The organism is Pseudoalteromonas sp. CST2, from assembly GCF_028599385.1.
Taxonomy (GTDB): domain Bacteria; phylum Pseudomonadota; class Gammaproteobacteria; order Enterobacterales; family Alteromonadaceae; genus Pseudoalteromonas; species Pseudoalteromonas atlantica.
In genome coordinates, this window is the sequence record NZ_JAQREO010000010.1 from 1 (window position 1) to 57,671 (window position 57,671).

General features: G+C 42.0%; 49 protein-coding genes (1 of these 49 running past the window's edge). 14 read left to right on the plus strand and 35 right to left on the minus strand.

Annotation, left to right across the window (positions count from 1 at the left end; genetic code table 11):
• Positions 1-133 precede the first annotated feature (133 nt).
• The 7 genes from PSH41_RS13240 to PSH41_RS13270 form a co-directional block, all read right to left on the minus strand.
• Positions 134-847 (minus strand): DUF1499 domain-containing protein, encoded by a 714-nt coding sequence (locus PSH41_RS13240; RefSeq protein ID WP_096042084.1) that lies wholly within the window; start codon positions 845-847, stop codon positions 134-136.
• A 256-nt stretch (positions 848-1,103) separates the two neighbouring features.
• Positions 1,104-2,444, minus strand: coding sequence for a DUF1501 domain-containing protein (locus PSH41_RS13245; protein WP_273589319.1), 1,341 nt, complete (start codon positions 2,442-2,444; stop codon positions 1,104-1,106).
• A gap of 9 nt (positions 2,445-2,453) precedes the next feature.
• On the minus strand, positions 2,454-4,361 hold the full coding sequence (locus PSH41_RS13250; protein ID WP_273589318.1) for a DUF1800 domain-containing protein: 1,908 nt from the start codon (positions 4,359-4,361) through the stop codon (positions 2,454-2,456).
• A 110-nt stretch (positions 4,362-4,471) separates the two neighbouring features.
• Positions 4,472-5,512 (minus strand): sterol desaturase family protein, encoded by a 1,041-nt coding sequence (locus PSH41_RS13255; protein WP_095206724.1) that lies wholly within the window; start codon positions 5,510-5,512, stop codon positions 4,472-4,474.
• Positions 5,513-5,522: 10 nt separating this feature from the next.
• Entirely contained in the window at positions 5,523-7,757 is a 2,235-nt protein-coding gene (locus tag PSH41_RS13260) for a TonB-dependent receptor family protein (protein ID WP_273589317.1), read from the minus strand.
• A gap of 8 nt (positions 7,758-7,765) precedes the next feature.
• Positions 7,766-9,040: an imelysin family protein gene (locus tag PSH41_RS13265; protein ID WP_055252969.1), complete on the minus strand. Its 1,275-nt coding sequence runs from the start codon at positions 9,038-9,040 to the stop codon at positions 7,766-7,768.
• A gap of 85 nt (positions 9,041-9,125) precedes the next feature.
• Complete coding sequence (locus PSH41_RS13270) at positions 9,126-10,853, minus strand: DUF4856 domain-containing protein (protein ID WP_273589316.1); 1,728 nt, start codon at positions 10,851-10,853, stop codon at positions 9,126-9,128.
• 876 nt (positions 10,854-11,729) lie between these two features.
• On the opposite strand from PSH41_RS13270, the gene PSH41_RS13275 reads away from it, so the two are divergent.
• Positions 11,730-11,945, plus strand: a complete 216-nt coding sequence (locus PSH41_RS13275) for a hypothetical protein (protein ID WP_004587424.1) — start codon at positions 11,730-11,732, stop codon at positions 11,943-11,945.
• An 82-nt stretch (positions 11,946-12,027) separates the two neighbouring features.
• Here PSH41_RS13275 and PSH41_RS13280 read toward each other — a convergent pair whose 3' ends face one another.
• Entirely contained in the window at positions 12,028-12,492 is a 465-nt protein-coding gene (locus PSH41_RS13280; protein ID WP_273589315.1) for a nuclear transport factor 2 family protein, read from the minus strand.
• A gap of 94 nt (positions 12,493-12,586) precedes the next feature.
• Positions 12,587-15,013: an ATP-dependent helicase HrpB gene (gene hrpB, locus PSH41_RS13285; protein ID WP_273589314.1), complete on the minus strand. Its 2,427-nt coding sequence runs from the start codon at positions 15,011-15,013 to the stop codon at positions 12,587-12,589.
• A gap of 273 nt (positions 15,014-15,286) precedes the next feature.
• Here hrpB and PSH41_RS13290 point away from each other — a divergent pair, with 273 nt between their 5' ends.
• A complete protein-coding gene (locus PSH41_RS13290; RefSeq protein WP_138611140.1) occupies positions 15,287-15,484 on the plus strand; it encodes a CsbD family protein in 198 nt (65 codons plus the stop codon).
• A gap of 66 nt (positions 15,485-15,550) precedes the next feature.
• On the opposite strand, the gene PSH41_RS13295 is transcribed toward PSH41_RS13290, so the two are convergent.
• The 3 genes from PSH41_RS13295 to PSH41_RS13305 form a co-directional block, all read right to left on the minus strand.
• Positions 15,551-17,812, minus strand: a complete 2,262-nt coding sequence (locus PSH41_RS13295; RefSeq protein ID WP_273589313.1) for a xanthine dehydrogenase family protein molybdopterin-binding subunit — start codon at positions 17,810-17,812, stop codon at positions 15,551-15,553.
• Complete coding sequence (locus PSH41_RS13300) at positions 17,809-18,306, minus strand: (2Fe-2S)-binding protein (protein WP_273589312.1); 498 nt, start codon at positions 18,304-18,306, stop codon at positions 17,809-17,811. The genes PSH41_RS13295 and PSH41_RS13300 overlap by 4 nt, the downstream gene beginning before the upstream one ends.
• Before the next feature lie 185 nt (positions 18,307-18,491).
• Positions 18,492-19,247 (minus strand): hypothetical protein, encoded by a 756-nt coding sequence (locus PSH41_RS13305; RefSeq protein ID WP_273589311.1) that lies wholly within the window; start codon positions 19,245-19,247, stop codon positions 18,492-18,494.
• 365 nt (positions 19,248-19,612) lie between these two features.
• Between PSH41_RS13305 and PSH41_RS13310 the strand changes: the two genes are divergently transcribed.
• Complete coding sequence (locus PSH41_RS13310; RefSeq protein WP_273589310.1) at positions 19,613-20,620, plus strand: DUF4238 domain-containing protein; 1,008 nt, start codon at positions 19,613-19,615, stop codon at positions 20,618-20,620.
• Positions 20,621-20,728: 108 nt separating this feature from the next.
• Here the strand turns inward: PSH41_RS13310 and metH are convergent, their stop codons facing one another.
• Genes metH through metA form a run of 3 tightly spaced genes read right to left on the minus strand, consistent with a single transcriptional unit; the run spans position 20,729 to position 25,378 of the window.
• The gene (metH, locus tag PSH41_RS13315; RefSeq protein ID WP_273589308.1) at positions 20,729-23,359 is read right to left on the minus strand and encodes a methionine synthase; all 2,631 of its coding nucleotides are present in this window, start codon (positions 23,357-23,359) and stop codon (positions 20,729-20,731) included.
• An 8-nt stretch (positions 23,360-23,367) separates the two neighbouring features.
• Positions 23,368-24,441, minus strand: coding sequence for a homocysteine S-methyltransferase family protein (locus PSH41_RS13320; RefSeq protein ID WP_273589306.1), 1,074 nt, complete (start codon positions 24,439-24,441; stop codon positions 23,368-23,370).
• Positions 24,431-25,378 (minus strand): homoserine O-acetyltransferase MetA, encoded by a 948-nt coding sequence (gene metA, locus PSH41_RS13325; protein WP_004587433.1) that lies wholly within the window; start codon positions 25,376-25,378, stop codon positions 24,431-24,433. The genes PSH41_RS13320 and metA overlap by 11 nt, the downstream gene beginning before the upstream one ends.
• Positions 25,379-25,612: 234 nt before the next feature.
• Between metA and ettA the strand changes: the two genes are divergently transcribed.
• The 3 genes from ettA (at position 25,613) to PSH41_RS13340 (ending at position 28,732) form a co-directional block, all read left to right on the plus strand.
• The gene (gene ettA / locus PSH41_RS13330; RefSeq protein WP_055252958.1) at positions 25,613-27,286 is read left to right on the plus strand and encodes an energy-dependent translational throttle protein EttA; all 1,674 of its coding nucleotides are present in this window, start codon (positions 25,613-25,615) and stop codon (positions 27,284-27,286) included.
• Between the two features lie 118 nt (positions 27,287-27,404).
• Positions 27,405-27,761: a PilZ domain-containing protein gene (locus tag PSH41_RS13335; RefSeq protein ID WP_096739995.1), complete on the plus strand. Its 357-nt coding sequence runs from the start codon at positions 27,405-27,407 to the stop codon at positions 27,759-27,761.
• 62 nt (positions 27,762-27,823) lie between these two features.
• Positions 27,824-28,732, plus strand: a complete 909-nt coding sequence (locus tag PSH41_RS13340) for a histone deacetylase family protein (protein WP_273589303.1) — start codon at positions 27,824-27,826, stop codon at positions 28,730-28,732.
• Positions 28,733-28,754: 22 nt separating this feature from the next.
• Here PSH41_RS13340 and PSH41_RS13345 read toward each other — a convergent pair whose 3' ends face one another.
• Together PSH41_RS13345 and PSH41_RS13350 are read right to left on the minus strand one after the other, a co-directional pair.
• Complete coding sequence (locus PSH41_RS13345; protein WP_273589302.1) at positions 28,755-29,753, minus strand: helix-turn-helix domain-containing protein; 999 nt, start codon at positions 29,751-29,753, stop codon at positions 28,755-28,757.
• Complete coding sequence (locus PSH41_RS13350; protein ID WP_273633951.1) at positions 29,737-30,600, minus strand: GGDEF domain-containing protein; 864 nt, start codon at positions 30,598-30,600, stop codon at positions 29,737-29,739. The genes PSH41_RS13345 and PSH41_RS13350 overlap by 17 nt, the downstream gene beginning before the upstream one ends.
• 339 nt (positions 30,601-30,939) lie before the next feature.
• Between PSH41_RS13350 and PSH41_RS13355 the strand changes: the two genes are divergently transcribed.
• From PSH41_RS13355 to PSH41_RS13370, 4 genes are all read left to right on the plus strand, one after another.
• Positions 30,940-33,234, plus strand: a complete 2,295-nt coding sequence (locus PSH41_RS13355; protein ID WP_273589298.1) for a TonB-dependent receptor plug domain-containing protein — start codon at positions 30,940-30,942, stop codon at positions 33,232-33,234.
• A gap of 63 nt (positions 33,235-33,297) precedes the next feature.
• A complete protein-coding gene (locus PSH41_RS13360; RefSeq protein ID WP_273589296.1) occupies positions 33,298-34,272 on the plus strand; it encodes a metallophosphoesterase in 975 nt (324 codons plus the stop codon).
• An 11-nt stretch (positions 34,273-34,283) separates the two neighbouring features.
• Positions 34,284-36,251: a phytase gene (locus PSH41_RS13365; RefSeq protein WP_273589294.1), complete on the plus strand. Its 1,968-nt coding sequence runs from the start codon at positions 34,284-34,286 to the stop codon at positions 36,249-36,251.
• 133 nt (positions 36,252-36,384) lie between these two features.
• A complete protein-coding gene (locus tag PSH41_RS13370) occupies positions 36,385-37,050 on the plus strand; it encodes a hypothetical protein (protein ID WP_273589293.1) in 666 nt (221 codons plus the stop codon).
• Positions 37,051-37,116: 66 nt separating this feature from the next.
• Here the strand turns inward: PSH41_RS13370 and cyoE are convergent, their stop codons facing one another.
• From cyoE to PSH41_RS13455, 17 genes are all read right to left on the minus strand, one after another.
• Positions 37,117-38,001, minus strand: coding sequence for a heme o synthase (gene cyoE, locus PSH41_RS13375; protein WP_029773836.1), 885 nt, complete (start codon positions 37,999-38,001; stop codon positions 37,117-37,119).
• A 9-nt stretch (positions 38,002-38,010) separates the two neighbouring features.
• Positions 38,011-38,367 (minus strand): cytochrome o ubiquinol oxidase subunit IV, encoded by a 357-nt coding sequence (cyoD, locus tag PSH41_RS13380; protein WP_058547274.1) that lies wholly within the window; start codon positions 38,365-38,367, stop codon positions 38,011-38,013.
• A complete protein-coding gene (gene cyoC / locus PSH41_RS13385; protein ID WP_443197751.1) occupies positions 38,367-39,002 on the minus strand; it encodes a cytochrome o ubiquinol oxidase subunit III in 636 nt (211 codons plus the stop codon). Before cyoC ends, cyoD begins: the two co-directional genes overlap by 1 nt.
• Positions 38,999-40,987, minus strand: coding sequence for a cytochrome o ubiquinol oxidase subunit I (gene cyoB / locus PSH41_RS13390; protein WP_004587446.1), 1,989 nt, complete (start codon positions 40,985-40,987; stop codon positions 38,999-39,001). Before cyoB ends, cyoC begins: the two co-directional genes overlap by 4 nt.
• Before the next feature lie 2 nt (positions 40,988-40,989).
• Entirely contained in the window at positions 40,990-41,943 is a 954-nt protein-coding gene (gene cyoA / locus PSH41_RS13395; RefSeq protein ID WP_248442972.1) for a ubiquinol oxidase subunit II, read from the minus strand.
• 310 nt (positions 41,944-42,253) lie between these two features.
• Complete coding sequence (locus PSH41_RS13400) at positions 42,254-42,673, minus strand: hypothetical protein (RefSeq protein ID WP_055016845.1); 420 nt, start codon at positions 42,671-42,673, stop codon at positions 42,254-42,256.
• 1,174 nt (positions 42,674-43,847) lie between these two features.
• Positions 43,848-44,060, minus strand: coding sequence for a (Na+)-NQR maturation NqrM (gene nqrM / locus PSH41_RS13405; RefSeq protein WP_264390403.1), 213 nt, complete (start codon positions 44,058-44,060; stop codon positions 43,848-43,850).
• Between the two features lie 162 nt (positions 44,061-44,222).
• Positions 44,223-45,254, minus strand: coding sequence for an FAD:protein FMN transferase (locus PSH41_RS13410; protein ID WP_273589289.1), 1,032 nt, complete (start codon positions 45,252-45,254; stop codon positions 44,223-44,225).
• A gap of 98 nt (positions 45,255-45,352) precedes the next feature.
• Positions 45,353-46,582 (minus strand): NADH:ubiquinone reductase (Na(+)-transporting) subunit F, encoded by a 1,230-nt coding sequence (gene nqrF, locus PSH41_RS13415; protein WP_004587138.1) that lies wholly within the window; start codon positions 46,580-46,582, stop codon positions 45,353-45,355.
• 18 nt (positions 46,583-46,600) lie between these two features.
• Positions 46,601-47,209, minus strand: coding sequence for an NADH:ubiquinone reductase (Na(+)-transporting) subunit E (gene nqrE, locus PSH41_RS13420; protein WP_004587139.1), 609 nt, complete (start codon positions 47,207-47,209; stop codon positions 46,601-46,603).
• Between the two features lie 10 nt (positions 47,210-47,219).
• Entirely contained in the window at positions 47,220-47,852 is a 633-nt protein-coding gene (locus PSH41_RS13425; RefSeq protein ID WP_004587140.1) for an NADH:ubiquinone reductase (Na(+)-transporting) subunit D, read from the minus strand.
• A complete protein-coding gene (locus PSH41_RS13430) occupies positions 47,852-48,604 on the minus strand; it encodes a Na(+)-translocating NADH-quinone reductase subunit C (protein ID WP_004587141.1) in 753 nt (250 codons plus the stop codon). Before PSH41_RS13430 ends, PSH41_RS13425 begins: the two co-directional genes overlap by 1 nt.
• Positions 48,597-49,799, minus strand: coding sequence for an NADH:ubiquinone reductase (Na(+)-transporting) subunit B (locus tag PSH41_RS13435; protein WP_273589288.1), 1,203 nt, complete (start codon positions 49,797-49,799; stop codon positions 48,597-48,599). Before PSH41_RS13435 ends, PSH41_RS13430 begins: the two co-directional genes overlap by 8 nt.
• A gap of 3 nt (positions 49,800-49,802) precedes the next feature.
• On the minus strand, positions 49,803-51,146 hold the full coding sequence (locus PSH41_RS13440; RefSeq protein WP_004587143.1) for a Na(+)-translocating NADH-quinone reductase subunit A: 1,344 nt from the start codon (positions 51,144-51,146) through the stop codon (positions 49,803-49,805).
• Positions 51,147-51,499: 353 nt separating this feature from the next.
• The gene (gene fabV, locus PSH41_RS13445) at positions 51,500-52,693 is read right to left on the minus strand and encodes an enoyl-ACP reductase FabV (protein WP_024034299.1); all 1,194 of its coding nucleotides are present in this window, start codon (positions 52,691-52,693) and stop codon (positions 51,500-51,502) included.
• 124 nt (positions 52,694-52,817) lie between these two features.
• Complete coding sequence (locus PSH41_RS13450; protein ID WP_004587145.1) at positions 52,818-53,129, minus strand: BolA family protein; 312 nt, start codon at positions 53,127-53,129, stop codon at positions 52,818-52,820.
• A gap of 55 nt (positions 53,130-53,184) precedes the next feature.
• Positions 53,185-53,796: an alpha-ketoglutarate-dependent dioxygenase AlkB family protein gene (locus PSH41_RS13455; protein ID WP_004587146.1), complete on the minus strand. Its 612-nt coding sequence runs from the start codon at positions 53,794-53,796 to the stop codon at positions 53,185-53,187.
• Positions 53,797-53,838: 42 nt separating this feature from the next.
• Between PSH41_RS13455 and PSH41_RS13460 the strand changes: the two genes are divergently transcribed.
• Genes PSH41_RS13460 through PSH41_RS13475 form a run of 4 tightly spaced genes read left to right on the plus strand, consistent with a single transcriptional unit; the run spans position 53,839 to position 57,589 of the window.
• On the plus strand, positions 53,839-54,981 hold the full coding sequence (locus tag PSH41_RS13460) for a methyltransferase (RefSeq protein WP_024034301.1): 1,143 nt from the start codon (positions 53,839-53,841) through the stop codon (positions 54,979-54,981).
• A gap of 1 nt (position 54,982) precedes the next feature.
• Positions 54,983-55,543, plus strand: a complete 561-nt coding sequence (locus PSH41_RS13465) for a YajG family lipoprotein (RefSeq protein WP_273589287.1) — start codon at positions 54,983-54,985, stop codon at positions 55,541-55,543.
• Positions 55,544-55,545: 2 nt separating this feature from the next.
• On the plus strand, positions 55,546-56,163 hold the full coding sequence (locus PSH41_RS13470; protein ID WP_004587149.1) for a peptidylprolyl isomerase: 618 nt from the start codon (positions 55,546-55,548) through the stop codon (positions 56,161-56,163).
• Positions 56,164-56,209: 46 nt separating this feature from the next.
• On the plus strand, positions 56,210-57,589 hold the full coding sequence (locus tag PSH41_RS13475) for an AmpG family muropeptide MFS transporter (protein WP_004587150.1): 1,380 nt from the start codon (positions 56,210-56,212) through the stop codon (positions 57,587-57,589).
• 71 nt (positions 57,590-57,660) lie between these two features.
• On the opposite strand, the gene PSH41_RS13480 is transcribed toward PSH41_RS13475, so the two are convergent.
• Positions 57,661-57,671 carry the final stretch of a helix-turn-helix domain-containing protein gene (locus PSH41_RS13480; protein WP_004587151.1) on the minus strand. It continues 229 nt past the right edge of the window, so the window shows 11 of its 240 coding nt (coding positions 230-240); its start codon lies off the right edge, out of view; its stop codon occupies positions 57,661-57,663.

Sequence of the window (57,671 nt, forward strand, 5' to 3'; positions counted from 1 at the left end):
ATATACAATGAAATGCGACCGCACTTAAGTTTGGATATGAAAACACCAAATCAAGTGCATAAAAAAGACCTGGCGCTTTCGCACCAAGTCTTTCATTAAAACCGTCAACCTATTTCAGGACGGGACATGTTGGTTACTTATCCAGTAACGTATTTATCTCATCAATGAGTGAATGTATACGTTCAGCATTTTTTCCTAAATCGCTTCGCCCCACGCGTGACTTACTGCGTATATCGACAAAGCGCTGGCTGCCTTCATCATTGATACGCACAACTACATCATCTTTAAAACCAAACCATGTGGTGGTATCCGTTGCTTCTACAATGCCCGTAGCCGCATTAACATTAACAAGCTCAAACCCTAAATTTTTAACCGCTTGCTCGGTAGCAGCCAATAAGTCTGTTTTTGATTGTGCATAATTTAGTGTTTTTAGCTCAGGGTAAGCTTTGCGTTGCTGCGTGGCTGTTTCTTCTCCTGCGTATTCAGCTGGGTTTTTAGCATCCGCTCGCAGCGGTACAATTGCCACAAATTTTGGCGGGTTAATTAAATCGGTCGAAATATCATGGATCGCGGGTACACTTTTAGCCTTGCTCATCATGCTCAGTGGCATTGCAATCGCGATGGCTGCAAACACCAATGCCATTAAAGTGCTGCCCATGCTAAGCGTTTTACGCATAAAAATAACCTGTATAACAAGCAGCACTAATGCAGCGCCACCCACATACACACCAAATCTAAACCCTGTAAACGCAGTACTTAGTTCAACAACGCCATACTTATATAAAGGCCCTGGCAGTAAAACGAGTAAAAAAGCGATTAAACTTACTAAGCTCACTAAAATTTTCATTATTATGATTCCTTTATCATGTGTGATCTTTAATTTTAAGTATTTGAAACCAGTACATTATACTGCCAAGCACTGGGTTTAGATTACAATTAACAGCTCACGCCACTGTATAGTGATAATTAAGTGCTTTAAATAATAAGCTTTGTTCAAAAACCTTAAAATAAGCTAATTAAAACAACTAAATAACGCATTTTTATTATCAAGCAGCGGCGCTTTAACCTTAAACTAACGTACCTAGGCTGGCGTGTCAGTATCATTACACAAAAAAGTCTAAGGTCGCGCTGTTAAAGTTACTTAAATTAGGAAAAATATCAACCAGCTCAGAAACAGGCACCCCAAACCACTGCGCTAATGTTGCAAAGTATTGCTCGTTAGCCACTTGCGGAATTAACCGCCCGCCACCGGTATCGTATTCGCCCTCTAATTGCTGAGTAAGTAACTGGCCATAAATAGAACGGCCTTTTACCGCGCCGCCCATTACTATTTGATTACCCGCCCAGCCATGGTCGGTGCCATCGCCGTTTGAGGTGAGCGTGCGGCCAAAGTCCGACATAGTAAACGTGGTGACTTTATCATTCATGTTTAGCTCTTTCATGGCACGGTTAAACTCGCTGAGCCCTTGAGCTAGCGTATTTAATAATGCAGGGTGCGCAGTAAGCTGATCATCGTGGGTGTCAAATCCCCCCATAGAGACAAAAAATACTTGGCGCTGTGTACTTAACGACGACTGCACACTAATAGCTTTGGCCACCGCGGCTAATTGCTCACTCAAGCTAGTATCGCTAAAGGTGGTAGTAAGCGCTGGGGCTTGTTCAAGTGCACTGTTCATCGTTTGCGTGTTGGTAATTGCGCTATTTAAGCCATTCGCATATTCACGCCCTAGTACATGGCTTGCATTACCTAGCAAGCGGTTCATTATGTTAGTAACGTGCTCAGTGCGGGGCTGATACCCACCAAAGGCGTTAATTGTGCTTATGCCACTTTTGTTAAGCGCAAAGGCACTGGTATTTGTGCCTGTTTGCCATAAATTAGTGCCATCGAGAGAGATATTTGCCGCAAACTGATCCTCTACAGCTAATCGCTCTAGCATACGTGCGCCCCACCCACTGTTTAAAGAGGCTTTTTCTCGGCCGTACATCCATGACGCTTGCTGATCGTTATGCGAAAATAAATGCTTAGGTAAAGGCACCGCGTTATTTTTGTAATCTGTTAATGTGGTGGGGGTAAGTAAAGTGCCTACGCCACCAACAAAGGCTAAATCATCCGACTCAAACACGCTCTGTAAAGGCGCAAGTGAGGGATGAATACCCACGCCACCTGCAAACTGCTGGGAAACACTTAACGCTAGCGGATTGTCTACTGCGAGGTTTTGCCGGCTTTGCTCGTATAAACTACGCTGCTCTCCCTCAAGGGGTAGCAACATATTCAGTGAGTCGTTTCCGCCGTATAAAAATACACACACTAGGGCTTTATAATCACCGAGTTCTGTTGCATTAGTTGCCCCCGTGAGTGCTTGTAGCTGCAAACTGGTTAAAGCGGCTGCTGATACCCCGCCTTTTAAACATAATGACAAAAAGTTTCTTCTATTTAGGCTCATTATGCGCTCCTAATACTGCACGTTAAATTCAGGTGAAATAGCAATCATGTATAACAAGTACGAAACCCTCACGCGGTACTGATCCTCATCAAAGTAGGCATCTAAATCAAGCAAAGCTTGTGTAGTGTCAGCGCTCATATTGCCGGCAAAATACAGGGTATTGTATTGCTCTATCAGTGCGCTAATGCCATTTTGCGCCAAGTAATCCATATCGCTTTGTACATAAACATAAATTCCTGCAGGGTTTAACTCGGTATGCGCTTCGGCTGTACTCCAAACCAAACTTGCAAATAAGGCATCCATTGTGCCTATTAAAGTCGCATCGTTGGCTATTTGTAATTCAGGCGCTACCAAACCTTGCGTGCGTAACGCCGCACTTTGGTAATCGGGTCTAAAAAAGTTAAATACAGAGCCCGACTGCATGGGGCCTTGCCCATAGCTATCGACTAAGTTCCACGTTTTATAATAACCTTGCTGCGACTTCGCATTAAGGTTTCGCCAAAACTGTACAGTTTTTAAAAGTGGTTCTTTAATTTTACCTTGATAGCTAAGTACACTGCCAAAATGGCGTGCTTCGTCATCTAAATAAATAGCTTTAACAACTGCGGCTAAATCGCCTCGCACACCGCTTCCATTATCGTTAAATACACGTGCAACGCGCTCTACATATTGCGCAGTAGGGTTTGAGGTAATTAACCGCTGAATAAGCTGCTTAGAAATAAACGGTGCTACGTTATCGTGATTAAATAAATTATCGAGGGCTATTTTTAGCGACTCCTCTGGCCCATAACCAGGCGGTATAACCTCATTATTTAATAGGACTTTTTCTCTATCCGAATGATATTCGCTGTAAGCTTGCATAGGGTTTATATAATCACGGCTTTTGCGTTTAAAGGTTTCGCTGCCGGCAAATGTCCAGCCGGTAAATACACGCGCAAACCCCTGTATTTGAGCCTGCCCGTAAGTTGCTATGCTATTACCGTTTGCATCTAGCTTAGCGGAGCCATCAAGGTTTAACTCATCTAGGCCAATGGTAAATAATTGCATAACCTCACGGGCGTAATTTTCATCTGGGCGAATATTAAGTGCCTCATCAGCTTTTTCGTTCCCTAAATGGCTGAGGTACGTGCCCATAATTGGCGAAAGCGTTACCTCTTCGAGTAACTCTCTAAAATTGCCAAACGCATGTTTAAGTAATAAATCGTAGTAAGTTACCATCCCCTCTGGTTGTGCACGTAAATCGCTATTTTCATCCGATACGACCAATATTTCACTCAGTGCAAATGCAACGCGTTGGCGTAGTTGATCGTCACTTTGTAGCACCGCTTTCCACCATGCATCTATTCGGCTTATATATTTAAAGTCTTCGTCATCTTCAAGTTTTACCAAGTAGTTTCGATGGTAGCTAACTGGCAGTGCTATTTGGCCATCGAGCCATTGTTGCTCACTTAAACCTTGAGCACTGTTTATTTCAGCAAGCGTTGGGCCCATGCTAGCTTGGTGTAATAACCTAGCGGCGCTGTGTATGTCCATGCTGTTTTTGGCTACAAATGTAACGGTTTGCGTGTTTGTTGCCCCTTCATTATCGGTGGCTGTTACGCTAAATGAATACGTTATAGGCTCATAACTTTGCGCAGCGGGTATAGTAAGGCGGGTACTTAACGCATCTAATGGTTCATTCAATAACGTGGTGCCCGCAGTTTGTTGCCAAACCACACTGCTTATTGAGCCGTCTTCATCGCTTGCTGTTGCAATTAGCTCAATGGTTTGGCCTTTAGTTAATTCGCTGGGTATGTTGGCAATCGATAAGGTAGGAATTTTATTTGAATTAACGGTGGGCGTGTCATCGCCGCCTGAGCCACCACAGGCGCTTAGCAATAAAGCACAACTTGCTAATAAAACTGATTTGTAATGCATGTTAAATCGTCATCGTAAATTAAAGAAGGTACGCGTGTATGTACCGAGTTTGATACGATTATTGAAACACAAAATTTACAATTTAACCTTTTATTTTTTGTAACCGAGCGCTATTTAGCTGTTTTGTCGTTAATATTAACCTCAATAATGGGCTTTTTTTTATTAAAAACGTTCACCTTATTAGCGGCTTTAGCCACACGTTGCCAAGGCGTTTGTAGGTTCTCGTAAATTGGCCGCCAATACGCATCCATTACACTGTTGTGCCCCCGGTCGTTATTGCCAACCCCCACGGTAATTTTACCTACTTGATGCGCTTTTATCAGCGTGCCACAGGCTCTATCCCAAATGGCTAACGCTGAGCCTAAGTTACGGTCAAAATGTTTTGGGTTATCGCTGTGATGAATTTGGTGCTGAGCTGGGCTAATTAACCAATTTTCTATTTTTTTACCAAAGCTCCACCACACATGTGAGTGGCGTAAATTAGCGCCTAAAGCATTAAAGGCAAATACAAATACATTAGCCCCCAAAATATCTAACATTGATAAATTTCGGCCAAAGCAATACACACAAACGCCCACTACAAAACCTTGGGCTAACGCCATTCGACAGGCATATAAATAGCTTTCAAACGGGTGGCTGCGATAAATGGTCATTGGGGTGAGCACTAACGCACTATGATGTACCTTGTGAAAATGCCACAAAAACGGCACTTTATGCAGTGCTAAATGTAATAAAAACCGTGTTAAATCATCAAATATAAACAATAAAACGGTAAAAATAATTAACACCACAGTACTTGGCAGCTGCCATACTGCGCGCTCACCAAAAAGCCATTGCAGGGCATCACTTACGCCAATAGCAACAGGCACCATAGTTAACACTATAGGCACCCACAGCGCGGCTTTAAGTAAGCGGTTTATAATTAATAATTGGTAGTCGAGCTTGGCACTTTTACTCAGCCAAATACGCTTACTAAATAAATAGCGCCCCAGCCCACGCCACGTGCGCTTTTTTTGCTGCGCACGGCCCGAGAAATACAGCAACATTGCAATCACTAACGCCGCAATGCTATAGCCAATAAAAATACGTTTATTGGCATCAAACAAATAATTTGGCGTTTGAAGAAGCGTTTGCCATATAGTCTCGAGCATAACTTACCTCTTAAAATTGATATTTGTAACCCACGGCTACGCTACGCGGTTTACCCGGGCGCGCGCCATATGGGCGACGACTAACAATGTTATCTTGGTCAAACAGATTATCTACCTTAGCGTAAATATGACCATATTGATCAAGCTCGTAGCGCGCAGCAATATCTAGTACTGTTGTAGCGGGTACATCGACACCTGCTAACGGTAATGAAAAATCATTCCCTGTGGTGTTACCAAGCTCACCAGCGGTATAAGCTACGCCAGCGGCCTCTGGCATTTCTGAGGTGTATTTTATTAATACATCAACCGACCAATCGTTATGTGCAAGGCCTAAGCTCAGCGCAGCTTGATGATTAGGCAAGTACGGTAAATGATCGCCCGGGCGAATATGCCCCCACTGCGTAAATTCGCTAAATAGCTCTTCTTTAAACTCACTTTGCGTGTAGGTGTAAGTTAAGCGTACCGGCACATCAATGTGCTTATTTAATGCGTAAGTGTGTGCAAATTGAGACTCAACGCCCCATACATCCACTTCCCCACCACTAAATTCGCGGTCAATTTCGTTTTCGATTCCACAATTTGACTGGCCACAGCTTTCTACTAAGTTTGAATAATCATTAAAAAAGCTCACTACTTCCACTTGGCTGTTACCGTTGTTGTAACGGCCACCAAATTCATAGTTTACGCTTTTTTCAAACTCTTCATCTCCTTCACGTACAGGGCTAGATGGGCTTGAGGGCACAAACCCTTGGTGTACACCAAAAAGTAACCCTGCATTGGCCGATAATTGGTAAAAGCCACTTAAACCAGGTAACCAAATACGGCTCGATTTATCTTGCCAATCGTTTGCTTGTCCAGGGGCGTCATTTTGATACGACATATCCATTAACTCGCCGCGCACGCCTAAACCAAGAGTTAGCTTATCGAAGGTTACTTTGTCTTCAATATATAACGACCACGCATCGGTAGATTCGGTATTTTGTGTGGTAAATACACTCGCGGTGTCTGTACGGGTGTTAACCGCGTTAACCATGGCGTATGTGTCTTCAAAATGATCGCGCTCTATTTCATCTTGATGAAAACGCACCCCGAATGAGAGTGAGTGCTCTAGCCCAAACGCAGCGACTTGCCAATCACCATCAAACTGTATGCCCTGCGAGAAAAAGGCTCTGTCGTTAGTTCCCATGGTTAAAAACACATTGCTTTCACCACTTTGAACCGAATCGGCTTGGCCACTAATAACGCTATATTCACGCTCAAAGCGTGTTGGGTCTGCCAAAATATCCGACAAACTACCACTGCTGTTAGTAACCGCGTTGAGTTTAAGCCACGCACGTTCAAAATCGTTGCGATAGGCGCGGGTTGTAAGGGCAAAATTGTCGCTGCTAAGTTGGTGGGTAAACATCACTTGCGTATGCTTAGTATCCATATTTGCAGGGCCGCTGGCGGCATAACGGCGATACGGTGTTTGCTGGTAATCTTCTTCGGTTAACCCAAGGTAGGTTTCGTTAGAAAGCTCATCTGAATAGGCCAGCTTTAACTCAAAGCGTTGTTTATACTGCTCGCTATTAAGTGTGTAATCTAATTTAACTAATAGATCGTCTTTTTCAAAGCCAGTGTCTTGCCCGCCATCAAGCTCTTTAAAACCGTCACTTTCTAGGTGAACGCCTTCAACTAAAAAGCCAAACTGCCCTTGGCGGTTACCATAATACGCGTGCGCTTTTTTATAGCCATCGGAGCCTGCTGAAATATCAAGCATACCGCTGGCATCATCAGGTACTTGACGCGAAACTAAATTAAGCGTACCCGCCACCGTTTGCGGGCCATAATGTATGGCTGCTGGGCCTTTAAACACTTCAACTGCGGTCATGCGTGTAGTAAGCGGAAAATAATAAGCCGCCGGTGCCGAATACGGCGCAGGGCCAATTAAAACACCGTCTTCTAAAATGGTTATTTTTTTACTACGCTCAGGGGTTACGCCCCTAAAACCAATGTTAGGCCTTAGCCCAAAGCCATCTTCTTCGCGTATGTTTACCCCAGGCACCTGCGATAAAATACGATGAATATCATCAAACTCAAATTGTTCAAGTTGTGCTTCGCCAATTAAAGTTGCCGAGCCTGCTTCGGTGCGCAATTTATCGTTATGGCTAATAATTTGAATATGTTCTAATTCGTTTTTTTGCTCTGCCACTGCTTGGCAACTTACGGCCATAAGCAATGCAATTGTAAGTTTATTGTATTTCATTGTCGCCCTTAGTCGTTATCGCCTGCAGAGGTGGTAGGTAGCTCAAGTGCTAGCTCATTAATAAAGTCATTTTTTAGCTCATCGGTCAGCACTTTCACTTGCCCATGTACATCACGTACCTGTTGCTCGTTATCAATTAGCAAATCGGCCAGCGAGCTATCAATGCTATTTAAAGTGGCTTTAAGGGTTGCTATTCCTTCAACTAAACGTGTTTTAGTAGCCTGTGCTTGCTCTGCATCTAAAAAGTCATCAAAGCCAGTGCCTGCTTGCTCAGCGTCTAAATTACCCATAATTAACGCTTCAAACGCCACTAAGTTATTACGAATATTATCTAAAGAGCTTTTTGCATCTAGGCTTTCTACATCTTCAGGGCACGCCGATGCGCCACACGAATTTGAAAAAATACCAATCGGCTCTGCTAATTTTTTATCTTTTACTATTGTGTCGATATAAAACAGTGCATCGCTAATATGATTAAGTGCTTCGTGAGTTGTGCTAAAGCGAGAGCCACTTTGGCCGGTATTTTTTAATTCGTTAGCAAAACCGCTATCCCCTTGCCAAGCTTGTAATAACTGCGCTGACGAACTTAAAACATCTTCACTTGCCACCACAGCAAACTCACAACGAGCCTGACGACGCGCTAAATCTGTACGGTTATTCCAATCTGCAAGGGCGTCATTTGCCACACTACAGTGATGCGCTAACTGCTCGTTAAACAACACATGCCCAATTGCAAACAGGCCACGGCGTGTTGCTGTTCTTTCGCTAATGGCATACGGGCGATTTTGATCTTGGTTAATAACACCGTCTTGGTTATACACCACGTCTTGGTCTATCCCACAGCGGCTAAAAGTAGGCCATGAATATATTTGGTTACGTAACTGCCCTGCGTTATCAAGAAGCGGCCCCATTTGCATCATTTCGGCTTGTTGCCAACCCGCCATGGTATCTAGCCAGGCTTGTTGTGCTTGAGCACGCAGCGCAATGGCCTCTTCTGAGCTTTCTTGTACGCTTTGTATTTCAGCTTGGCAGTAATTTGCAACGGCCTGTGTTTGTGTTTGTGCTTGTTGATTAAATAAAACAAACGTCGGTGTTATTACATTATCGACTAAGTTAGCAACGAGTTGTGCTTCATCAAACTCTGTAACCGCAGGCGTCGTAGTTTGCCCGCTATCACTACTTTGAAAATCACTGCCTGTGCTACTTGAGCTACTTTCACCACACCCACTAAGGGTTAGTACAGTAGCTGCAACCACAACCCCTTTTTTTGCATAATTGATCATTATTTCAACCCTAAAAACTTTGAAAATTAAACGGCAAAAGGCCAGCCCGTGGGCTGACCTTCCTTGGTGCTAAAACGGGTGGTTATTACCAGTTTTCAACGTTTTGAGCATCAAAGCCGTAAACTTCCTGCATCAAATCACGTGCCTCTACTAACTGCGCTTTGTATGCATCTGTTAGCAGTGGCGCTTCACCGAGCAATGTATGTAGCTCGGCAAATTTACCTGCGTTATCGTCGCTGTAAAAAGGTGAAAATGGGTTAAATTGAAAGTTCAGTGCAAAGCCTTTCATTTCACTAAAGTGTTTAGCTAAATTAGCAAAATCGTCAGCACTTGCCTCTGTACCTTGTACTGTATCAATGTCGGCTAGTGTGTCGTTGATGTAATGTACAACGGTGGCTGCAATTGCGTTTTCCCAGTTGGCTACTGCAATATCACGTTGTGCTAATAACTGCGTTTTTTGATCATCAGTTAATGCACTTGGTGCAGCATCGTTAATAATTTTACGACCCGCAATAAACGCCGTCATTGCTGCGCTGCTAAAGTCAGTTGCTACTACCGCGCCTTTATCACGTTTAGCTGCATTGGTAGAGTTACCCCAATTGTATTCACTCGCTAAGTCAATTTTGCCATCGCCATCAATATCAGCGCTTGCGCTACCATCAGCAATAGCCTCGTCGCTAAATTCTAAATAATGACGAGCAGCGCCAAAGTAACCAAAACCTTCATCGTATTGATGCTCTAAAGTACTGTAAGTACCATCGGCTGCTGCATCGGTGTTATCTTCATCAAGCCCTTCGTCTAGGTAATCGTCAGTGCCTTGCGAGAACATTAACGCACCTAGCGTGTGCTTTTGAATAAGCTGGTTTAAATCAAGGCCACTTGTTGTGATGTATGCCGCAGTAATGTCATTACCGTTTACATCCTCAGACTGCGTACCGCTTGCAATTGCATCTACATTGGCGGCAATTAAATCAAAGTAATGAAAAATAAGCCCTTCTGGCGTTTTTGCTTGAGTGCCGAAGTCGCTCCAGCCTTCAAATGTACCTTCTGTTAGCCAGTCTTCTTCCATTTTAGACGCATCGTTACCGGCAATTTTACCTGTTAAGGTTTTGCCTGAACTCGAAATTTCTGCAAACGACTGTTGCAACGTAGTTGCGCCATCAATAAACAAAAAGCTGTTATCTTTTACGGCTTCATAATCGCTCCAATAAGCCATTAACTGCGCTTTAACGGCATCGCCTGTTAAGCCTTCGCTTTCAATGTAATCAACACTTAATAAGCTTATGTAGGCTTTAATTTGCGCCGAAAGTGCATGGCGAGCCACTTGGCCTGTGTAACTTACCGCAGAATTACTAGCATTAACTGTTGAGGCAAATTCGTAAACGTTTACGCCATCTTGCGCTTCAATATCAGTTACAGATACGCTCAGTGTTTGTGTAAAACTTAAATCGCCAGCATCGGTTGCAGTAACTGTTACATCAACTGTTTCTACTTGCTCAGCATTAAGCGCTAACGTGCTTTTAAGCGTTAGCTCATTGCTGTCATTAATTTCAAAATACTGTTCATCATCAGAAAGTGTAAATACCATGCCTGTTGCATCGTCATCGGTTGCACTTAAAGTACCGACTACTGCGCCTACTACATCTTCTGTTACAGCCGCTGTAGATAAGCTAATAGCGGTAGGTGCCGAATTAGTCACTGTTGGAGTGGTTGGTGTTTCGGTGCTATCGCTGGAGCTTGAGCCGCCACACGCAGTTAGACCCATAGTTGCAGTAATTACTGCACTAGCAAGGAGAGATTTACGCAAATTCATGTTGAATCCTAATATTGTATGTGAATCATTCTTATTTGTAATAGCGACTATTCTAATTACAAATACCTAACAATCAACCTAAATGTTTCTTTTTTGTTTTATTTTTAAAATAGTTTTAGTTTTTAGAACAAAGGGAGTTCGGCAAAAATACTATTTAACATAGCTAAACAACACGTAAATTGCTTAGCAAAACATTCGCTGTACAAAGCTAATCTACTTATTAAAGTAATTAACTATCAAAAACTTATAACAATGCTTGGTTTGTACTAGATAAGTATTTTTAGAAAGGAACACCGCACCTTAAAGCAAAATGCGAACATTACGTAAAAATAAAATCACATTAACTTTTTAGATATAAAAGCTATTTGTAATAATTATTATTTATTTTAAAAACGCATCACTTATAGCGTTTAAGTGTGGTTTTTTGCTCCACTTACTGTTTTAGAGGCTTATATCAGCGTATTGATTAAAGGTATACTAGGGCGTGTTGACCTTGGCGGATAGAAATTTGTTCAATCTAGGGGCGATTAAATCGCGGCGCGTGGTTTGTAACTTAGTAGGCTCGATAACGGCTCCTGCGTTATTTTAATGACTTACATCCATGTAAGAATAAGTAAAAACCAATAAACAAGAGTTTATCACCCTAGAAAGAACCCAACGGGCAGCCCATGTTTGGCTTTTATGCTGCGTTATCGCCTATTCATGGTGAATAACCAAGTTACATAGGCTTTGCCTTGCCTTAAAACCAAACATACGGCTGCAAATTCAACCATTAAAAATCAACACACCCAAGAGATTATGAGAGGTGGTAATGCATTAAATAGTGTCATTTTACTACTCACTTTTAGCTAAGCCATACAATAACAGAGCCTTTTTATGAAAACAGAAATTCGCTACCGCTTTGAAACCTCGCAAGTTGCTAACCGCTTTGTGCATGTACTAAAAGATTGGCCCGTAAACCAAGTTAAAACTCGCCTATTTAATGGCGGCGACAGTGTAAAAGTCACTTACGAGTATGATGAAAGCGGGTTTGATTACACCTCTGCCGAGCTAGATGATTTAGCAGAGCAGCACGGTGGTAAAGAAGTTTAAGCACTTAACAACAAAAAGCTATTACAGCCCAATTAGCCATTAGCTTTGCTTTAATGGCTAGCGCGTTTTATCACTTTACGTTTTATTCGTGATATTTACGGATCATCGCCACTTTACCGTTTTCAACTTCTATTACTTCCATCATTACTGATGTGTACTCGATTGGCTGCTTACTTTGCGGATGAATGCCCTTAGCGTGGTTTTTATAACGAATCGCAAAACCGCTATCGTTAAATATAAAAGTATTGAGTAGCTCACTTTCATAGTGGGTATGCGCGCCTAAGTAAAAGCTCATGCCTTTGCGCATTAGTTTTTTGCCATCGGCAGTGCGAGAGTCATCTACTTGATACGGTATGTGCTGGCTGCCTACATCGTCTGTTAATAAATTAAGGTAGGCTTCAAGCTCTTTTTCACTTGCGTTAGGCGCTTGCGTGGCGGTCATTGTGTTGTAGTAATGCTGTGCAAATTTGTTTAAGTCCAGCGCCTCTTCAGCATTAACCGAAAAGGTACTCACTAATAGCAAAGCTAATGTAAATAGTCGTTTCATCACTTCTTCCTTGTAGTTAAAAGTATTGATTTATTTATAGGTACACTATATTCACATGTTCAAAAATAAAACAAATACTTTTAAGTTAATAAACCTACATTTTGCTTTTTACTCTATTGGTTGCCACGCTGTTGGCTGGATCGTCGGGCCAAAAATGCTTGGGGTAACGTCCTTTCATTTCTTTTTGTACATCGCGATAACTACTAGCCCAAAAGTGCGCAAGATCTTGCGTAAGCTGTAATGAACGCTTACCTGGCGAGAGTAATTCCATAAGCAGAGGCAGCTTGCCATTTGCAAGCATTGGCGTACTTGTTAAGCCATACACTTCTTGCATGCGCACGCTAAGTTTTGCGGGGCCATCTAGCTGGTAATTAATTTTTATATTTGAGCCACTCGGTACCGTTAACCTAAGCGGTAACAGCGTTTTTAGGGCTGTTTGCTGTGTCCAGTCAAAACAATTTTGCAGTGCTTCAAAGTAGTTAAACTTTTTAAGCTGCTCCAGCGTTTTTATATCCTGTAAATATACGCCTAACCAATCATCAGCTGTTTCGATAAGTTGCTGCTCGCTTATGGCCGGGAACGTATCTGGCATAAACTGACTGGCTAAACTCATGCGTATTAAAAACTGCTGCGCATCGGGTTGTTCATTAAATAATGCAAAACCATGCTTGGTAAATAAATTAAGCCACGCTTTAGCGCGCTCGGTTTTATCAAGCTTTTGCTTACTTGGTTGGCTTGTAAGCGTAATAGCGCCGAGCTTTACTTCGTCTTGATGGATAAAGCGCGCGGTTTTTTCATCAAACTCACAGCGGGTAAGCGTAGTAAACAAATGCGGTAAGTAATCTTGTAGCTCAAATGGGCTAAGTGCGGTGGCGGCAAAAATACGCGTGCCTTTATGGCCGCCCATACTTGCAATAGCAAGGTAGTCATCGTTATGCCAGTAATCGGTGTTTAAATCAGCGCCCGCACCATTGGCAAGTAAGTAGCCATTGCCGCGTTTTTTTGCAATGCGATCGGGGTAAGCTAATGCCACTAGCAAACCTAAATACTCGGTGTTTAGCTCGCTGTTACTGTCGGTTACTTTTAAACGGCTTTGCCAGTATTTTAACTGCTGTTTAAATACTGGGTGTGGCCTTTGCTGTTGGCTATGTAGCGCCAAGCTTAGCTCGTTGGCGCTGTTTATTCGGCTCTCAAGCAGCGCCACTAAATAAAGTGCTAAGCGATAAATACCAGGGAGTTCTGCCTCAAGCGCTTGCGCTTTTAAAAGCATATGCGCTAAACGAATATCCGCCCCAAAACCCAGCATGTTGCTGCCCAATTTAGTGAGCTTACCTTTAGAGTCGATGGCTTCAAGCATGGTTAATAAGTTTGCCGCTTGCGTGCATTGCTGCGCTGTTGGCGTATCAAGCAAGGTGAGTTCGCTAATATTTGCGCCCCACTGTTTTGCCTCCAGCATAAGTTGGCTTATGTCTGAGGTGAGTATTTCCGGGCTATCGTGGCTATTACGTCGCTCAAATGTTTGCTTTGAGCCAAGCCTGTAAACAACCCCTGGCTCTATTCGCCCTGCACGCCCCGCTCGCTGCACAGCAGAGGAGCGCGATATACTTTGTGTTGTAAGCTCAGTTACGCCAGTTTTTAAGTTAAACGTTGCGGCACGGCGTTTGCCGCTATCAATAACAATACGAATGCCTTCAATGGTTAAACTGGTTTCGGCTACATTGGTGGTAAGCACAATTTTGCGCATACCTTTAGGCGCAGGGGCAATCGCCGCTTGCTGATTGGCTTTATCTTGCTCGCCAAATAATGTGGCAACTAAGCAGTTACTTGGTAAATCATTAAGGGCCTGCTGCACACGTACTATTTCAAACTGCCCAGGCAAAAACACCAACGCACTACCGCTTTGCTCGTTTAGTGCTTGTTTTATTAAAGAGGGAATAGCATCTAACCAGCGGCTCTCATCTTTTATTGGTATGTATACTTCGTCTATGGGGTAACTACGCCCGCTTGATTGTATAACCGGGCAATCAAAAAACTGCGTATAGCGCTCGGTATCAAGGGTGGCCGACATAAGTAGTATAGTTAAATCATCACGCAGCGCACTTTGGGTCTCTAAAGCAAAGGCCAGTGAAGTGTCGGCCGCAATTGAGCGTTCATGAAATTCATCAAATATCAGTAAGTCTATATCGCTTAATTCGGGGTCGTTTTGTAGCATGCGAGTAAGCATACCCTCGGTGACTATTTCAAGGCGCGTATTACTGCTTACTTTACTCTCGCCGCGTACTCGCAAACCAACACTCTGCCCCACTTTTTCGTTTTGGCACTGTGCTAAGTAATTGGCAATATTACGTGCTGCTAAGCGGCGCGGCTCAAGCATTACAATACGTTTAAAATGGCCGTCGCGCATAAGCTGTAGCGGCAACCAGGTTGACTTACCTGCACCAGGCGGTGCTTGTAATAACGTTATGGGGTTACTTTGTAATGTAGTTAGAAGTTGTTGATATATGTTTTGAACCGGCAGCACTGCTATTTATCCAAAATTGCTTTGTGTGCATTGTAACAAAAACCAATAATAAACGCGCCGCAAAAGCAGATGAGTTTACGCGTATCCATAATCAGAAATAATTACAGACCGCTCTGTACATTTTTTAAGAACATACGTGTTGCAATAAAAGTAACGCTTCGCTTAAATATATAAATAAATGATTATAAACACAAAATAAAAAGTTTAACTGATTGGTACACGCTTTGCTCCTTTTATACTGAACGTTAATTAAAGCTAAGTAAGGAGATACTTATGAACAACGATCGTATGAAAGGTAATTGGAACGAGCTTAAAGGTAAGGCGCAACAAAAATGGGGCGATCTTACTGACGACGATTTAGACAAAATTGAAGGTAGCCGTACAGAGCTAGTGGGTAAAATCCAGCAGCAGTATGGTAAATCTAAAGAAGAAGCAGAGCGCGAAGTAGACGAGTTTGAAAGAACTCACTAATCGCTAACTTCTAAAAAAACCGCCATTTGGCGGTTTTTTTGTTTAACGGCTAAAAAAGGACGTTATTTACGCTTTTAATTGGTTACCTATAGGCAGTTGCCTAATACGCTTACCGCAAGCGGCAAAAATAGCGTTACATAGCGCAGGGGCGTAAACCGGCGTTGCGGGCTCGCCTACACCTGCTGGTGGCGCATCGCTTTGTATTATTTCTACTTCTACCTCTAGTGGTGAATCGCTCATACGCGGTACGCGGTAATCATGAAAATTACTTTGCTGCACGCGGCCTTTATCAAAGGTAATACCGTCGCTAATTGCAGTGGTAATACCGTAAATAGAGCCACCTTGGGTTTGGTTTTTAACGGTATCGGTGTTTACAACCGTACCTGCATCAATAGCTACCCACGATTTAATCACGTTTAAATCACCAGCATCCGATACCTCTACCTCAACCACAGTAGCCACATAGGTTAAAAAGCTGCGGTGCGCTGCAATACCTAACCCGCGACCTTTTGGCAGCTTTCGGCCCCATTTGCTTATATCGGCTACTTTTTCAATAACATGGCGTAATTTACCAATATCTAATGGGTAAACATCTTTATCGCCGCCATAGTTATCGTACGAGGCATTTTGCTCGGTTACATCTAAAATGCGATCAGGGCCTATGGCTTCAAGTAAATAGTCTTTTTGGTCGCGCCCTGCTTTATGCGCAGCTTCAGCAATAAATGACTGAATAGCAAAAGCATGAAAAATATTTGATACCGAACGCATCCAACCTACTCTTGTTTTAGCGGGTGCTTCGCCGTTTTCTAACTTTAAGTTAGGTGAGTTTATGGGGTTATCGGTAAAGCCCAAGCGCAGCTCAAAACCTGCAGGCGACGTTGCCCCTTCTTGAAAGGTCGACATAATTGGCGAAAACGCCGTACGGTGTAAGTAAGCCTCAATATTACCTTTTTCATCTAGTGAAGCTTCAATATGTTGAGCCGATACCGCATGATAAAAACTGTGCTGAATATCATCCTCTCGCGTCCACTGTACGCGTATAGGTTGTCCTACTTTCATTGAAATGTAGGCAGCTTCTGCTGAAAAATCAGGTTTTGATTTACGCCCAAAACCGCCACCTAACATGGTGACATGCACGTTAATTTGGCTCTCTTGCATACCAAGTAACGCAGCTACGGTTTTCATATCAGCTTGCGGGTTTTGCGTTGCAGCCCAAATATCTACCCTGTCTTTATTGTACATTGCAGTGGCGCAAGGTGGCTCCATAGGTGCTTGAGCCAAATGCGGCGCGTAATAGTCGGCTACTAACTTATTGCTCGATTTAGCCAATACACTTGCTGCATCGCCTTTTTCGCGTACATGCGCTTGCGGCTCATTAACGGTTTGTAATAACGACTTTTTAAAGCTCTCTGAATTATAATCGCCGTTTTTACCATCATCCCACACTACTTTTAGTGCTTTACGCGCCTGCCATGCAGCCCAGGTATTTTTAGCAACAATTGCAATACCGCCTTTTGGCTGAAATTGCGGCGCACCTTTTGGTACAGGCATTTCAATAACATCAACTACGCCATTAATTGCTTTAGCGGCGCTGGCATCAAACGATTTAACCACACCACCTACTACCGGCGGGCGCTCAATCATAGCCACCAGCGCCTTTGGTTCGCGAACATCAGCAGCAAATGTGGCTTTACCGGTTACTAAATCGGTTAAATCTATGTGCGCCATACCGGTATTTATATAACGCCATTCTTTACGTGTTTTAAGTGTTAACTTGTCAGGCTCTGGCGGGGTAATACCAAGCGCGAGGTCAATTAAGTCTTTATAGGCAAGCGTTTTACCCGAGCTGTGGGTAACCACGTGCTGATTAGCTGTACAGGTTTGCGGCTCAACGTTCCAATATTTAGCAGCTGCGTGCTGCATCATGTAGCGAACACTTGCGCCCATTTCGCACAGGCGTTGCATGTTGTAGCGAATACTGCGCGAACCATCGGTATTTTGATCCCCATATTTAGGGTCGCCCTTACCTTGAATAACAACCACTTTATCCCATGCAGCTTCCATTTCGTCTGCCACAATTTGGGCAATGGCGGTACGAATTTGTTGGCCCATTTCAGAGCGGTGGCAGGTTATTTCAACCATGCCATCGGGGCGCAGCGCTATAAATAAGTTGGCACGTTTTGCTTGCTCAGACGGTTGTTCTAACACGCCTGCAAACGCTTTTGGTGCACTGCCTACAAAATAAGTGCCTAATACTAATGCGCCTATTGCGCTGGTTTTTAAAAATTGGCGACGGTTTAGGTCAAAGTACGTATTGTCGTTTTTCATACCTCTTCCCCTTGTTCATTTGGGTCAAAATACTCAACGCCCGCAATGGTTTTAGCCGCCGACTTAATCGCTTTATGAATACGCGGATACGTACCACAACGGCAAATATTGCCCGACATATTACTCACTATTTCATCATCAGTGGGGTTGGGGTTAGCGGCTAATAAGCTTGCCGCTAGCATTATTTGACCGCACTGACAAAACCCGCACTGCGGCACTTTATGCTCAACCCAGGCTTTTTGTACGGGGTGGTCGCCTTGCTCGCTTAACCCTTCAATAGAGGTAATAGCACGCCCTGCCACAGCCGATACCGGTAAAATGCACGAGCGCTGCGCTACGCCATCAATATGTATGGTGCACGCACCACATTGCGCCATACCACAGCCAAACTTAGGCCCGGTTAAATTTAATTCATCTCGAAGATACCAAAGCACCGGCGTTGACGGATCGCCTGTAAACTCATGTTTATTACCATTAACGGTAAGCGTGATCATATTTAACTCCTTGGCAAAGCGCTTTAAAGGAATGCCTTGTTGCGCGAGAACGGTTTGAATAATTGCTACTTTTTTAGCCTACCACTTAGAATTGGTTTATTGAAATTTTTATCGGCGAAACGCCAACCTATAGCTGTTATTAAGTGGCAGCTTTATTGGATAGAGATAAGAAGGGTTTACTGATTCTACTTAGTACTTATAACTGGCTCATTTAATAGCTGCTCATCATTTTTATATACTTCAAGCCAACCAGGTGGCGATGTATCGCAACCAATTACAGTAACGTGTAATACGTAACTATAGCGTCCGTTTATAAACGTATAGTGGTGATTGCCGCCGCTACCCTCAAAGGTAATATCACCGTTAAATAAAACCATATCAGGCTTGTCCTTTGGCCTTTTATCACTACTCCACACTGCATAACGGTAATTTCTATCACCTAAATCATCAACGCGAATATGGTAGCTAGCCGTTTTCCAATCCAGCACTGGCTCTTCAAATGTATTAATACTTGAATGAAGTGATTGCTTATCTTGTTCAATTAAGCGTTTAGCAAATGCCTGCTCTTTAGCTGTGTGGCTATTTATACCGATAATTGTACCGTTAGTATCTACCCACATCACGCCGTTATTTAGCATAATGCCACGCCAACCAACTTTATCCCAATCGGTATTAATATTAGAGCTGCCAATAATAGTAACAAGCTCATCGTCAAACACTTCATCAAAGCGATTAATAAACTCAGCTTCATTTTTAATGTCGGGCAATGGATATTGCCTTTTTAAAGGGTAGCGAATATGCTCAGCAATCACAGTTTTATCCTGCGCTTTAAAAGCAGCAATAACAGGTAAAACACTCTCGTGATACTTCTGCTCAAGCGCAAATGTGTTCGATGTGAAAAATAGGGATAATAACACCACTACGTGGTTTATAAACTTCATTGTAGTCCTCTAATAAAGCTTTCAGAAATAGAACAGTCTGGGTAAATACGTCTACACCAATTTTGGGATAAAATCATAAAATTGATAATTCCTGGATATGCTAAAGATGAACCTCTTTAATATAAAAAAGTAATTAATTCATAACAATACCTGTATTCTGGCTCGTTGATTTCATTCTCACTTGATTACCTTAAATAAAATAACTATCTGCTGTTTAATAGGCTTAAGCAAATTAAGTAATTATCTAAGTTTTAGCACCTGTGATTTGGCTGTTTGATGTTAATCTAAAATAAAATTAACCACTATTTAAATCTGTATTTATATTAATGTGTAATGTTTTTTCCGACATTACTAAATGCGACTTAATGAATAAAAGTGAACAAGACATGGAATGGCTTAATAATAAAAAGTTGGAAATAAAACAAAATCATCATTATGTATGGGCCAATTATATGAAGCATTGGTCTACTAACGGCCGAAACATATATTACACTAAGAAAAAAGGTGGCATAGCTCAAGACAGCATAAAGAGTGTGGCTGTGGAAAAACATTTCTATCGTGTGAATATGCTAACTGAAGAACACGTTTACTTAATTAAAACACTCATAGCTATGAGTAATGATATTGAATTAAAAAAGCACCATGAAAAAGCCCTTAAAAGCTATTTAGACACACAAGAGATATATAAACACTATACGTCTTTGGGTGTTAATAGTGAATATGGTGATAAGTTATTTAATGCTGCTAAAAACAACTCAATAGAAAATATGCACTCCCAACTTGAACGCGATGCTTCAAGTGTTTCAAATGAACTTAGAGGTTTAAATGTAAGTACTTTAAGAAAGATTGATAAAATGACACCTTTCTTATTATTTTTAGGGCATCAATTGACTAGAACTAAAGCTTTTAAAGAAAGCTTTATTAAATCTTTTGCTAAGAATTGCGGCCCTCAGATAGCTGAATTAATAGAGGAAAGTTGGTGGTTCATTTCTTTTCTATATGGTAATAATTTAGGTAAAAGCTTATGTATTAATAGAGATTACTGCTATCAATCAATTTTAGAAAATAATACCAGTACCCCGTTTATTACAGCTGACGCACCTGTAATAAACATTCACCCTAAAATCAATATGGGTACACCACCATTAAAACAAGAAACAGATTATTTTTACCCGTTATCGCCTACTAAAGCATATTTTATAGGTTGGTCAGATAGGTTTGTAAATGGCACAAACTTAGTTAACGAGTCATTTGTAAAAGAAGTTAATACTAAAATGGCTGAGGGTGCCCATTATCATATTATTTCAAACAAGGCAGAAATATTAAAACCATACGAGTATTTAATCGGTAGGAAACGGAAATATCGAAATTAGCTCTTGCTAACTTTTCGTGATCAGAAAGATCTCACTTTAAAAAACGAGCCACATAGGCTCGTTCTTGTTTTACTGATAGCTGACAGCTATAAACTGACCGCTGCTCTTTTACTCCGGCTCATACCCCAAATTAGGCGACAGCCATCTTTCAGCCTCTTCGAGCGTCATATTAGTTCGCTTGGCGTAATCTTCTACCTGATCCTTTTGAATAGATGCTACGGCGTAGTATTTTGCCTCTGGGTGTGAGAAATACCAGCCCGAAACCGCAGCCCCTGGCCACATGGCGTATGAGCTGGTGAGCTGCATGCCAATTCGTTTTTCGGTATCGAGTAACTGCCAAATTTTCTTTTTCTCGGTGTGCTCTGGGCACGCTGGGTAACCAGGCGCTGGGCGAATACCTTGGTAGTTTTCGCGAATTAGCTCATCGTTACTTAAGTTTTCATCGGCTGCGTAACCCCAATACTCTTTACGCACTTGTTCGTGCAAGTATTCTGCAAACGCTTCTGCGAGCCTGTCGGCAACCGCTTTTACCATTATTTTATTGTAGTCGTCTTGCTTGGCATCGAACGCGCCGGCTAGGTCGTCTTCTTCTAAACCACCCGTTACGGCAAACGCACCAAAGTAATCAGGTGTGCCTTTTGGCGCAATGTAGTCAGCCAAACAATAGTTAGCAAAGTCGGTTTTTTCGGTTTGCTGGCGTAAATGGCATGAGGTAGTTAACAGCTCTTTGCGGGTTTCGTCGGTGTAAATTTCTATGTCATCACCCACGCGGTTTGCAGGGAATAAACCAATTACACCTAAAGGTTGCAAAGCACCTGACTTTTCAAGGTCATCGAGCATGTCGTTAGCGTCTTTAAATAAGCTGCGTGCTTGCTCGCCCACTACTTCGTCATCCATTATGCGCGGGTATTTACCAGCGATTGACCACGTCATAAAGTACGGGGTCCAATCTATGTATTTACGTAAAGTCGCAATTGATACATTTTTAAATTCGGTCACGCCCAGCTTTTTAGGCACCGGTGGCGTGTAGTTATCCCAATCAAGCTTGGCTGCGTTATCGCGGGCGCGCTGTATGGTAACGGGTTTTGAACGTGGCTTTTTGCGCGCTTGTTGCTCGCGTACTTTTTCGTACTCGGCTTTAGTTTTTTCTAAAAAGGCCGGTTTTAGCTCTTTAGATAATAAGCTTGATACCACGCCCACTGCACGGCTGGCGTTATTTACGTACACTACGCCTTTATCGTACTGCGGCTCAATTTTAACGGCAGTATGCGCTTTAGAGGTCGTTGCGCCGCCAATCATAAGTGGTAGCTCAAAACCTCGGCGGGTCATTTCTTTGGCTACGTGTACCATTTCATCAAGCGATGGGGTAATTAAACCTGAAAGGCCGATTATGTCGGCTTTTTCGTCAATCGCGGTTTGCAGTATTTTTTCGGCAGGTACCATTACGCCTAAGTCGATTACTTCGTAGTTATTACATTGCAGTACTACGCCTACAATGTTTTTACCTATGTCGTGCACGTCGCCTTTTACGGTGGCCATAACTACTTTACCGTTAGTGGCACCTTCTTCTTTTTCGGCTTCTATGAATGGGTCTAGGTAGGCCACTGCTCGCTTCATTACGCGGGCCGATTTAACAACTTGCGGTAAAAACATTTTACCTGCGCCAAATAAATCCCCTACCACGTTCATGCCATCCATTAATGGCCCTTCAATTACGTGAATAGGTTTATCGGCGGCAGCGCGGCACTCTTCCGTGTCTTCATCTATAAAAGTAGTAATGCCTTTCACAAGAGCGTGCTCTAGGCGTTTTTCAACAGGCCATGTACGCCACTCTAAATCTTCTACGCGTTCGGCTTGTGCCATACCCGAAAACTTAGGGGCTATTTCTACAAGGCGCTCACCTGCACCGGGGTCAGTGTTAAGAATTACATCTTCTACGGCTTTGCGAAGTTCCTCGGGGATGTCGTCGTAAACCGCAAGCTGGCCTGCGTTTACAATACCCATATCCATACCCGCTTTTATCGCATGGTATAAAAACACCGAGTGAATCGCTTCACGTACGGGGTTATTACCTCTAAACGAAAACGAGACATTAGACACCCCGCCCGACACTTTACAGTGCGGTAAGTTTTGCTTAATGCGGCGTGTGCCTTCAATAAATTCTACGGCGTAGTTGTCGTGCTCTTCTATACCGGTGGCTACGGCAAATATATTAGGGTCGAATATTATATCTTCCGGCGGAAAACCAATCTCTTCGACTAATATTTTGTAGCTGCGCTCACAGATTTCGTATTTGCGGTCTGCGGTGTCGGCTTGGCCGTCGGTATCAAACGCCATTACAACAGCGGCGGCGCCAAAACGTTTAATAATTTTAGCTTGGCGTTTAAACGGCTCCTCCCCTTCTTTAAGCGATATTGAGTTAACAATAGCCTTGCCTTGAATACATTTAAGGCCTGCTTCTATTACTTCCCATTTAGAGGAGTCGACCATAATGGGCACTTTAGAAATATCGGGCTCTGAGGCAATTAAGTTTAAAAACTTAACCATGGCCGCTTTTGAGTCCAACATGGCTTCGTCCATGTTTATATCAATAACTTGGGCGCCGTTTTCTACTTGCTCGCGGGCAACATTCAGGGCGGTCTCGTAATCTTCTTCCATGATTAAGCGTTTAAACATGGCAGAGCCGGTTACGTTGGTACGCTCGCCAACATTGGTAAATACTGCAATTTGCTGGGTCATGTTGGCTCCTAGTTTAAGTTACAGGCTTCAAGGCCTGATAAACGCATGCGAACATCAAGCTCTGGCAATGCGCGAGGCTTTACCCCTTCAAGCCCTTTGGCAAACGCACGAATATGCGCAGGCGTGGTGCCACAGCAACCACCAACAATATTTATAAAGCCCGATTTGCCCCAATCTATAATCTCTTTCGCCATGTCCTCTGCTTCTAGGTCGTACTCACCAAATTCGTTAGGTAAACCGGCATTTGGGTGTACTGAGGTAAATGTTTCGCATACGCGCGAAAGCTCCTCTACGTATTGGCGAAGTAAATCGGGGCCAAGGGCGCAGTTAAGGCCTATAGAAAGCGGCTTAATATGGCGAATAGAATTATAAAATGCTTCGGTTGTTTGCCCCGAAAGCGTACGCCCAGAGGCATCGGTAATTGTGCCCGAGATCATTACGGGTAATGTACGCCCTGCTTGCTCAAACGCTTCTTCTACTGCGAATGAGGCCGCTTTTGCATTTAGGGTGTCGAAAATGGTTTCGATAAGTATTAAATCAGCGCCGCCTTCCATTAATGCAAGGGTAGACTCAACATAGGCTGTAACTAGCTTATCAAACGTTACGTTACGATAACCTGGGTCGTTTACATCTGGCGAGATAGAACAGGTTTTAGATGTTGGCCCTAACACACCCGCTACATAGCGAGGTTTTTCTGGATTTTTAGCGGTGAACTCGTCACATATTGCGCGTGCGAGTTTGGCCGACTCTAAGTTTACCTCACGGCTTATGCTTGCCATGTCGTAATCTTCCATCGAAATGGTGGTTGAGTTAAAGGTATTGGTTTCAATAATGTCTGCACCGGCGGCTAAAAAGCTGCGATGTATATCGGTTATTAACTCAGGTTTTGTAAGGCTTAATAAATCGTTATTGCCTTTTATTAGTACGTGCCAGTCTTTAAAGCGCTCGCCTCGGTAGTCTTCTTCTTCAAGCTTGTGAGTTTGGATCATGGTACCCATGGCACCATCTAAAATTAAAATACGCTCTTTTAATGCAGCGCTTAATTCGCTGTGTTTATTATTGTTTTGCACGTTATTCGGCATAGTTGTTAGTCCTCACATCTTGGCTAACTAAATTAATATCATAAGGGGTCGTTTGGTACACGTAGTAATTTAACCAGTTCGAAAACAGTAAAAAGGCATGGCTTTGCCACGTTTTTGACGGCTTTTTGCTTGCATCGTTATCTGGAAAATAGTTTTCGGGTTTTGGCGCATCAGGACTTTTTTGTAAATCGCGCTCGTACTCTGCTTTTAATGTGTCGGCATCGTATTCTGGGTGGCCGGTTATAAACACTTGGCTGCCCGACTTATTTTTCATTAAGTAAGCGCCTACTTTTTCAGAGCCTGCCAGCACGACTATATCGTCGCAGGCATTTATTTTATTTATATCTATGTGGCCATAACGTGAGTGCGGCACTAAAAAGGTGTCGTCGAAGCCACGAGTAAGTGCCCCGTGATCAAAGTAACACTGGTGAGTAAACACACCACAAAGTTTATCTTCTTTTAAATCGCGTTTTAAATTGTAACGATGATACAACGCGGCATGCGCCGCCCAGCACGAAAACAGCGTAGAGGTAACGTGCTGCTCTGCCCAATCAATAATCACTTTTAGCTCATCCCAGTACGCAACATCGTCGTATTCAAGGTGTGCGAGTGGCGCGCCGGTAACAATTAACGCATCGTAGTTATTGTCTTTCACTTCTGAAAAATAACGGTAAAAGGTATCTAGGTGCTCTTCTGAGTTGCTACTGCTACGGTGCGTATCTAGGCGTAATAGCTCTACATTTACTTGCAAAGGAGAATTGGCAAGCAAACGAATAAACTGCACTTCGGTTTCTACTTTATTAGGCATTAAATTTAAAATAGCCAAACGCATAGGACGAATTTCTTGCGTTTTTGCGCGACTTTTTGGCATTACAAACACGTTTTCTTCACGTAAACGGGCAATAGCCGGTAGCTCGTCTTTCACTGTAATTGGCATATTTTTTACTCCTACTCATAAAAACCGAGAATTTATACGCTCTCATTATGAACAGTATGCTAAAAATATCAACCTCTAGATGTATAGATGTCTAAATGAAATTTATTCATGATTTTATACTTTATCAACCTGCAGCCATTAGCGCTTTAAAACCCGCCATTCGTTGACTGTTTCACCCGTGAGCCACTACAATACAACATTGAAATTTTTATTATTATTTGAAGGCTTTCCTCCATGGTTTTACCTGATAAGTTTATATTCTCGATGAGTCGAGTATCTAAAGTTGTGCCACCTAAGCGCACAATTTTAAAAGATATTTCATTGCACTTTTTCCCTGGCGCTAAAATTGGTGTGCTAGGTTTAAATGGTGCTGGTAAATCTACATTACTTCGCATTATGGCCGGTGTTGATCAAGACTTTGAAGGTGAAGCTCGCCCTCAACCTGGTACTAAAATTGGTTACTTACCGCAAGAGCCAGTGCTGGACGAAAGCAAAACAGTACGCGAAATAGTTGAAGAAGCTGTTGGCGAAGTAAAGCATGCCCTTAACCGCCTTGACGAAGTGTACAACGAGTACGCAATGGAAGACGCTGACTTTGACGCCCTAGCAAAAGAGCAAGGCGAGCTTGAAGCAATTATTCAAGCGCACGATGGTCACAACATCGATAACGTTTTAGAACGCGCTGCAGATGCACTTCGTTTACCTGAATGGGATGCTAAAATTGAGCACCTTTCAGGTGGTGAGCGCCGCCGTGTTGCTATTTGTCGTTTATTACTCGAAAAACCAGATATGCTTATTCTCGATGAGCCTACTAACCACTTAGATGCTGAGTCGGTTGCTTGGCTTGAGCGCTTCTTACATGATTACGAAGGCACTGTTGTGGCGGTAACGCATGACCGTTACTTCCTTGATAATGTAGCTGGCTGGATACTAGAGCTTGACCGTGGTGAAGGTATTCCGTGGGAAGGTAACTACTCTTCTTGGCTTGAGCAAAAAGATGCGCGCTTACAACAAGAGCAAAAATCTGAAAAAGCACGTCAAAAATCAATTGCTCAAGAGCTTGAGTGGGTGCGTTCAAACCCTAAAGGTCGTCAAGCTAAGTCTAAAGCGCGTATGGCGCAGTTTAGCGAGCTACAGCAGTCTGATTACCAAAAGCGTAACGAAACTAACGAGCTATTTATTCCACCTGGTCCGCGTTTAGGTGACCAAGTGCTTGAAGTTAATAACTTACGTAAGAGTTTTGGCGATCGCGTTTTAATCGACGATTTAAGCTTTAGTATGCCAAAAGGCGCGATTGTGGGCATTATCGGTGCCAATGGCGCGGGTAAATCAACCCTATTTAAAATGCTAAGCGGCGAAGAGCAACCAGATAGCGGCAGCATTAGCGTAGGTGAAACTGTAGAGCTTGCAACGGTTGATCAGTTCCGTGGCAACATGGACGAAAGCAAAACTGTATTTGAAGAAATATCTGACGGACAAGACGTACTAAAAATTGGTAACTTTGAGTTCCCAAGCCGTGCATACGTTAGCCGCTTTAACTTTAAAGGTAACGATCAGCAAAAGTTTGTAAAAGACTTATCAGGTGGTGAGCGTAACCGTTTACACCTTGCTAAGCTTTTAAAAGCGGGTGGTAACGTAGTACTACTGGATGAGCCAACCAATGACCTTGATGTTGAAACACTACGCGCCCTTGAGAACGCTATTTTAGAGTTCCCAGGCTGTGTAATGTGTATATCGCATGACCGTTGGTTCCTTGACCGTATTGCAACACACATTTTAGATTACCGCGACGAAGGCCAAATTAACTTCTTTGATGGTAACTACACTGAATACGAAGAGTGGCTTAAAAAGACCTTAGGCGCAGAAGCTGCACAACCTAAGCGTATTAAGTATAAAAAAATTGGTTAATTGTTAACTGATATAACAAACCCTGCATTTATGCGGGGTTTTTTTATGCCATTTTTTATCGCTATGGGCTATTTCCCGCTATGCTTGATTTAAATATTACAATAAAGGCACTCGTTTTATGGAAAATCGACGTCAGTTCTCGCGTATTCTTTTTTCAACCGCGGCTCAATTAGAATTTGCAGGAGAGAGCTACCCATGCAAATTACTCGATGTATCTTTACATGGCGCACTCATTACTAAATGCGCGGCGTTTAGTGGCACAAAAAATAGCGAAGCCACCTTGCGCTTTACCTTGCCACAAAGCGATATAGAAATAAAAATGGAGGTGTTTATTTGCCACATAGAAGATCAACACATCGGCCTAAAATGCCACCATATAGATATAAACAGCATTACCTATTTAAAACGGTTAGTTGAACTTAATTTAGCCGATGAACAATTACTTCATCGCGAGCTTGCCTCATTGATTGAATAGCGGCAATAGACTCCCTTAGTTAAGTTTATTACTATAGCGCAAACTTTATTATTGATACGGTTATGCGCCTAAACCCTCACTTACCTTTGGTCTATCACAGTAATTATTCGTTTAGCTTTGACCCTAAGCACCGATTTGTAATGAGTAAATTTGCTCATTTATATGAGCAGGTTAAAGGTTTAGGCATTGCAGGTAATAATTTAGTAGAGCCTATTTTGGGCTCCCCTGAACCACTTGAACTGGTACACTGCGAAAACTACATTCACGATTTATGGCATAACCGTCTAGACGAAAAAGCTATGCGCCGCATTGGCTTACCTTGGTCGCAACCGCTAATGAACCGCACATTCACCGCCCCACAAGGCACGTTACAAACTGCACGCTTAGCATTAAAGCATGGCTTAGCCTGTCATTTAGCAGGCGGTACACACCATGCACACACTGATTTTGGCTCAGGTTTTTGTATGGTGAACGACTTAGCCTTTACCGCGCAAACATTAATACAAAGCGGTGAAGTGACCAACGTGCTCATTTTTGATTTAGACGTACACCAAGGCGATGGCACAGCTGCAATGCTTGCGCATCAGCCGTATGCGTATACCTGCTCTATACACTGCGAAAAAAACTTCCCGTTTAGAAAATCCCCCAGCGATTTAGACATAGGCCTTGCTAACAATATGCAAGACGCAGAATACTTAGGCATTGTGGATGACACCCTGCAATTTTTACTAAAAGAACTCAATCCCGATTTAGTCCTATACGATGCCGGTGTAGATATTTGGCAAGACGATGGCTTAGGCAAACTAGATATAAGCTGGGACGGCATTAAACAGCGTGACCATTTAGTGTTTAAGCGCTGCCTTGAACATAACACCGCTATTGCCAGTGTTATTGGTGGCGGCTACGACAGAGACCATACGCGTTTAGCGCAGCGCCATGCAATAGTGATTGAGCAGGCTGCTAGTTTTTAAAATAAGTATTAACCTGTGCGCTTTATACTTTTAACTGGCTTGGGGTTAGCCCTGTCCAACGTTTAAATGCCCGCCTAAAGTTAGGAATATCGTAAAACGCCAAACGCTCAGCAACATGCTCATTGCACTTAGCGCGCAAGGTAAGTAAATAAATGGCTTTATGTTTATTTTGCTCATCAACTAAGCTCGAAAAGCGCATATTATGGCATTTTAGTTTTCGTTTAAACGTGGCTGGGCTCATGGCAAAATACTGGGCGGTTTGCTCTAAACTTGCCTCGTTATAAGTGTGTAAATAACGCCAAACAGCCTCTATAAAGGTGTATTTTTCGTGAGATTTTACAGCCAATTGAGCGCGTGCTTGCATAAAGCGTAATTCGCTGGCGTACGGGTTAGCTTGGCGAAGTAATGTTTTGCTAATTACCCAACGAGTCGTTGGCTGCTCAAAACGCAGCTTTAAACCTAAATGTTGCTCGTACTGATGAATATGACGCGGTCGCTTAAAGCTAAAGTCGAACTCACATTGCGGATAGTGCGGGCTCAAACGCTTTAATAAACTATAAAACGCAGCACTGTAAATTTCTAAAATGTAGTTATGTAGGTCGTCATCAAGCCCTGTAGCAGCATTTAAAAAAATATAAAATTGCTGATTACTTACATAGTGCTGACTAAAAAACAAAGGGCAAAGCTGTAAATGCGCTCGCTGTATTTGTAACAGAGCCGCTCCTAGTTTAGCGCTGTACAATACACTTTGTGCTGCGCTAGTTGAATCGTTAACTAATTGACTACCTAGTAAAAAACCGCTGTCGGGGGTGTTCATTAGGCGTTTAAATTGACTTAGTAATTTAGCTTGCTGCTCTAAACTAAAGCAATGCTCAACGCTGAGTAAATCTTGCTCAAAAATCCCGGTGCCGCGTAACAATTTATGCAGGGCAATCCCCCTACTTTGCGCAAGCTCTACAACGGCAGTTATAAGCCCCTGTGCAGTTAAATACTTGTCACTTAAGCTAACATAACTGTTCACTGCTGGTGGCTCTTTGTTGTTTTTGTAGTTGTAGGCCGCTGTGCAATTGTTGCATTAGAATGTGAGCTGTATCACTTTTTTGCGCTTGTATGATGTGGGTAGTTACACACTGAAACTTAGCAAGCCCAGAGCCTTCTACTTTAAAAGCACAATGTTTTAATGCGGCTGTTATTTGCCTAAGAAGCTCTTGGCCTTGCTGCTTTGATGTGGCTGGCATTAGCACCATAAAACAGTCTCCCGCATAACGACATACCACATCGCTTAACCGACAGTTCATTAGTATAAGCTCGCTTATTTCGCGTAGCAGTCGATCCCCTTCGCTAAAACCAAACTCATTATTAAAACTAGCGAAGTCGCGTATATCAATAGCGGCTAATAAAACTGGCTGCGGCGCCTTAAGCTGCGTGTTTAAAACGCTTTGTAAGTACTCGGCTGTATAAACACCGGTAACAGGGCATACTTTATCGTGCTCACGTAAATGTGCTTCACGGCGCCTTAGCTGTTTATTTAAAACATATTGTTCTTGGTGCCAATGGTATAAACCTAAACTGGTTAGCAGCATCCCAACGGGGGCTGGCAGTGACTCTATCCAGCTTAGCCACTGCTGCGCAGGTTGCATTAACCATTCATCGAGCAAATCGAGCGTGCCCGAGAACATAAATAAACCAAGCCCAAGCACCAAATAACGAGTAACTTTGCCCGGCGGGCGCGAAATAAGTAAGGCAACAATCCAAGTTAGGGTCATAATCACTATGCCGCCCTCACCAATAATATCGAGCCATTGTATGTGTTGCAGCTCTTTGAGCTCCCCTAAGTAGGCACATAAAAATATGGCTAATAACGCCATAGCTATAATACTGTTTGTTAAAAGCCGATGGCTAATAAAGGGATTAAATCGCATAGTTTGTCTTATTTAAATTGGGTATGTATTTATGCTACCCGAAGTGCATTTTTTGTAGCAGGGTCATATTAGCTCAATGATGTGACAGCTAAATGATAAGCACTTACTAATAAGCTGCGCATGGCCCATTAACGCTATATTGCTTGGGAGTGCGATTAGCTCACACGCCAAGGTAAAGCTTTTAAAACCTTAATAACCTGCTGATCTAAATAGGGTGTTGTCACATTTGCGTCATTTAATTTAATTAGTTTGCTTTCAAACCAAGCAGCAACAGGAGCAAATTACATGGCACACTTTAAACTTAAAGCACTGGTAACAGCATTATCACTTTGCAATTTAGCAGTACATGCAGCACAAGAAGAACACACAACTGATGTAAAAGTATCTGAAGAGTTAGTAGTTTATGGCGAAATAGGCTATCGCAACCGCTCACAAGAATTGGCCCCAACGCTTGAATACTCTCAAGAGTACTTTCAGCGTTTTGAACCACTCACCGCAGGTGATGCACTAAAGCGTGTTCCTAGTGTGACGTTTTTATCAGATGTGCTTGAGTCTGACGGCGCACGTATGCGCGGTTTGAGCCCTGCTTACACAAAAGTACTGATCAATGGCGAAGAAGTTCCAGGCGCAGGCGCTGATCGCTCATTTTTTGTCGACCGTATTCCTGCCGAATTAATCGAGCGTGTAGAAATAATTCGTTCATCAAGTGCCAACCGCTCTGCCGATGCAATTGCGGGCACCCTTAACATTGTACTTCGCGATGGCTACAGCTTAGACGGCGGTTATATTCGCGCAGGAGGATTACGCTATGATGATGGTGAACTAAAAGAAAGCTTTGCGGGCGTTTACGGTACTGAGTTTGCAGGTGGACGTTTACTACTAGGCGCTAATTTTCAAGGTCGTTATAACCCAAAACAAAAATCAAGCATACGTTATGGTGATAGCCCTGAAAATAACCCTAATTATGCAACTGATGATTTTGATAACCGTGAAGATCAATCTGATACTCGTGATGGCGATGACACATCATTAAATGCCAGCTTTGAAAAGGTATTTGATAACGGTGGCAAGTTTGATATTAGCGCCATGTGGGTTGATACAGACCGTACCGAAGACGAACGCTCTTTTGAATACGACGACGCGACGGCCACGTCTAACTCTGTGGTTGAAGGCGGTAACTTACTTTCAGACAACGCAAATGTTTCCTACATTGACCAAACCAACTACAACATTAACTCAGGTTATGAATTACCGCTTTTAGGCGGTACCAGTAAATTTAAAGTAGGTTACGCCAGCTTTGAAGAATCTGTATACGAGCAAGAAGTTGAGCTTGATTCGTCTGAACTACCAATGGTTTTTGAAGAAGCCGAAGAAACTGTTGATATCGATGATAAAGAGTGGTCATTGCAATGGCAGCATAGCTTGCTTGTAAGCGACTCAAAAGAAGTTCAGTTTGGTGCTTTTGTTCAAGGAAAAGAGCGCGACACAGCAATTTTTGAAGCTGAAGAGGAAAGTGAGCAAACACTTACTGGCTGGGATCAATTTAGCCAGACGCCAATGTCATTAGCACAATTTAACAACGAATTTGAAGCAGTAGATGGTGGCGTTAATACGCTTGAAGAAGACCGTTTTGACTTATTTGCATTAATCAAACACGAAGCTGATGTGTTCTCATGGGAGATGGGTGTACGTTGGGAGTCAACTGACTCAAACATTACCGATACCAATGAAGGCGTTACTGCAAAAAATGACTATGACTTTTTCTTACCTTCAGCTCACTTTCGTTACAGTGTAAGTGATAACGGTCGAGTAAGCGCCTCTGTTGCTCGTAGCTTACGCCGCCCAGATTTTGATTACATGACACCGGCTCTTCTTGAAGAAGAACTCGCTGATAATGACTTTTTAGGTAACCCAAATCTTAAGCCAGAATCTTCTTGGGGTATTGATTTAGGTTACGAATACCGTTTAGGTAAAAGTGGCGTTGTCGGTGTAAACGTATTTTACCGTGACGTTAGCGACCTAATTGAAATTGCCAGCACAGGTGTTGAAGGCTCAGAAGGCGAAGGTACATTTGTACTGCAACCACAAAATACTGGCGATGGCACAGTACAAGGTATTGAGTTTGATTTATCAACGCCACTGAGCGCAATCAACATGCCAAATACTGGTATTTTCTTAAACTACTCTTGGCTTGATAGTGAAGTTGAAGACAGCTTTGGTAAACGTAAGTTTAATGACCAATCAGATTATGTTTATAACATTGGCTTTATCCAAGATTTACCAATACTGCGTGCATCATTTGGTGCAACTTACCGTAACCAAGGTGATGCATACGGACGCTTTGTAGGTGAAGAAGTTACCACCTCTTACGGTGCTGATTTAGAGCTTTTCGTTGAAAAGCGCTGGGATGACGTAACACTTCGCCTAGTTGGTTCAAACCTACTTGATGCCAGTAAAGATGAAGTTTTTAACAAATTTGACTCACTTGATGATCAAAACAGCCGTGACTTTGATGAGTACGAGCTTGAATCTGAAGAAGCAGGTCCTGTGGTTCAACTAATGTTGCGCTACGCATTTTAATAGCAGGCATCATCATATTTGGCACGTAATCGCTTGCTATTACGTGCCTTTTGGAGTTAGAACATGTTTAAATTGTCTTTCATAATGGCCGCCCTACTGAGCTCATCAGCGCTCAGTGCAGTCGAGCCTGTTATTTATAAAGATGAGCTTTATCAACAGCAAAAAATAGCTAAGTTAAATACGCTACCTGATAGCCTTAACTTTATGGTAATTGGTGATTGGGGGCACAACGGCCACTTTTATCAAAAAGAAGTGGCTCACCAATTAGAAATAGCCATGTACCAAACTGATGCTGACTTTATCGTCTCAACTGGCGATAACTTTTACTCAAATGGTGTGGCAAGCGTTAACGATCCGCTTTGGCAATCAGCCTTTGAGAGCATATACCACGGCCCTCACACATTTGAAGATTGGTATGTTGTTTTAGGTAATCACGATTACTTGGGTAATGTTCAAGCACAAATTGACTACACAGAAAAAAGTCAGCGTTGGCAGTTACCTGCAAGGTACTACAGTAAAACATTTGCGCTTGAAAACAACGAGCAAGTGTTAATGGTTTTTTTAGATACCAATCCGATCCAGCCTGAATATAAAGACCGTGATAAATACCGTTCAACCCAAGGGCAAGGCTATAAAGCCCAGCTTACTTGGCTTGAAACCCAACTTGCAGGCAGTAGAGCAAAGTGGAAAATTGTGGTAGGCCACCACCCGCTTTATTCAAGTGGTAAACGCTTTGGCCGTAACCAAGGGCTTCGCGACATTTTAGAACCTATTTTGGAGCGTCATAACGTGCATGCTTATATCGCAGGGCACGAGCACGACTTGCAATACAATCAACCAAAAAATAGCAAAGTGGCTCACTTTATCTCTGGTGGAGGCAGTGAAGCACGGTTTGTAAAACAACGTGAATTTACTCGCTACGCAGAAGCAACACCTGGTTTTTTAAGTGTATCTATCAATGGCGAAACATTCAGTGTAGGTGCGATTAATCACCTTGGTGAAGTACGTTTTAGCACTGAAAAGCACATAGATAAGTAAAGGATAAAATAATGAACTTTAAACTAAATACAATTTCAGCGGTGCTTGGCAGTGCACTCCTAATAACTGCAATAAGCGCTTGTACAAGTAATGACGATACGCAAAATAATACAGCTATTGCAAAGCCATATATTGAAAAAACAGATATTGAAACTAAATTATTCGGCCCACAACAAAACATGCAAGGCTCACAAGCCGCTGCACTTGGTAATAATCAATGGCTTATTGCCAGTGAAAGCCAAGGCTTATTAATTGCCGATAACGAGCAAAGCCGAGTGCTGCTCGCCGGAAACTTTGAGTCAATTTCACTAAAACAATTATCAGCGCAGCAATTTTTACTCTCAAGCATTGATAAAAGCCAAGACAACGTCGCCATCTTTAAGCTTGAAAAAAATGGTCAAACTTGGCAGATAAATGAACTCTCTCGTATTACCCCTCCTCAAGCTCAGCCTGATGCCGTGTGTTTATTTAAAAACACTGATAACAAGACTGTTTCAGCATTTGTGCCGGATGTTCGAGGCTTGATCAGCGAAACCATTATTTATGATTTAGCCACTAAACAAGCTAAAAATATTGCAGTACGTGAGTTCTCTGCAGTCACTGAGGCTTCAGGCTGTGCTGTTAATGATGAAACTAAAACTTTGTATGTGGGCGAAGCAGAGCTAGGTGTGTGGGCCATTAATGCTGATGCGGAATCAGATGCCAATAAACAACCTGTGGCTTTAGTGCAACCTTACGGTGAATTAAAAGCTGAAATCGGGGCATTATCAGTATCACAAGATGGTACTTTATGGCTTACTGCCACTGATGGCAATATGATCTATGCTTACCACGAAAATACTGAAAAACTAAGTCAGTGGTCACTTTCTGGCGATCACACCATTGAATCTGTTGCAGCGAGTTTGCTCAATAACAATCAAGCGCAGCTAGTTTTAATTGATGATGAAACAGGTGCCTACATTCAAGCAAATGTTAACTACACTGCGCAAACAGTTACTTCACAAAACCAAGTCGCGATGACTCACCTTCATGCCAGCGCACAAACAACGCCAGTTGCAGCATTTGGTGATGCAGCAGATGACCCAGCAATTTGGATAAATGAACAAGACGCTAAAAGCAGCTTAATTTTGGGCACAGATAAACGCCGCGGCTTGATGGTTTATGATCTTGATGGCAACAAAATACAATCGCTTAATGTTGGGCGTTTAAATAATGTTGATGTACGCCAGCATCAGGGTATAAACAACGAAACCCAGACTTGGATCACAGCCAGCAACCGCACGCTTAACAGTATTAGCGTGTTTACTGTCGATAGCGAGAACAAAGTAAACCATGTAACAGAAGTAGCCACAAACCTGACTGAGATTTACGGTATGTGTATGTATTCGTCTGAATCTGGTCAATACGTATTTGTTAATGATAAATCAGGTTTATTCCAGCAATATAAACTCACCGGTGAGCAAGGTAACTTAAGCGGTAAACTGGTTAGAGAGTTTACCCTACCAAGCCAACCAGAAGGCTGTAGTGCCGATGATAAACTAGGCCAATTATTTGCAGGTGAAGAAGATGCAGGCATTTGGTATATCGGTGCAGAGCCAACTTCTGGCAACAAAGCGGCCATGCTACAAGGTATAAATGAGCAACTTGTGGCAGATGTTGAAGGCATGGAAATTTATCATGCTGATGATGCTCGTTATTTAGTAGTATCAAGCCAAGGCGATAATAGCTATGTACTTTATAAAATATCAGATAATACACAGCCTAGCCTAAGCTTTGCAGGTAAATTTAATGTGATTGCTAATCTAGATAAAGGCATTGACGGCGCAGGTGAAACAGACGGCTTAACCGTTACAGCTAAAGCTTTACCAGGCTATCCTGAAGGCATGCTTATAGTGCAAGACGGCTACAACCGTATGCCACTACAACCACAAAATTTTAAAATTATTGACTGGCGTGAAGTAAAAAAAGCGATTAAGTAAAAACCTACCATATTTAAATGCAATAAGGCTCTTACGAGCCTTTTTACTATGTGTATTTAAAATAAACCTAGTAAATTTAGAGTTATTAAAGCTATATACTACACTTTAAGCTCATAAATTAATTGAGGTTATTATGCGTTTACTTCTTACTTTGTTGATCATTACTATAAGCGGATACGCTTTTGCTGAGGAAGAGGCAGCAGAGTTGCCCCCGCTCAACCCCAAATACAAGGCTGAGCATGCAATAGCACTGGTGAATAAAGGTTCAGGAATTTATGCGTTTAACTTACCCGGCTATAAATTACCGCATGATGTACAAGTGGTGTATAGGATTAAAAACCCCGATGTGGCTTTTTTAGATGTTGTACGCAACGCAGAGCTTATAACGCTAAAGCCCAAACCATTTAATATTCAACGCTTAATGCGCGGTGAAGAAATAACCATTACCGCAGATGTGTACGAAGGCAATTACAAAAAAGCAGGCAGCCTAATTTACACAAACAGAACAATAGAAATGAGTAAGCAGCTATATGCTCGCCAATTAAAAGATTTAGCTAAAGCTAGCCAGTGGCAAGAATACGACATGATAGACCTAGGTAGCACAGAGCGAATTTACATACATAAAATTAGCCAAGCACCTAGTTTCAGCCACTTAATTTTTGTAGATTTGGTAAATGCCTGTATGCAAAAGTTTAGAACCTCAACCCTCCTTCCCAGCCAGAATGAGTTAACGTATAAATTTATAAACTGCGGCTCCCTAAAACCTTTGTTTTACGAAGCAGAAAGTTTAAATAAATAGTTTCAAACATGAAAAAAGGCCCTTTCGAGCCTTTGGATTAACTTTGGAAATATAAAGTTTTAAAAATTATATCAGTGTAAGCAGTTGTGGCGCTGCGCTGTGGTAGTCAACGGCCATAGCTATACTGAGTGCTGTAATATTTATAATAGAAAAAGCAAACACTTGGCGTGCCCAGCTCGTTAAATTAATATTACGGCGATAGCCACGCAGGGCCATAAGTAACCACCAAAAACTGGTAATACACGCCACAGCCATAAAGGCGGCGCCAGTGTAGCCACTTATTGGTAATAGCATGACGACTAAAGCGTACACAGCAATATAAAGTACAATATGGCGCTTCGCTTTATCAATACCTTGCGCTACGGGTAATACGGGGATACCTGCGGCTTGGTAATCTTTAAAGCGAAAAATAGCAATGGCATATGAATGTGGCATTTGCCACAGACTAAACATAACTAATAATATTAATGCACCTATATCGAACTGCCCGGTTACAGCGCAGTAACCTACAACAGGAGGCACTGCGCCAGAAAGGCTACCTACAAACGTGCCATAAACTGAGTTGCGCTTCATGTAAAGGCTATAAACCCCAACATAAATGATATAGCCAAACGCTGCAAAAAATACCGCGGCTTGTGTGGTGTAAGCAATGAGTAAACCAAAACCTACAACCCCCAATAAAACCCCATGACTTAGTGCAGCAAAGGCCGACATTTCGCCTGTTACTGTAACCCGCGTACGAGTACGTGCCATGGCTACATCTATGTCCCTATCAATTACATTGTTGATAGCACAGCCCGATGCAACCACAAGTGACAAGCCAATAAGCGTAACAACCATTAGCCATGGGTCTATATCCCCGCGCGAGGCAAGTAAAAAACCGCCTGCAACGCTGATAAGGTTGCCCATAATAATGCCTGGCTTAGTCACTGATAAATAACGACGAAACATCTTCAACTCCTAGTACATCATCATTGCGTTAGATTCGTAAATTATCCAAACCGATAACCCAACAACCATGACGATAATTAGGGCACTGAATAAAAATGAGAAGGTACTTGCACGACCATCTTCTGTCGTAAAATTAAGGTGTAAAAAGTATTTTAAGTGCACCCAAATTTGTACAATAGCTAAAGTAACAATGCTCCAAAGCGTAGTTACTTTTGAAAAGTCGCCTTCCATTACCATGTAAAACGGTATGGCGGTTAAAATTATTGATAGCACAAAGCCTATTAAGTACGTTTTAACACTGCCATGAGATTCATCATGGTGATCACTTTGCATTTGCTTTAACGCATGTGTTTCGCTGTGGCTCATTACATTGCTCCCATTAAATAAACAACGGTAAATACACAAATCCAAACAATGTCTAAGAAGTGCCAAAATAGGCTTAGGCAGCTTAAGCGTGTCACTGTTTGTTTACCTAAGCCGCGTTTAGCCACTTCTATCATCATAATACTCATCCAAATTAGACCCGCAGTTACGTGCAAACCATGTAAGCCTACTAACGAGAAGAATGAGGTTAAAAAGGCACTTTGTTGTGGACCATTGCCATACACAATTAGGTGATGAAATTCGTAAATTTCCATGCCTATAAACACAGCACCTAAACAAAAGGTAATAAACAACCAGGTGAGTGTTAGTGCCTTTTTTTGCCCTTGTGCGGCAATCATGGCAAAGCCAAAGGTAATACTACTAATGAGTAGCGCCGCTGTTTCTACAGCAACAAAGTCGAGTTCAAAAATGTCTTTACCTGATACACCACCGGCTGTGTTCATAAACAGCACGGCGTAAGTGGCAAAAAACGAGGCAAATAATAGGCAATCGGTCATTAGGTATAACCAAAAGCCAAAAATTGTATCGCCAGAGGTATCGTGATGCTCATGTGCATGATCATCGTGCAAAACTGAGTCTAAATGGGCAGTTTCTACATTCGCAGATAGTGTACTCACGCGCTTAGCTCCTTATTTCCACTAGAATTATACGCAGCTTCAATACGTGCGATTTCATCAGGTTGTATATAGTAATCAACATCGCTGGTGTAACAACGCTTGATAAATAAGGCAATTGCGCCAACAAAACCAACGGCAGCTAACCACCAGATATGCCAGATCATGGCAAAGCTAAATACAGTTAAGCTTGCTGCAATTAACACCCCAGATGCTGTGTTTTTTGGCATATGAATTGGGCTGTAGCTTGCTTTTGTTTGATACGCTTGGCCTTTTTCTTTCGCTTCGGTCCAGGCATCAATGTCATCAACGTGAGGAATAGTGGCAAAGTTATACACTTGTGGAGGTGAGCTAGTTGCCCATTCTAGTGTATGGCCGTTCCACGGATCGCCGGTTGTATCGTCAAGTGCTTCGCGGTCTCTAAAGCTGACAAATAGCTGCACGACTTGGAAAATAATACCAAACATAATAATGACTGCACCGCCTGCTGCAATGTATAACCACATGTTCCAATCTGGGTTATTAGTGTGGTTTAAGCGACGTGTCATACCTAAGAAACCAAGTACATACAACGGCATAAACGCCACGAAGAAACCAACTATCCAACACCAGAAAGACGCTTTACCCCATTTTTCGCTAAGCTTAAAGCCCATTGCTTTAGGGAACCAAAATACAAAACCTGCAAGGTAGCCAAATACAGCGCCACCAATGATTGTGTTATGGAAATGCGCAATTAAGAATAAACTGTTATGCAACACGTAATCGGCACCCGGAATAGCCAGTAGTACGCCGGTCATACCGCCTACTGTAAAGGTAACCATAAAGCCTAATGTCCAAAGTACAGGAACGCTGATACGTAAACGGCCGCGGTAAATGGTAAACAACCAGTTGAATAGCTTAACGCCAGTTGGGACGGCAATAACCATGGTCATTACCCCAAAGAACGCATTAACGTTGGCGCTCGACCCCATGGTGAAAAAGTGGTGTAGCCAAACAATAAAACCTAAAATAGAGATTGCACCGCTGGCATACACCATCGATTTGTAACCAAATAAACGTTTACCGGCAAAGGTTGAGATAATTTCAGAAAAAATACCAAAAGCAGGCAGTACTAAAATATAAACCTCAGGGTGACCCCACGCCCAAAACAGGTTGATGTACATCATGGCGTTGCCGCCCGCTGCATTGGTAAAAAAGTGAAAATCAAGGTAACGGTCAAGCGTTAGCATGCCCAGCACAGCAGTTAAAATAGGGAAAGATGCTGCAATTAAGATATTTGCCCATGTACATGCCCATGTAAAAATTGGCATTTTCATTAGGGTCATACCTGGGGCACGCATTTTAAACACAGTCGCTAAAAAGTTTACTGCAGTTAAAAGCGTACCGAGCCCGGAAATTTGCAAGGCCCATATATAATAATCGACCCCCACCCCAGGGCTAAAGGTCAGCTCCGAAAGCGGCGGATACGCCACCCAACCTGTTTTTGCAAACTCACCAAATACAAGCGACAAGTTAATTAAAATGGCTCCGCTGGCAGTAAACCAAAAACTTAGGTTATTTAAAAATGGAAAAGCGACATCGCGTGCGCCAATTTGCAGTGGCAATACAATGTTCATTAGGCCAATCATAAATGGCATAGCCATAAATATGATCATGATAACGCCGTGCGCTGTAAATATTTGGTCGTAATGCTCAGGAGGCAAATAACCTGGTGCACCACTGGTAGCAAGTGCTAACTGCGCACGCATCATAATGGCATCAGAAAAACCACGAAACAGCATTATTAATGCTAAAAATATGTACATTACGCCTAAGCGTTTATGATCAACAGAGGTGATCCAGTCGTGCCAAAGCACGCCCCACTTTTTATATTTAGTAATAAGCCCGGCAATAATAAGCCCGGCAATCGCTATCACCGTCATGGTAACCATTATAATTGGCTCATGAAACGGAATTGCGTCGAGTGAAAGTTTACCTAAAAACGACATTATTATTCCTCGCCCTGGCTGTGAGATGAAGGCATTGCGTGTTCATTCATTTCATGGTGCTTTTTGCTCATTTGCCCATGCTCGCTCATCGCTTGATGTTTTTTGTTCATATCGCCATGTGCCTGCATATATTTCATAACAATGGTATGAAATAGGCCGTCGTCGACCTTGCCATAATAGGCAACAGGATTGTTTTCACTGGCTTTTGCAAGCTCAACATAATTGGCATGCGTGAGGTTATTAGCATTGGCTTTAACGCTTGTTACCCACTTGTCAAAATCAGCTTGTGTTGGGGTGGCAATGGCATTGAACTTCATACCGGTAAAACCTGCGCCACTGTAATTAGCAGAAAAGCCTTTAAATGTGCCCGGCTCATTTGCGATTAAATGAAGCTTGGTTTCCATGCCTGCCATAGAATAAATTTGACTACCTAGCTGAGGAATAAAAAACGAGTTCATTGTGCTTTCTGAAGTGATTTTGTATTCCACCGGCACATTCGCCGGAAATACCAATTCATTTACCGTTGCAATACCTTGCTCTGGGTAAATAAATAGCCACTTCCAGTTTAATGAAACCACCTCTACAGTGAGGTGCTCGCCTTTACCTTCAATAGGTTTATAGGGGTCTAAGTCTTGGGTAGACTGCCAGGTAATAACACCTAAAATAATAACGATAACAATAGGAACAGCCCAAACAACGGCTTCAATCTTATTTGAATGAGCCCATTTTGGTGCATAAATTTCATGATCTTGTGTGTCTCGGTATTTCCATGCGAAATACAAAGTCATCACAATAACGGGGATTACTACGAGCAGCATAAGGACAGTAGCAATGATGATTAAGTTCTTCTCATCAATACCTATTTGGCCTTTTGGATCGAGTATCCCGCCTTTACAGCCTGACAACGCCAGCACCGTACTAGCTAAAGCAATATTACAAAGGTTACGAATTAACAAGGGAGTATCCTACAAACCTAGAGTTTTAATTTGCTGCTTTGAATAAAAATTAAGCAACGATTTTTCAATAAAAACCCAAGTTAACTAGAACTAAATTATAAAAATAAAGGGGACTGAACCCGCTGCAAGTGGATGCAAAAAATACCTAGCAACAAACCCAGCTTCTAAACGCATTTATATAACGTAATAAAAGTTAACTTGGGTGAGTGTTGGTTGGCTGACGTGTTTAAAACACGCGGCTACATTGCTAATGCAAACTTTAATTATTTACAGCAAGAAAAAATAATTAAAACCAGCAACAAGTGAAGCCTTACAGACAACCTGTAAAGCTAGGTGGAGCACGACAACCATGTGCAGCGGACACAGGTTGGTGTACTTTTGCCTCGCGAAAAGCGAAAGCGGCTTTACGAAGGATTATTCCAGCACGACGCGCCGGAAAAATATGGAACAATAACCAGCAAAGGCCAATGAGTAACTGACTAGATATGATCGGATGAGCTAAAAATTGCGTAATGTGCAGCAAAACAGGCTCAACAATAGAGCCATTGCTAAACAACGCTTCAAGCTGAAAGGCATCCTCTAATGCACCACTTAGCAGCATTACCGTATTAAACACTAATAATGTTATAGCGACACACACGCCCTTGCCCGCTTTATTCAAGCGTTCACACGTTTGCGGTTTGCTAGAAGCAAAAGCCGTATTTGTATGATGCAAAGAAAGTGTGTTCAAAGACATTAACCTACTAAATGACTAATAACAAAATTAGAGTAATAAAGCGCGCAATGGAAAAATTAAAAAAACATTGCTGCTGTAAGCCCTAAAACGAGGTGCTAAATACAATCAAACCGGCTAGCACACATTTACCTAGTGAGAATTGATCCGTATCAAACAAACTTTCAAAACTTACTGAAAGTTCGATGCTGAGTATAACAAAGACAGTTTTCGGTTCAACAAAAAATATAAAGTTTTGCGTTAAGCTTTCGCAGCTATTTTGTTAATAAAAAATAACATAATAAAAATAAAGATTTAGTTTATAAATATTTTATATTTAGGAAGCTTGAGGAGTAGAGATAAGGGGGATTAATGAAGTTAAAAATAAAGCCGCACAAACAAAAACAGCCCAAATTCAGTCACCACCGAACTTGAGCCGCCTTTCACACTGACAACATCTTCACACACATATAAAGATTCTTGGTTTACACTGCGTGGCAATTGTAGGGAATAAAAACAACTCAAAACCGGTCACCACCGACCTTGAGTTGCCTTTCACACTGACAACATCTTCACACACATATAAAGATTCTTGGTTTACACTGCATGGCAATTGTAGGGAATAAAAACAACTCAAGCTAAGTCACCACCGAACTTGAGTTGCCTTTCACACTGACAACATCTTCACACACAATATAAAGATTCTTGGTTTACACTGCGTGGCAATTGTAGAGAATAAAAACAACTCAAAACCAGTCACCACCGACCTTGAGTTGCCTTTCACACTGACAACATCTTCACACACAATATAAAGATTTTTGGTTTACACTGCGTGGCAATTGTAGGGAATAAAAACAACTCAAGCTGTTATTTATGGAAGTGAATCCACCGAACTTGAGTTGCCTTTCACACTGACAACATCTTCACACACAATATAAAGATTCTTTTAAGCGAGGCTAACTTTTATGCCTCAAGCTTATGACTGGAGCCTTGCTCTGTGTCTATGGTTAAACTTTAGAGTGTTAGCTCCAATTTGACAAACGAGAAAAATGAACCTAATAGGTGAAAAAAACTAAACTATAGACCTTGGTCTAATACATTAAGCTTGCGTTTATTTAAAACAGAGGTTGGACAATAAATATACAGGTACAAAAAAAGCGCCATAAGGCGCTTTTTATCATTAAGCTACGGCTTAAATAATTTGGTTTTCTTTCCAGGCTTGCTCTTTAGCCATACGCTTTTTACGCTTATCACATGGATCGTCACAATCACAGGCTTTATCAATACCTACCGAGCCTAACCCACCGCAACTACTTGCCATAGATTTTCTTTGCACGATCATACCAACAGCCATAGCTATCACGATTAAAATTAATAAACCAAATGTAAGAAAAAAAAGTGACATTGCTTAGCCCCTATTGATCAGCAATAAATTATGCTCAAACATTTTTGAGCGACCGCTAAATTATACACCCAAAACCCACATAGATGCGAGAGAAGTCTATTTCAAAAAATCGGTTGTAATATGCGTTTAGCACGAATAAAGCTTTAGCTAAACGCCATTATATTACAAATAAGGTTTAAAAGCAGTGCTCGCGTAAGTCACAATGCCTTTGTCTGATTTAGCCATTAAGTACACAGGTAAATCGCGCTTTTCAGCGTATGCTTTAGCATCGTCCATTCCCATAACCGTTAATGCGGTTGCTAAGCCATCTGCGGTCATTGCACTAGGATGTAATACAGTAACCGACACTAAGTCATGTTTGATTGGCATGCCTGTTACTGGGTCAATTAAATGAGTGTAAGTTTCGCCATCCATTTTATAAAAAATACGGTAGTCACCTGATGTTGCAATGCCATTCGTACCGGGCGCTAATACTCGGTGAACTTTTCGCTCGCCTGGTGGCGCATCTGGCTGCTCTATCGCGATTTTCCAATCTTGGTTATTTGGCTTTTCACCGCCAATGCGCAGCTCCCCACCTATTTCTACCATGTAGTTACTAATATTTTGGCTTTCAAGTAATTGCGCTACTTTATCAATGCCATACCCTTTCGCTGTGGCCGAAAACGACAGCTCTAAACCATCAACTGTTTTAGCAAGGCCCTGCTCAGTAAGATTTAGTTTATCTACACCAATTTTTTCAATCATTGCAGCAAGTGCTTCATCACTTGGGCGCTTAGTTGGTTTTTTATCAGGTCCAAAGCCCCATAAATCTATTAACGGGCCCATCGTTACATCAAGCGTTTTGGTCGACTTACCTAAACGAATCGATTCACTCACCACAGCCCTAAAGTCTTCACTAATTGGCATAACCTGGTTGGCGGGTAATTTATTAAATGTGTTAATTTCAGAATCGCGGATATACGTAGACATAGACTGATTAACCGCTTTCAATTGCGTATCTATTTGCTGCTGTAATTTAGTGGCATCAACGCTTTTATCGTCGGCGAAGTATTTAATATGATAGGTGGTGCCCATCGTTTTGCCTTCTAAAAATACCTCCTGAGGTGTTTTATCAGCCCCACAGCCAGAGATAAATAGCATTATAGTTAATAAAAAAATACTGATAGCGCCTTGAGAACTGCTTACTCTGTTCATTAAATTAGCCCATGTAAAATAAAATAAAAAAAGCCCCGTTGCACAATGTGCGACGAGGCCCGTATTTTAACCAAAACTAAGCTGTTTTGATATGGGTGTTAGCCACCGAAGTCATCTAGTAAGATGTTTTCGTCTTCTACACCTAGGTCTTTAAGCATGCCGATAACAGCCGCGTTCATCATTGGAGGACCACACATGTAGAACTCACAATCTTCTGGCGCTTCATGATCTTTCAAGTAGTTTTCATAAAGTACGTTATGGATAAAGCCTGTGTAACCTTCCCAGTTATCTTCTGGTTGTGGATCAGACAATGCGGTATGCCATACAAAGTTATCGTTTTCAGCTGCTAAGCCATCGAAATCTTCAACATAGAACATTTCACGCTCAGAACGCGCACCATACCAGAAACTAATCTTACGCTTAGAGTTTAAACGCTTAAGTTGGTCAAAGATATGTGAACGCATTGGTGCCATACCTGCACCACCACCTACGAATACCATTTCAGCGTCGGTGTCTTTAGCGAAGAACTCACCAAATGGACCTGAAATAGTTACCTTGTCGCCTGCTTTAAGTGACCAAATGTACGATGACATTTTACCACATGGTAGGCTTAGGTTTCTTGGCGGCGGCGTAGCAATACGCACGTTAAGCATGATAATGCCTTCTTCTTCTGGGTAGTTAGCCATTGAGTATGCACGAATTGTTTCGTCGTCTACTTTTGACTCCAGGTCGAAGAAACCAAAGTGATTCCAGTCGCCACGATACTCTTCAGGGATATCGAAATCTGCGTATTTAACATGGTGAGCAGGCGCTTCGATTTGGATGTAACCACCCGCACGGAAAGGCACTGATTCGCCATCTGGAATTTGTAGCTTAAGCTCTTTAATGAACGTTGCTTTATTATCGTTAGAGATAACTTCACAATCCCATTTTTTAACACCGAAAATTGACTCTTCAAGTTCAATTTCCATGTCGTTTTTAACATTTACCTGACACGCTAAACGACAGCCTTCACGGGCTTCACCTTTAGAAATGTGATCAAGTTCTGTTGGTAAGATATCGCCACCACCTTCTTTAATGTGTACACGACACTGACCACAAGAGCCACCGCCACCACATGCAGATGATACGAAAATACCTGATTCAGATAGCGCGCCTAAAAGCTTGCTACCTGCTGATGTTTTAATGGCTTTGTCTGGATCGCCATTAATACCGATGATGATGTCACCGCTTGCAACTAACTTAGATTTAGCACCAATGATAACTAAAACTAGTAGTACAACGATAGCGATGAAAACACCAACGCCTAAGAAAATCTCATAACTCATGATTTATCCTCGCTACCTTTACAGTGAAATACCAGAGAATGACATAAAGCCAAGACCCATTAAACCAACAGTGATGAAGGTAATACCTAAACCACGTAGGCCATCTGGCACGTCTGAATATTTCATTTTCTCACGGATACCTGCAAGTAATGTAATTGCAAGCGCCCAACCAACACCAGCGCCAACACCATAAACAACAGACTCGCCGAAGTTATAGTTACGCTCAACCATGAATGATACCGCACCAAAAATCGCACAGTTAACTGTGATTAGTGGCAAGAAGATACCTAATGCGTTGTAAAGTGCAGGGAAAAACTTATCTAATGCCATTTCCAAAATTTGCACAAGTGCTGCAATAACACCAATGAACGTTAAGAAACGTAAAAAGCTAAGGTCTGCTTCAGGGTAACCAAGCCACTCTAATGCACCCGGTGCAAGTACGGCATGGTAAACCAAGTTATTTACTGGTACAGAAATACCCAGTACCACAATAACGGCTACACCTAGGCCAATTGATGTAGTTACTTTTTTAGATACTGCTAAGAAAGTACACATACCTAGGAAGAAAGCTAAAGCTAAGTTTTCAATAAAAACCGCTTTTACAAATAAACTAATATAATGTTCCACTGCTTGCCCCTTACGCTTTAGCTTCTACTTGGTCTTTCTTATAAGTACGAAGTACCCATATGAATAAACCAATGATGAAGAATGCACTCGGTGGTAAAATCAATAGACCCATAGGTTGATACCAACCACCATCTTGTACTAATGGGATAATATCAACACCGAATAGTGTTCCCTTACCAAATAGCTCACGAATGAAACCAACTGTAAGTAATACCACTGAGTAGCCTAAGCCATTACCAATACCATCTAAAAATGACATAAGTGGCGGCGACTTCATTGCGTACGCTTCAGCACGACCCATTACAATACAGTTAGTAATGATTAGGCCAACGAATACAGAAAGCTCTTTCGCCGTAGCGTAAGAGAATGCTTGTAATACTTGGTCTACAACAATTACTAGTGAAGCAATGATCGTCATCTGTACGATAATACGTACTGATGAAGGTATGTGGTTACGAATGCTTGAAATGAACAAGCTAGAAAACGCCGTTACTAATGTCAAAGCAATTGACATGATTAAGGCATTTTTTAAGCTAGACGTTACCGCCAGAGCAGAACAAATACCAAGTACTTGTAATGCGATTGGGTTGTTAGCTAAAACCGGACCAAATAGGACCGACTTCATTTCTTTAGTATCAGCCATTATTTCAACGCTCCTTCACGTACCTTCGCAAGGAAAGGTCCAAAGCCGTTTTCACCAGTCCAAAAGTCAACTGTGTGATCAACACCATTAGAAGTTAGTGTAGCACCTGATAAACCATCAATTTGATGTTCGTTGCTTGCACCGCTTTTCATAATGTTAATAGGTAACTCTTTACCTTGCCATTTAGCTGTCCATTGTGGGTTTTGAATTTCGCCACCCAGGCCTGGTGTTTCGCTATGCTTGTAAAAGTTGATGTTTTTAACTGTTTCGCCATCGCTTTCAAGCGCTAAGAAACCATACATTACACCCCAAAGGCCGTAACCTTGGATAGGTAAAATGATTGCATCTGTAGAACCATCTTCTTTTTTAGAGATGTAAACAGGTGAGTTTTTAGTCATACGCTGAATACCAGCGATGTCCTTAATCCCTTCTGCTTTAAGTGCAAAACTTCTTTGTTGGTCGAATTTCGATTTTTCGAAATCAAATGAGTTTGGATCAGCATCTTCAACAAATTCGCCAGTATCCATATCAACAACACGTGCTTCGATTTTGCCATCGAATGTGTCAGATACAGAGTTTGCGATTTCAATATCAGCTGCTGCTAAGATATTACGTTGAATATCTTGAGTTTTATTAGCTTGCTGTAAAGGACGAAGCTGTACAGAAGCAAACGATACAATAATTGCACACACTAAACATAGTGCTACAACAACCGTTAACGTTTTGCCGATTGATTCGTTATTACTAGACATTACGTGCCAACCTCCGCTTGATATTAGCTTGCACTACAAAGTGATCGAACAGTGGAGCAAATAAGTTAGCAAATAAGATTGCTAGCATCATGCCTTCTGGGAAAGCAGGGTTTACTACACGGATCATAACTACCATAAAGCCAATAAGCGCGCCGTATGCGAACTTACCTTTATCGGTAAATGCAGCTGATACAGGGTCAGTAGCCATAAAGAACATACCAAACGCAAAACCACCCAGTACTAAATGCCAATGCCAAGGCATTGCAAATACAGGATTGCTCTCAGAGCCAACCGCATTTAATAAGAATGCAGTTGCCACCATACCTAGGAATACACCTAGTACAATGCGCCAAGAAGCGATGCGAACGTAAATTAAGAATAAGCCACCAATAAGCACAGCAAGCGTAGATGTCTCACCTACAGAACCTTGAATGAAACCGTAAAACGCATTCCACCATAGCTCCATGTTGCTGTAATCAAGAGTGCCTACAAACGCTTGACCTAGCATAGTTGCACCAGAGAACGAGTCTACTGCAGTCCATACTGTGTCACCTGAAATTTGTGCAGGGTATGCGAAGAATAAAAACGCACGGCCCGCTAATGCAGGGTTTAAGAAGTTACGGCCTGTACCACCAAAGATTTCTTTAGCAATAACAACACCAAACGTAATACCTAACGCCACTTGCCATAAAGGAATAGTCGCAGGCAAAATAAGTGCAAATAATACAGAGGTTACGAAGAAACCTTCGTTAACTTCATGCTTACGCACAGAAGCAAATAGTACTTCCCAAAAACCACCTACTGCAAAAGTAACGGCGTATATTGGTAAGAAGAAACATGCCCCGTAGAACATTTTAGCGCCCCACCCCGACTCAGCGGTTAATTCACCACCAAATAACTGGAACAAGCCAACCTGCCAAGAGTTTGCTAGTTCAAAACCTTGTGCTAAAGCACCTGCGGCCTGATGACCGGTGTTGAACATACCAAAAAACATAGCTGGGAACGTCGCCATCCACACTAAAATCATCATGCGTTTTAGGTCGATATTATCGCGAACGTGAGTTGCGCCTTTATTTACATAACCTGGCGTGTAAAAAATAGTCGCGGCTGCTTCATACAGGGCGTACCATTTTTCGTGTTTACCACCTGGTTCAAAATGCGGCTCAATGTCTTCTAAAAATTTCTTTAAACCCATCTCTTAGCCTTCCTTCTCGATCGTTGTTAAGCAATCGCGTAGGATAGAACCATACTCGTATTTGCCCGGACAAACGAAGGTACATAACGCTAAATCTTCTTCATCAAGTTCAAGCGCGCCTAATGAAATTGCACTGTCTAAGTCACGTGAAATTAAGTCACGTAATAATAGGGTTGGCAAAATATCTAGCGGCATTACGCGCTCGTAGCTACCAATTGGTACCATGGCACGTTTTGAACCACCTGTAGACGTTGTCATTTTAAATAAACGACTCGGTGCAAGGTGAGAAAGGAATGTACGCGTTACAGAGAATTTATCACTACCTGGTGCAATCCAACCAAACAGCTCTTTTTCGCGACCTTCAAGTAAAACAGATACTTGAACGTGGTATCGACCTAAGAATGCATGAGGACCTGAAGAAATAGCGCCAGATAAAACAGAACCAGAAATAACACGGTTATCACCGTCTTCTAATTCGCCTGCCACTAAATCATCTAATGAAGCACCTAGTTGTGTTTTCACTAAACGAGGGTTTTTAACGCGAGGACCTGCAAGCGAAATAACACGGTCTGTGTTGATTTCACCAGTAAGGAATAAGTGACCATACGCGATAACGTCTTGGTAACCAATATGCCAAACTTGTTTATTAACAGATACTGCATCAAGGTGATGAATATGAGTACCAACTAAGCCTGCTGGATGCACGCCACCGAACTCATGTACTTCTACTTGAGCGATAGACGAGCTAGGAACTTGACTGCCAGCTTGCTTACATACAAATACTTTGCCATCGGTCAAACGCGAAACAACAGCAAGACCCGCTTCAAATGCAGCTGCATTTTCGGCAATAATTACTGCAGGATCTGCAGCAAGAGGGTTTGTGTCGATAGCGGTTACAAATATAGAGCTAGGATTTGCATCCAACGCAGCTATTTTGCTAAATGGGCGAGCACGAAGTGCTGTCCATTGACCTGACTGAACAAGTACTTCTTTGGCTTTTTCACGCGATAAGCTTGCAAGCTCATCTGCATTGAAAGAGTCAAAGGTGATTTGCTCACTGCCGTTTACTTCAATAACAACAGATTGCAGCACACGTTTAGCACCACGATTAATTTCTTTTACTGTACCAGAAGCTGGTGCAGTAAATAGGACGCCTGGGTTCTTTTTGTCTTCAAAAAGTACCTGGCCTTTTTTGACTTGGTCATCCACACGAACATGCATGGTTGGACGCATACCGATAAACTCTTCACCTAGCACAGCTACACGTTTGATGGCAGAACCATCATGAATAACTTGCTGAGGCGCGCCCTCTATGGGTAAATCCAGACCTTTTTTTATGTTGATCATACGCACTTGCATTAATTAACGGAAAGAAACTGAAAAATCGTATCAACCACGTCGCCACTTGAGTTATCCAAGATATATCAAGGTACAAAAGAACAACTTGCTAGGAATATCAAACAAGCAACGCAGTAAAACTCCTCACATATTGCTTCGATTTTAACATCATTATGTACGACTATGCGAGTGTATTTATGAAAATTATACGACAGAAACGCTTATTTAGTTTTGTTAAGTGTTTTAAATAAAAATCAAGGTAGACCAAAGTGGTAGCCTAAGCACCTAACTGCCACAAAATATCTAAAACACTAAAAGCAAAAAAGCCGCAATAAGCGACTTTTTATAATTACAAAGTATGATTAGTCAATCATGTTTGCAATTGGCTTCACTGCATCTACATCTTGCTCATAGTCAACAGCGTCAATGCCAAAACCAAATAAACGTAAAAATTCGTTATGGTAGCCTACATAATCGGTTAGCTCATCAATTGAGCTCGTATCTACTTTATCCCAAACAGCTTGCACACGTGCTTGTACATCGTCTTCTAGCTCTTTGTAGTTTTGGAATAAGTGGCCGCCCTCGTCAAAGCGTGGGTTTTCACCGTATAGGTTTTCGCTAAATAAAGCATGAATTTGCTCAATGGTGCCTTCATAAGTGCCATCGGCTTTCATTACTTTAAATAAAGCAGAGATATATAGCGGCATAATAGGAATAGCAGAGCTTGCCTGAGTAACAACAGCATTTAACGACGACACATAGGCTTGACCATTTAAATCTTTTGTCGATTCTTTAATTGCAGCAGTTGCTCGGTCTAAATCTTCTTTTGCTTTACCTATAGTTGCGTGCCCGTAGATTGGCCACGTTAACTCTTTACCTATATAAGTATAAGCCGTGGTTTTAAAGTTATCGGCTAGTACGTCTGCTTCTTTTAATGCATCAATCCACATTTCCCAATCTTCACCGCCCATCACTTTAATGGTGTTGTCGATGTCATCTTGGCTTGCGGCTTCTACTGTTACTTCGTCAATTTCGCGCTTTGACGTATTTAAATTTTTTGTAGTTACAGCACTGCCAATAGGTTTAAGTGTAGATGAATACACCTCACCGGTATTTGGATCGGTACGACGAGGCGATGCTAAGCTGTAAATAATACAGTCTACTTTGCCTAAATCTGCTTTGATTGTCTCGATTGCTTTTTGCTTAATTTCGTTAGAAAACGCATCGCCATTAATATTTTTTGACCAAAGCCCAGCTTCATCTGCAGCGTCTTGAAATGCTGCTGTATTGTACCAACCAGCAGAACCTGTTTTACGCTCTGTACCTTCTTTTTCAAAGAAAATACCCAGTGTTTTAGCCCCACCGCCAAATGCCGCCGTAATACGAGACGCTAAGCCGTAGCCAGTAGATGCACCAATTACGAGTACATTTTTAGGCGCATCTTTTAATTCGCCTTGTTGTTTTACATAGTTAATTTGCTCTTGAACATGCTCTGCACAACCTACAGGGTGTGCGTTAGTACAAATAAATCCACGAATTTTAGGCTTAATGACCATTGATCATCCTATATCTTTTACAATAAAAATTAGCGCTAGTTTAAAGGCTAATACTAAAAACACTGATCTGATCAGTTAAAGCTGATCAAATACCCCTATTTATATTGGCTAACCTACATTGTGGTTAATTTAGCTTTGAGCCGCCCATACAATTTGGAGAGTCAGGTGCTTCGCCACCCTGCTCTGAAAATTCATCTGGCGTGTACGTATGAATTGCTAAGGCATGAATATGATTTGCTAGCTCATCTTTTAGTACTTCGTTAATTTGGCGGTGGCGCTGTAGTAATCGTTTACCCGCAAATTCTTCGCTTACCACAATTACTTTAAAATGCGACTCAGTACCGGCGCTGTGCATATGGCTTTCGTTAATTACGTTTAAATGCTTACAGGCAATCGCGCTACTAAGCTTGTCTTGAATTTGTTGTTGCATTGACATTAAAACACCATATTTAGTCACTGATTTGTGCAGCTACTATAACAAGTTAATTTAACTAACTAAATTGCTTTTGCTTAATGTGCTCAATAAAGCGGTACGTTAAGCTGATCCGTGGGTGAGCAAGCGTTGTTTGTTTGGGGATTGCGTGCTGGTAGTCGCGCTGACTATGCCCACTCATCACTAAGCAACTACCGCTTTGTAATTTTAAGTCGGTGACTTTATTGGTGGCTTTTTGCTTTAATTTAAGTACGCGCTCAGCACCAAGCGATATACATACAATGGTAGGCTCAGGGCCTAGCTCTATTTCATCATCACTGTGCCAGCCCATGGTGTCGTTACCATCACGGTAATAATTGACTAATAACGAATTAAGCGGCTTATTTAAATGTCGCTCTAAACGTTTTCGCATTGCTAAAAGCACCTCATCCCACGGCTCTACTATTTGTTTACTGTGTGAGTAACCATATTCAATATTTAAGTCGCTCATAAAACATTGCAAACGTGGAATGGGCCCTGTTCTGCCATACACAGTGACATTAGGCTGCTGCCAATTAAGATTTTTTTGTAAATAATAAAATAAATCGAGGCTTTTTTGCGCACTAAGCGCCTTACTTTGATAAGAAAAGCCGTTTGGTAACTGTTGGGGGTTGGCGTTTTGCCGTTGCATGTTAGAATTTACCTACATTAGATTACTGATCAACAAACCATTATGACGACGCAAGCCCAGCTAGGCGATAAAACATTTACTCTTGAACGTTTCCCTTTGGATCAAAAAAACCGCAGTTTACAAGCGTGGGATTCGGCCGACGAGTACCTTATCAATTATGTTAACGAACATCACCCTGATTGTCGCTCATTACTAATTTTAAACGACGCGTTTGGCGCTCTTGCCTGTTATTTTAGTGAATTAACGGTTTGTTCAGTTAACGATTCTTATATTAGCCACCAAGCTGCAGCCTATAATTTAAAAGAAAATAAACTATCAACAGCCCAATTTACACAGTTAGATAGCTTATCTGCGCTGCCTGAAGAGGTTGATTTAGTACTTATAAAAATACCGCGTAACGTCGGGTTTTTACAGTTTCAATTAAGCGAGTTGAGTGAAGTACTTGCCCCTGGCACACCGGTTATTGCCGCGGGTAAAACAAAGGAAATTCATAACTCAACTATAAAAGCGTTTGAGCAATTTATTGGCGAAACCAAAACAAGTTTGGCCGTTAAAAAGTCGCGTTTAATATTAAGTACAGCTAAAGGCGGTTATAAAGAAGCTAACTTCCCGGTAAGTTGGCAGCTTGAAGGCACTGATTTTAATATAACGAACCATGCCAATGTGTTTTCGCGCGATTCGTTAGATATAGGTGCACGGTTCTTTTTTAATTACTTGCCGCAAACCTCAAAAGCAAAAAGTATTATCGACTTAGGTTGTGGTAATGGCGTAGTGGGCTTAATGACGTTATCACGATGTCCAAATGCGTCGGTAACCTTTGTTGATGAGTCGTACATGGCGGTCGAATCTGCACGTTTAAATGTAGAACTTAACCAAGCAAATAAATTTGATGATTGCCAATTTATAGAAAACGATTGTTTAACCGGCTTTGCAAGAGACAGTGTGGATATGGTGTTGTGTAACCCTCCATTTCACCAAGCCCAAGCTGTTACCGACCACATTGCGTGGCAAATGTTTAAACAAGCAAAAGATACATTAAAAGAAGGTGGCGAGCTGCGTATTATTGGTAATCGTCATTTAGATTATCACGATAAATTAAATCGTATGTTTGGTAACTGTAAGCTATTAGGTTCAAACAAAAAGTTTGTAGTGCTCAGCGCAACTAAAAATAGTGGGATGCTATAAAATGAAATTAACTAAATTTATTTTAGCCTGTTGCTCCATGCTGGTGTTTAGCGCATGCAGTAACCAGCCAAACCAAGTGATATTAAACCCGGTTTATAAAAGTGGCCAAATTAGCGTTATTTCAGCCAGTTTAAGTACCAGCGTTATTGATTTACGTGGTGATAGCGCCACCCTTAAGCTTGTTGAGTCGGACAAAACCAAAACCTTTGCCAGCCAAGATATTGTAACCTCTGTTAAAAGCGTATTAGATAGCGCGCTAAACCGTAACGGGGCAAGCATTTCTAACCTAGCAACAACCCGCTTTGAACTAGACATTCATGTCTTACAAGCACAAGTGACTGAAAAGCTCATGAGCCATACCAGCGAAGCGCACATTGAGCTAGGCGTAAGGGTCATTCGCTCTACCAGCAATTTTAGTAAAGTGTATCGTGGCAGTGCTAATTTAGAAGGGCCGCTGAGCCACGATCGTGCAAAAATTGAAGGTCAACTCAATAAGTTGACGGAACAAATTATAACCCGCATTGTATCGGACCCAGAATTAATTGAATTTTTAGAAGGTTAACAATGAAACGATTTTTAATCTGCTTAAGCCTACTATTTAGTGTAAGCACCTTTGCCGCGCAAGAAGGCCGTTTTGTTCAAAAAGACAATATTTTTCCGCGTGTAGAAATAGTCACGTCATTGGGTAGCATTGTGGTTGAGCTAGACCGCTCAAAAGCCCCTATTACGGTAAATAACTTTTTAACCTACGTAATGGATAAAAGTTACCAAGGCAGTATATTTCACCGTGTAGAACGTGATGTTGAAAACGACCGTGACTTTGTAATACAAGGTGGTGGCTACGATAAAGACCTTGATGGCTTACACGAAAACGACCCTATATTTAACGAAAGTGGCAACGGTTTAAAAAATGATATGTACAGCATCGCTATGGCGTATCAAGACCGTGAACCGCATTCAGGAACTCGCCAGTTCTTTTTTAATATGGATGATAACGATCATTTAAACCCAGGTAGAGATTGGGGCTTTGCCGTGTTTGGCAATGTAATGGATGGTTACGACACACTAGATAAAATTATGGCTGTAGAAACCGGCTTTAATGAAAAAATTGGCTACGACTTTGTACCAAAAACGCCCGTTGTTATTTTAAATATTAAAGTACTTGAGCAAACCCCATTATAAATCACTGAGGTGCAACTAAGTTGCACCCAACGCCAATGAAGGCCCTATGAGCAAAACCCTCTCAGTAAGCGAATATTTCTCGTATTTTAAAGATAAACGTTTAATCAATATTTTTATATTTGGTATGAGCAGTGGTTTTCCATGGGTACTGATTGGCTCTGTGATGTCGGCTTGGCTAAAAGACGAAGGCCTAAGCCGCAGTATGATTGGCTTATTTGGTATTGTATTTGGCGCATACAGCATTAATTTTATGTGGTCGCCGCTTATTGATAGAACCAAACTGCCATTATTGTACAAATGGTTTGGGCAACGTCGCAGCTGGATTTTATTTTGCCAAAGCTTTATGTTTATTGGCACCCTGCTTTTAGCGGGGCTTGATTTAAAAGCAAACTTAGCGATTGCCGCCGGCTTATGTTTACTCATCGCAGTCGCCTCTGCCACACAAGACATAGCAATTGATGCTTTTAGAATAGACACGTTAAGCGAAAACGAATCTCATAAAGCCACTGCAGCTGCTGCTATGGCCACATCGGGTTGGTGGACAGGTTACGCATTACTGGGTGCTATTCCTTTTTACATGGCCGATATCCCCTCTTTAGATTGGCCACAAGTGTATTACTTTTTAGCCGCTGTTATGTTGATACTAATGAGCGGCGTGTTGTTTGCCAAAGAGCCTAAATCAAACCGAGAAGCTGTTCACGCAGAGCTTGAGCGCGTATACCTTGAAAAACTAGCCAGCATTAAGCAAACGCCCTTTACTAAAGTGATTGCTTGGCTTGGCGTTACAGTGGTTGATCCCTTTAAAACCTTTTTTGCTAAAAATGGGGTTAAAACAGCCCTTGCCTTATTAGCATTTATTTTCTTATTTAAAATAGGCGAAGCTTTTTTAGGGCGCATGTCGATTGTTTTTTATAAAGAAATAGGCTTTAGCAACAGCGACATAGCCACTTTTTCAAAAGTAGGCACTGCAGTACTCACCATTGCTTTTACCTTTGTGGGCAGCTTGTTTAATCAAAAGTACGGCATTGTAAAAGGGCTATTTATAAGTGGTGTTGCTATGGCGGGGTCTAATTTAGCATTTTCGGCTATTGCGCTGGTTGGCCCTAATTTAGGCTTATACGCTTTTGCTATTGTAATTGACGGCTTTACTCAGGCTTGGTCGTTAGTCGCTATGGTGGCATTTATATCGATGTTATGTGACCGGGCATTTAGTGCAACACATTATGCTTTACTGGCTTCACTTGGTAATTTAGGGCGTACATTGCTTTCAAGTTACAGTGGTGTGGTTATTGATGATTGGCTAATGGGAAATTGGGCATTATTTTTTGTGTTAACGGCATTAATGGTAATACCTTCGCTGGTGTTTTTATATTTGATTAGGCATAAGCTCTATCAGTTAGAGCAAAATTACCATAAAAATATGTAATGCATCCCTGCATTAACGTGATTTGCTTAGGCCGTTCAAGTGCCCCTTATAACACCCTAAGCAAAACAATATTAATCCGCTT

Coding starts and splice junctions, on each gene's coding strand:
- metA (WP_004587433.1), bottom strand. CDS start 25,378: ATGCCAATTACAGTGAAAGACGAGCTACCGGCTATTGCCCGTTTACGT.
- PSH41_RS13300 (WP_273589312.1), bottom strand. CDS start 18,306: ATGATCACGCTTACCGTTAATGGTAATAAACATGAGTTTACAGGCGAT.
- PSH41_RS13280 (WP_273589315.1), bottom strand. CDS start 12,492: ATGAAACGACTATTTACATTAGCTTTGCTATTAGTGAGTACCTTTTCG.
- PSH41_RS13240 (WP_096042084.1), bottom strand. CDS start 847: ATGAAAATTTTAGTGAGCTTAGTAAGTTTAATCGCTTTTTTACTCGTT.
- cyoB (WP_004587446.1), bottom strand. CDS start 40,987: ATGTCGTTTTTAGGTAAACTTTCACTCGACGCAATTCCGTTTCATGAG.
- PSH41_RS13245 (WP_273589319.1), bottom strand. CDS start 2,444: ATGAGCCTAAATAGAAGAAACTTTTTGTCATTATGTTTAAAAGGCGGG.
- PSH41_RS13320 (WP_273589306.1), bottom strand. CDS start 24,441: ATGCCGAATAACGTGCAAAACAATAATAAACACAGCGAATTAAGCGCT.
- PSH41_RS13350 (WP_273633951.1), bottom strand. CDS start 30,600: ATGGCGTTATTAGCCATATTTTTATGTGCCTACTTAGGGGAGCTCAAA.
- PSH41_RS13295 (WP_273589313.1), bottom strand. CDS start 17,812: ATGAAAAACGACAATACGTACTTTGACCTAAACCGTCGCCAATTTTTA.
- PSH41_RS13260 (WP_273589317.1), bottom strand. CDS start 7,757: ATGAAATACAATAAACTTACAATTGCATTGCTTATGGCCGTAAGTTGC.
- PSH41_RS13305 (WP_273589311.1), bottom strand. CDS start 19,247: ATGAAGTTTATAAACCACGTAGTGGTGTTATTATCCCTATTTTTCACA.
- PSH41_RS13425 (WP_004587140.1), bottom strand. CDS start 47,852: ATGGCTGATACTAAAGAAATGAAGTCGGTCCTATTTGGTCCGGTTTTA.
- PSH41_RS13435 (WP_273589288.1), bottom strand. CDS start 49,799: ATGGGTTTAAAGAAATTTTTAGAAGACATTGAGCCGCATTTTGAACCA.
- PSH41_RS13465 (WP_273589287.1), top strand. CDS start 54,983: ATGAAATTAACTAAATTTATTTTAGCCTGTTGCTCCATGCTGGTGTTT.
- PSH41_RS13440 (WP_004587143.1), bottom strand. CDS start 51,146: ATGATCAACATAAAAAAAGGTCTGGATTTACCCATAGAGGGCGCGCCT.
- PSH41_RS13255 (WP_095206724.1), bottom strand. CDS start 5,512: ATGCTCGAGACTATATGGCAAACGCTTCTTCAAACGCCAAATTATTTG.
- PSH41_RS13430 (WP_004587141.1), bottom strand. CDS start 48,604: ATGTCTAGTAATAACGAATCAATCGGCAAAACGTTAACGGTTGTTGTA.
- nqrM (WP_264390403.1), bottom strand. CDS start 44,060: ATGTCACTTTTTTTTCTTACATTTGGTTTATTAATTTTAATCGTGATA.
- cyoE (WP_029773836.1), bottom strand. CDS start 38,001: ATGTTTCGTCGTTATTTATCAGTGACTAAGCCAGGCATTATTATGGGC.
- PSH41_RS13365 (WP_273589294.1), top strand. CDS start 34,284: ATGAACTTTAAACTAAATACAATTTCAGCGGTGCTTGGCAGTGCACTC.
- PSH41_RS13355 (WP_273589298.1), top strand. CDS start 30,940: ATGGCACACTTTAAACTTAAAGCACTGGTAACAGCATTATCACTTTGC.
- nqrF (WP_004587138.1), bottom strand. CDS start 46,582: ATGAGTTATGAGATTTTCTTAGGCGTTGGTGTTTTCATCGCTATCGTT.
- fabV (WP_024034299.1), bottom strand. CDS start 52,693: ATGGTCATTAAGCCTAAAATTCGTGGATTTATTTGTACTAACGCACAC.
- PSH41_RS13460 (WP_024034301.1), top strand. CDS start 53,839: ATGACGACGCAAGCCCAGCTAGGCGATAAAACATTTACTCTTGAACGT.
- PSH41_RS13270 (WP_273589316.1), bottom strand. CDS start 10,853: ATGAATTTGCGTAAATCTCTCCTTGCTAGTGCAGTAATTACTGCAACT.
- PSH41_RS13370 (WP_273589293.1), top strand. CDS start 36,385: ATGCGTTTACTTCTTACTTTGTTGATCATTACTATAAGCGGATACGCT.
- PSH41_RS13450 (WP_004587145.1), bottom strand. CDS start 53,129: ATGTCAATGCAACAACAAATTCAAGACAAGCTTAGTAGCGCGATTGCC.
- PSH41_RS13265 (WP_055252969.1), bottom strand. CDS start 9,040: ATGATCAATTATGCAAAAAAAGGGGTTGTGGTTGCAGCTACTGTACTA.
- PSH41_RS13455 (WP_004587146.1), bottom strand. CDS start 53,796: ATGCAACGGCAAAACGCCAACCCCCAACAGTTACCAAACGGCTTTTCT.
- PSH41_RS13250 (WP_273589318.1), bottom strand. CDS start 4,361: ATGCATTACAAATCAGTTTTATTAGCAAGTTGTGCTTTATTGCTAAGC.
- PSH41_RS13360 (WP_273589296.1), top strand. CDS start 33,298: ATGTTTAAATTGTCTTTCATAATGGCCGCCCTACTGAGCTCATCAGCG.
- PSH41_RS13335 (WP_096739995.1), top strand. CDS start 27,405: ATGGAAAATCGACGTCAGTTCTCGCGTATTCTTTTTTCAACCGCGGCT.
- ettA (WP_055252958.1), top strand. CDS start 25,613: ATGGTTTTACCTGATAAGTTTATATTCTCGATGAGTCGAGTATCTAAA.
- PSH41_RS13275 (WP_004587424.1), top strand. CDS start 11,730: ATGAAAACAGAAATTCGCTACCGCTTTGAAACCTCGCAAGTTGCTAAC.
- cyoD (WP_058547274.1), bottom strand. CDS start 38,367: ATGAGCCACAGCGAAACACATGCGTTAAAGCAAATGCAAAGTGATCAC.
- PSH41_RS13410 (WP_273589289.1), bottom strand. CDS start 45,254: ATGAACAGAGTAAGCAGTTCTCAAGGCGCTATCAGTATTTTTTTATTA.
- metH (WP_273589308.1), bottom strand. CDS start 23,359: ATGACCCAGCAAATTGCAGTATTTACCAATGTTGGCGAGCGTACCAAC.
- PSH41_RS13290 (WP_138611140.1), top strand. CDS start 15,287: ATGAACAACGATCGTATGAAAGGTAATTGGAACGAGCTTAAAGGTAAG.
- PSH41_RS13310 (WP_273589310.1), top strand. CDS start 19,613: ATGAATAAAAGTGAACAAGACATGGAATGGCTTAATAATAAAAAGTTG.
- PSH41_RS13340 (WP_273589303.1), top strand. CDS start 27,824: ATGCGCCTAAACCCTCACTTACCTTTGGTCTATCACAGTAATTATTCG.
- PSH41_RS13475 (WP_004587150.1), top strand. CDS start 56,210: ATGAGCAAAACCCTCTCAGTAAGCGAATATTTCTCGTATTTTAAAGAT.
- PSH41_RS13470 (WP_004587149.1), top strand. CDS start 55,546: ATGAAACGATTTTTAATCTGCTTAAGCCTACTATTTAGTGTAAGCACC.